Genomic DNA, 57,671 nt, shown 5'->3' with positions numbered 1-57,671 from the left:
TGTATTTAGCGGTACAGTTAATAAAAAAAATGTGTTAAGTACAAATAAGGGTTTATGGCAAATTCAAATCAATACTCAAGGTGAGTTTAATAAACAAAGTTATACTTTAACTAAACTAGCCCTTTTGACAGCTGTAAATCAATTCAACTCCATTTACAACGTTGCTGAAAAAGGTAAAATGACTGGTGTTATTGGTCTAAGCTATTTAGGTCAAGATCCTGAACATATCACTCAAGTGCTGAATAATATTTTAACCGTTTATCATGAACAAAATATTGAGAGAAAGTCATTAGAAACAAAACAGACTTTAGCTTTCCTTGAAAAACAGTTACCAGACCTTAGAAAACAGTTAGAAGATTCTGAGATCAAATTTAACCAGTTCCGTGAAAAATATAAAACGGTCGATGTTAATGCTGAATCTGAATTATTACTTAAACAAAATATTGATTTAGAAAAGCTTAAAATTGAGTTACAACAGAAACAAGCTGAGCTTTCTGCTAAATATACCAATGATCATCCATTAATCTTACAAATTGATGCACAAATTACAGAGATTAATAAAAAGATTGCTGATCTTAATAATCGTTTAACTCAACTTCCTGAGACCCAACGTTTATATTTACAACTATATCGTGATGTAAAGGTCAATACTGAGCTATATACATCATTACTCAACTCATACCAGCAACTCAAAATCGCTAATGCGGGTGAGATTGGTAATGTTCGCATTATTGATACTGCTGTAGAACCTGTTAAACCTATTAAACCTAAAAAATTGATTGTCCTAATACTTTCTATTTTTGTTGGTGGTTTTATCGGTGTATTAATTGCATTATTACGCAAAATGATGCGTAGCGGAGTTAATGATTCAGCTCAAATTGAAAATGAATTAGATCTGCCAGTTTATGCGACTGTACCTCGTTCTCCTATTCAAGAGACTCGTATGAGTATTTTGAAAAAGAAAAAGAGTATTCCTATTTTAGCAGTTAAAAGTAGTGATGATATTGCGATTGAAAGTTTACGTAGCATTCGTACTGCCATTCACTTCGCTTTAACCTCAGCAAAAAATAATATTATTATGATTGCTGGCCCGTCTCCAGAAGTCGGTAAATCATTTATTTCAACTAACTTAGCGACTATTTTCGCACAAGGGAATAAACGCGTATTACTGATTGATGCAGATATGCGCCGTGGTTATATGCATAAATATTTCGATGTTGATGTGAAACCTGGTCTTTCTGAATTATTAAGTGGCCAAGCTGACTTGACACAAGTTTTACATAAAACGCAAGTTGCGAATCTCGACGTGATTACCCGTGGTAAGAGTCCAACTAACCCTTCAGAAATGTTAAGCTCTACACATTTCAAAGCCTTACTAGAGAAGTTCCAGACTCAATATGACCATATCATTATTGATACTCCTCCAGTGCTTGCGGTAACTGATGGTATTATTATTTCTCAGTACACTGGTGTGAACTTAATTGTTGCTCGTTATGCTAAGTCACATATGAAAGAGCTTGAATTAACCGTTAACCGTTTTGAACAAGCTGGTGTTAAAGTGAATGGCTTTATCCTTAACGATATTCAACGCTCTAGTGGCGGTGGTTATGGCTATAACTACGCTTATGCTTATAAAGCACAAAAAGAAGATTAATTAAGAGTTTTTTAAAAAAAGCCGGATCAAATGATCTGGCTTTTTTATTTGATTTTTAAGTTTCACCAAATTAAAACTAACTAAAATATATAAAAAAACCACTCGTTTTTTTTGTTAAACATTCTATGCTTAAGTCGAAGCATGCTAAGATCGAAGCAGCCTTTTAGACTCAAATGATTATTTTTGGAACCTTTTATGAGTAAAGCCTTACCCATTGCTGTCGCTGTAGTTTTAGGCGGTGCTGCACTTGTACCTGTATATTATGCAACTCAACATCCGACCACAGAAGTCGGACGTAAAGCAGACAAAAATGCTTCTCCAATTCAAAAAATCAGTTATGTTCTTGGTTATGAAGTTGCGCAACAAACTCCTCCAGAATTGGACACTAAGGCCTTTGTTCAAGGGATCCATGATGCTCGTGGCAAGCAACCAAGTGCTTATACTCAAGAAGATTTAAAAGCAGCTGTTGCAGCTTATGAAAAAGAGTTACAACAAAAAATGCAGCATCAAGATAAACCAGAGCACGAGGGTACAGCCTCTGAATCTGCAGACGCACAGTTCCTTGCAGAAAACAAAACTAAAGCTGGAGTAAAAACTACAGCATCAGGCTTGCAATATATCATTACGAAAGAAGGTACTGGTAAACAGCCAACAGCTCAGTCAGTTGTTAAAGTACATTATGAAGGTCGTTTAATTAACGGTCAGGTTTTTGATAGTTCTTATAAGCGTGGTCAGCCAGTTGAGTTCCCTCTTAATCAGGTCATTCCAGGTTGGACTGAAGGTCTTCAACTCATGAAAGAAGGCGGAAAAGCGACTTTCTTTATCCCATCAAACCTTGCATACGGTCCACAAGAACTTCCAGGGATCCCAGCAAACAGTACACTGATTTTTGATGTTGAACTCATTTCAGTGAAATAATAACAATCCAGGAGAGTCGTTATACTCTCCTGTTTTTTTTGGAAAATGGCATGAAAAAAATCAGTTTGGTTATTGCTGCATCAACAATGAGTTTATCGGTTATTGCTGCGACACCTGTAACAAATAAAAGTCCAGCAAAAGATCAGTTTAGTTATAGTTATGGCTATTTAATGGGTCGTAATAATACTGATGCATTAACAGATTTAAATCTTGATATCTTTTATCAAGGTCTTCAAGAAGGTGCACAGAAAAAAACTGCACGCCTGACAGACGAAGAAATGGCTAAAGCAATTAATGAGTATAAGAAAACTTTAGAAGCTAAACAGCTCGTTGAGTTTCAAAAACTAGGGCAACAAAATGCTCAGGCTGGCGCTGCTTTTCTCGCTGAAAATGCGAAAAAATCTGGTGTGATTACAACTAAATCGGGTTTGCAATATCAGGTATTAAAAGAAGGTTCTGGTAAAACACCTAAAGCTACTTCTCGCGTAAAAGTCAACTATGAAGGTCGTTTACTTGACGGGACTGTTTTTGATAGCTCAATTGCACGCAATCATCCTGTAGATTTTCAATTAAATCAGGTTATTGCCGGCTGGACGGAAGGCTTACAAACAATGAAAGAAGGTGGTAAAACTCGTTTCTTCATTCCAGCTAAACTTGCTTATGGTGAAGTAGGTGCTGGTGATAGTATCGGTCCAAATAGTACGTTAATTTTTGATATTGAATTGCTACAAGTTTTGCCAAAGTAATCCTCTAAAATATAAAAAAAGCGATCTAAATTGATCGCTTTTTATTTTAGTGTTTTAAATCTCTTGGTCTAAAGCCACTAATCAATAAGCCAATTAAGTAAGCGATTACGCCTACTACACATAGACCTGCGACCTCAGCAATGCGGATCCATTGAGAAAGCTCGCCGTTATACCAATTTAACCCAAACCAAAGCGCTGCGATCATGGCAAGGTTTGCCAATCCATATTGAACAATCAGTTTTTTCCAATGTGAGCCGAATCGAAAAATATTACGCTTATGTAGATAGAAGTAGAGCAAACCAGCATTTACCAAAGCTGAACCAGAAGATGCCAACGCAAGCGCCATATGTTCAGCCTGCCAATGGGTGAGTTTAAAGAATCCAATAAATACAACGTTTAAAATAGCATTTGCGGCAACAGACATTAAACCCACACGAACTGGTGTTTTAGTATCTTGCTGAGCATAGAAACCCGGTGCAAATACCTTAATTAACATAAAGGAAATTACACCAGCACTCATACATTGCAATGCAAGTGCAGTCATTTGAGTGTCATGTAGGTCAAACTCACCACGTTGGAATAGAGCCTGAATAATCGGTGTAGAAAGCATAAATAAGGCAATACTTGCTGGTAATCCCACCAATACAATAACTTTTGCTGCCCAGTCGATCATACCGCGGAACTTTTCTTGATCTTGCTCAGCATGGCGTGCTGAAAGCGAAGGTAAAATCACTGTACCAATCGCAACACCAATTAAACCTAAAGGTAGTTCTGTCATACGCTCAGCACTATAGAGCCAAGATACCGAACCATCTTGCATGAAAGATGCCCAAATTGTATTTAACAACAGGTTAATCTGAGTTACAGATACGCCAAATAATGCAGGAAGCATTAATTTTAAAATACGTTCTACACCCTCGTGTTTAAAATCAACTTTAGGCGGAATTAGGAGGTTTTTACGCCATAACTCAGGAATTTGTACAGCTAACTGTAAAATACCCGCTGCTACAACTGACCATCCTAATGCTTTAATTGGCTCAGCCATATATGGCGTAAGCCACCATGCGCCAGCAATCATTGCTACATTGAGCAATACAGGTGAAAAAGCTGGGGAAGCAAAAGAACCATAACTGTTTAAGATACTGCTAGCAAAAGCAGTCAATGACATAAACATTAAATATGGAATAGTCAGACGGAACATACTGACCGCTAAATCGAACTTTTCAGGGTCATTATGGAAGCCCGGCGCATACATATAGATGATCGCCGGAGCTAACACCATAGCCACAAAAGTGAGTAAGGTCATGACCGTGAGTAAGCAACCAAATACCCGACTAATCAGGATTTGAACTTCAGCATGTACTCGGCCTGTTTTATATTCGGTTAGTACCGGAATAAAAGCCTGAGAAAAAGCTCCTTCGGCAAACAATCGTCGAAAGAAATTGGGAATACGAAAAGCCACAACGAAGGTATCGAAATCTTTACCCGCACCAAACACGTTGAGCAATACGACATCTCGTACCAACCCCAACACACGTGACAACATCGTCATCGCACTGACAATAAAAGTCGATCGCCATAATGCCATCGTACTCACCTACAGCTATATATTCGAAAGTCGCTATTGTAATGAAACTAGAAAATCTTTTCGTTGTGAAATGATGAATGAACTCAAGTTTTTTTCTGTGTTAACAGTTGTCTAAAATGCTGCCATTTAAAATAAGGACCCGGATCGGTTTTTCGGCCCGGTGCAATGTCTGAATGCCCTGCAATGTGATTCTTAATTTCAGGGTAAGCTTGGCGAATAGCCCTAACCACATCTGTTAGTACGTCGTACTGTATTTCTTCAAAAGGTAAATCATCACTTCCTTCAAGCTCAATACCAATTGAATAATCATTGCATTCAACTTTGGCTAAATAGCTCGAACGCCCTGCGTGCCATGCACGATCATTAAAATTAACAAACTGTAGGACCTCACCTGTTCGTAAAATTAACAGGTGCGTAGAGACCTGCATCCCTTCAATAGTCTGAAAATAGGGATGTACAGACCAATCTAACTTATTTTGGAAAAACTGCTCAATATAGCCTCCCCCAAATTGAGAAGGTGGCAAGCTAATATTATGAACCACAATCATTTGAATTTCGGTACCAGCCGGACGCTGGTTAAAATTTGGAGAAGGAACTTGTCTCGCCCCTTTTAAATGCCCATCTATAACTTCATACGGTGTGATTTGCTTCATTGAGATGCCAATAAATTGCTTGCCAATTGTTTTAGTTTAAAACAGTTATATGCTTTTCAGAGTAGCCAGTACGATTGTTTATCGCGATTAAGCGAATAAAACAGCTTATTTTTAAAGTCGACGGTGCTAATATATCGCAAGTTTTAGGGTCATCGACAAAATGGAAACCGTATGAGCATACCTCAGTCTTTGCTTGAACAGTCAATTCAAATCAATATTCAACAAGCATTACAAGAAGATATTGGGGACGGCGACATTACCGCTATGCTCACACCTGAAGATGAGCAGGCCACTGCAACCATTATTAGCCGTGAAGATATGGTTTTAGCTGGACAGCCATGGGTTAATGCACTCATCTCAGCTTATGACAACACTGTACAGGTGACTTGGTTAAAACAAGAAGGTGACCATGTTGCTGCAAATGAAGCCTTTTTAAAGATTGCTGGTTCTGCACGTAGCTTACTAACTGTAGAGCGCCCTGCTCTAAACTTTATTCAAACATTATCGGCTGTGGCTACAAAAACTGCTGAATATGTTCAACATCTTGAAGGTTTAAATACAAAACTTCTCGATACACGTAAAACTTTACCGGGCCTACGTATTGCACAAAAATACGCAGTAACCGTCGGCGGCGGACAAAATCACCGCCTCGGTTTATTTGATGCATTCTTAATTAAAGAAAACCATATTATGGCAGCAGGCGGTATTGCCCAAGCGATTGCAAAAGCACACCAAATTGCGCCTGGCAAACCTGTTGAAGTCGAAGTTGAAACTTGGGATGAGCTAAACCAAGCGCTTGAAGCAGGTGCAGACATTGTCATGCTCGACAACTTTAGCCAACAACAAATGATTGATGCCGTAAAACATGTGGCTGGACGTTGTAAACTCGAAGCTTCGGGCAATATCACTATTGAAAACTTACGCGAAGTAGCGACGACTGGTGTCGACTATATTTCTATGGGCGTATTGACTAAAGACGTCAAAGCCGTTGATTTATCAATGCGTTTTAATGCTTAAATAAAATCAGCATCATTATTGGTATTTTTTTGCGACTTGGTCATGTCTGCTGCTTGTGTTTTTTGCCATGCTGACTGAGTCGCTTGTGCCCCACTATCCCGTGGGTCGGCAGCCATTAAAACAAAAGTAACTACTGCTAATAATACAATAAAACCTTGTAGCATAAATTTTCCCCATCACTTTAAAAAAATTAGGGTTTCAAGGTAAAAGATAAATATGACCAGGCTTAGGAGATTCTGTTACAAAAGGTAAACCTTTATTTTTATTATTCATCTAAATAATAAGATATTACTCCCCTTCATTTATATTTCCCAACATTAGATTGTGCGAGATGTCATCTACAACCTGCCCAAAATCTATGAATATATTGTTTTTGCAATAAATCAGATATATGCAGGAAGAGAACAAGTTTTGTAGATGACAAATGCATTTGGTTACTTTGGGCGAAACCAAAGTAACGAATTAGCTACTTCCACTGGATGAATAAATGATAAGACTCCGTCGTGCTAGCTAATTTAAAATATGATTAACTTAAGACTTCATCTTAATCATTCATCCATTAGAGCAACTTAAGACTCTAAATAACCCATATATGGATCAGAAATTGAATCTTCTTGAGTTTCTATACGTCCTGCAAAACGGCGACTAAACGTTGCATCATCAGCTAATGTCACCGTAAAGTCATACCAACCACCAAATTCAGACATATCCCAAACCAATTCTTTTTCAGAACTATTGGTTTCTATAGTCCATGTTTTATTTGGTAGATAAGCATTTGCTTTGACTGTGAGCTTGATTGACTTATTACCATCATGACGCACTTTTAAATACAAATTCGCATCACACTCTTCCACACATACTCTAATTTCCGGTAATGCTTGAGTTTGGTTAACTTGGCTCAAATTACCTTTAAACGCACGGTGGAAACCATTTGGTCCGAGTACCCATAAATCGTACTGTCCATTTGTAGTATTCCACACATCATCAAGCTGTTTACCCGCTTCAACCATATAACGGCGTGGAATTGACGTTAGGTCCAATCGGTTATACACATGGAAAACGGCTGCCTGTTTACCCGTATTAGAGAACATCAATTTAACTGTTTTTTGAGTGCCATCAACTTTGGCACTGGTGTGCAAAATATATGGCAAAGCACGTGATGGTCGAATCCCCATTTCCTGCTGCGGAAATTGCTGCTGGCTCGGAACAGGAACTTGGGGCAATAAAGCTTGAGCAACACGAATCGCATCGGCTTCGGCTTTGGTTTTCTTCCCATCTAGTTCAGCAACAGGCAAAAGATTCGGTGTTTTAAAATTAAAAGCCGTTGTTAAATCACCACATACAGCACGGCGGTATGGGCTAATATTCGGCTCTTGCACACTAAAACGTTTTTCCAAGAACTGTAAAATAGAAGTATGGTCAAAGACTTGAGAATTTACCCACCCTCCACGGCTCCACGGCGAAATCACATACATGGGAACGCGTACACCCGGACCATACACTCGCCCATCTGGCTTAGGTTGAGATTTCGAAGTCGCTACTGCTGGATGGTTAAAGTACTCATAAGACACTTGTTGGTCCGTTAAAGTGGTTTTTCCATATACAACACCGTTTATATCTTTAGAAGGTGCACTTGGTGAAGGAACATGGTCAAAGAAACCGTCATTTTCATCGAAGTTCACCAATAAAACGGTTTGACTCCACAACTCAGCATTTTCAGTTAACGCATTTAATACTTCCTGAATATACCAAGCGCCTTGCACAGGACTAGATGGCCCTGGATGTTCACTGTAAGTTGCAGGAGCAACTAACCAACTCACTTGCGGTAATTTACCTTGCGCAATATCAGCTTTAAAAGTTCCTAGAAAACCACCGTCCGGCATGGTATTGGCAATACCTTTATAAAGTGGTTGAGTAGCATCGATTTTTTCATCATATGCTGGACAAGTGAGGGTATCGTTACTGACTGGCTGACCAGATTGCTCATTTGCACGGCGATACTGTTTGAAACCAGCTAAAGGGTTGTCGGTAAAGTTATCTGGCATATTTTGATAAACTTTCCATGTCACGCCAGCTTGCTGTAAACGCTCAGGATAAGTCGTCCATTCATAACCTTCTGTTGATGGGCCAATGCCATCAAATTCGTTGACCACACTCGCAACACCTGCCCCTGTAGGTCCATTAGTTCCCGTCCAGATAAATTTACGGTTCGGGTTGGTTCCCGCATGCATAGAGCAATGGTAGGCATCACAAATGGTAAAAGCGTTGGCTAAAGCAAACTGATATTCAACTTCTTGCTTTTTATAGTAGCCCATTGACTGCGGTTTTTTATATGCCACCCAATCACTCATACGCCCATTATCCCAAGCAGCTTGGCCATCTGACCATGAGTGAGGTGTACCTGAAACACGCTGAGCATTTCCTAAACGGCTGTCGAGATGGTAAGGCAGTACTTTATTTTTCTTAGCATCGTATTGTTCCCATACCTTGCGGCTTTCTGTCATAGGAATGGTAAAACGGTCACCAAAACCACGTACACCTTTTAATGTTCCGAAATAATTATCGAAAGAACGGTTTTCCTGAGTCAAAATCACGATGTGTTTAACATCTTGAATAGTTCCACTTTCAACTTTGGCGTCAATAGCCAGCGCTTTTTGAATACTTAGCGGAAAACTTGCCAGAGCGGCTGTCCCAAACATAGTTTTTGTAGAATTTAAAAGAAATTCGCGACGATTCATTTTTTCATCCTTAATTTTTATTATGGTGCACAGTGCATTTTGCAATTGCTGATTGGTGGTGTTGGCGATGAATTATCTGAGTTGTTGTCATCGTTACAAGCACTGAGCATAAGCGCTAAAGATGTAATTAATAAAAGTGAAAATTTTCGCATTGATTTTTTCCAAACGGTTTAAATGCGAACTACTAATAAAGTGAAAAGGTGACAGACAAGTGATGTTTTTATGTCGATTTGATGAAGGCATAAAAAAACGCATCCGAAGATGCGTTTTTTAGATAACTTGAAATTACCAGCCTAAAGCTTCTTGTTGCTTTTTAATCAGCTCGGCAATTCCTTTTTCAGCCATTTCTAACATGGCATTGCTTTGAGCACGGGTAAAAGGTTTGTCTTCCGCTGTACCTTGAATTTCAATAAACTCGCCAGCTTGTGTCATTACTACGTTTAAGTCAGTTTGACAGTTCGAGTCTTCTTCATAGCAAAGATCAAGCAATACTTCGTCTTGATACATGCCTACAGAAATTGCAGCAACTAAGCCTTTAAGTGGATCTTGCTTAATTTTTTTCTGTGCAAGTAAAACATTCATCGCATCAACCAATGCTACAGCAGCACCAGTGATTGAAGCAGTACGTGTACCGCCATCTGCCTGAATGACATCACAGTCGATGGTAATGGTATTTTCACCCAGCTTTTTCAAATCAACCATCGCACGTAAACTACGACCAATCAGGCGTTGGATCTCTTGAGTACGACCAGTTTGTTTACCACGAGCAGCCTCACGGTCACAACGTGAGTGTGTTGAACGCGGTAACATGCCATATTCTGCTGTTACCCAGCCTTGACCTTGGCCTTTTAAAAAGCGTGGCACTGAGTTATCAATGCTTGCAGTACAAAGGACTTTGGTGTGACCAAATTCGACCAGCACAGAACCTTCAGCATAACGGGTGTAGTTTCGTGTAATTTTCACTTCACGTAATTGGTCTAATGCACGTTGGTCAATACGCATAATCCTTCCTAAATTCTCTTAAATACAAACTTGGGCATAGTATAGCAAAGGATTTTGACAGGTTGAGTTTATTCCCTACTTTCAAATGTAAGTCTGCACTTTTCATGACTTAAAAATAAAAATAGCCCCTTTTTAGGAGCTATTTACTGGTCTATCGATTAGGCAAATTTGAATTTTGCTTTTAATTTTTCTAATGTCTGCATCACTTTTGCAGTTGTGTGGTTTGGTAATGAGCATTTTGCTAAACGCACCCATACACTCCAGAACTGACGCATGAAATTAGCTTCGTTGTAGTTAATGCCGTATTCTGCACAGAGTGCCTTAATTTTCGGTGCTACTTCTTTATAGCGGTTAGCAGGCATATCTGGAAATAGATGGTGTTCAATTTGATGGCTTAAGTTGCCACTCATAAAATGAAGCCATTCTGTACCACTAAAATTACTTGAACCACGAATCTGACGTAAATACCACTCTGCCTTGGTTTCAGTGTCGGTATTATCCGGCTCAAACGTTTCTGCGTCTTCAGTAAAATGACCATTAAAAATTACAGCTGATGACCATAAGTTACGAATAATATTGGCAACTACATTTCCCGCAAAAACTGGTAAAAACATAGGGCCAGAAATCACAGGGAAAAATACATAATCTTTTAAAACTTGGCGTGTGGCTTTTTTACGGACTTTAGCAGAATCTTTCCACACCTGTTTCCAGCTCTTGGTTTTATAAACTAATGCATCTTCAAGATGTAAGTTTTGTACACCTACATACCATTCAAAGAAAAACATTAACTGTAGACCGAGTGGAATATTAAACAGGTGACGAGGTTCCCACTTCTGTTGATCACTTACTCGCAAAATACCATAACCGACATCGTGGTCTTTACCGACAATATTGGTGTAGGTGTGGTGTACATAGTTGTGTGTTTCACGCCAGTCATCACCAGAGGCAATGGTATCCCAATCATAGGTATTACCATTCAGACTTGGTTCATTTAACCAGTCAAACTGTCCGTGCATAACGTTATGACCAAGCTCCATGTTTTCTACAATTTTAGAAATACCCAGTAAACCTGTGCCCAATAACCAGACAGGAGGAATCCAGCCACCAAACATCAACATGCCACGTGATGCGATTTCGGTATAGCGAACAAAGTTACGGACTTTGTAGATATATTTTGCATCTTGCTCACCAAGACTTTTCATAACATCTTGTCGAATCTGTTCAACACGGCGGCCAAATTCTTCAGTTTGTTCCGGTGTTAAATGAGCAGATTTAGAAACAGTAGAAAATTCTAATGCCATATTCATAGGGTTAATCCTCTTTAATTCTTTTTATAGATCAATCGTGACTGGGCTTAATGCCTGGCTCACACATAGTTTAATTGGACGATTCGGTTGGTCTTCAATTTCACCTGTTAACAGGTTTTGAGTGACTCCGCTCACTTTGGTACAACTGCATTTATTGCAAACACCCATACGGCAGCCATGTTGCGGACGTAGTCCCGCCTGCTCTGCACTGCTCAGTAAATTTGTTTCAGCTAAAAATTCGTGTTGAGCACGGCGGAAAATAACAGGCTGTGCTGCATGTGTACCAGTCACTTGAAGTGGTTGGAAATATTCTTGGTGAAGCTGAGACTGGGCTCCTTTTTGCACATAAATTTCATTCGCCTGCTGCATCATGCCGTGGTGCCCACATATATAGGTCGCAGTCTGCGCAAAATCTGGAACAAGCTTTTGTAGTAGGCTTTCAGTTAAATGCTGCTTTTGCTCGGTAGTATTAAAAAAATGATACTGAAGCTGTGGGTACTGCTCTGCCAAAGCTTTTAATGCAGCATGAAAAATTTCCGCACGATTAAAATAAATGACATGAATTTGTTCAAGCTGCTGTTTTAAAGCTTGCTGCAAGAGTGAATAAATTGCAGTAATACCACTTCCTGATGCAATTAAAATTGCAGGCTGCTGACCTTCATGCAAAGTAAAATCACCTTGTGGCTGTGAAATCTCAACACACTCACCCACATGTAACAGTTGAGCTGCACGAGACACCAAGCCTTGTACTTTAATACCTAAAGTGATTTCACCTTGAGTGGTTACTTCAATAATCGAATAGCTACGTTGTTGATAAACGCCATCGATAAGCAACGTCAATAGAATACTTTGTCCCGCACAAACCTGATCGAAATTAAAATTACGATTTGGTTTAAGTCTAATGAGCACCATATCGGTATGAAGCGGCTGAACAGCGGTAACTTCTGCAAGTACCCTTTTCCAAGCCCAAGTCGCGTTAATTTTCTGCAAAACAAAATCAACGAAATCTTCTCGAACCCAATGTGGTTGATAGTTAAGTGTTGCGTTCATACGTTCCTCTTTTGTTTCTGGCTATTTATTTGAGTGAACACATGTTCGTATAGTGAACATATGTACACTATATTTATAAGTGTTCACTCAGTCAACACTTGTTCACTATTTTTTTTATGAAAGTTTGCTCTTTTTTGTTAGACTTTGGCTCACGGTTTAAATAGGTTTTTTTAATGTCGATACGAGATGAACGAAAACAGCAAAGTCGTCAGGCACTTCTCGATGCAGCCTTGCATCTAAGCACGTCTGGGCGTTCGTTCAGTAGTATTAGTTTGCGTGAAGTTGCACGTGAAGTAGGTTTAGTGCCAACTGCGTTCTATCGTCATTTTCAAGACATGGATGAACTTGGGAAAGAATTGGTTGACCAAGTTGCCCTACATTTAAAAAGCGTTTTACATCAACTTGGACAAAGTTATTTACAACATAAATCTGCTAAAACCCAAACCAGTATTGAATTATTTGTACAAGCAGTGAACCATAGTCCAAAGCAATGGCAATTTATGATTGCTGAACGTTGGGGAGGTTCCGAAACCGTTCGTGCAGCCATTGCTAGAGAAATTGAATTTTTGATTGAAGATCTAACAACAGATCTGACTAAACTCGAAAATTTTAAACATATTCAAAACCCTCAAGACTTAAATGTCTTATCTACCATTTTGACCAATATGTCATTTACATGGGCAATGACGTGGCTCAACCTCGCCAAACAATATCAAGGTGAGCAGCTCAAACAGCAACAAACTGCGTTTATTGAAAATGCGTCTACACAAGTTCGCTTACTGTTTAGAGGCATTGCCAACTGGGAACGGTAAAACAGGCAAATGACAAAAAACAGGTTATGTGTTAATACGTAAAGAGTGAAAGAAAAAGGCGAAAATTTCGAGAAAAGTCTTTTTCTTTTTACAGGAAGTAAACTATTCGTTAGGCCAAACTGGTGTGGGAATACCTATGAATCTTGATCGTCATACACAATTTTTGATGCGCAAAGAAAAAATTCTAAGCGTTGCAGAAAAATTGTTACTAGAAAACAATCAGGAAATTACTCTAGATGAATTAGTGGCCGAGCTAGATATCGCAAAAGGTACGCTTTATAAACACTTTAGAAGTAAAAATGAACTTCTGCTTGAACTCATTATTCAAAATGAAAAACAAATTTTAGAAATTTCTCAAAAATATAATACTGATTTCAAAGAGTATGCTCCGCGTTACATGCTCCATCATTTGCTCACACCGGGAAAAACGATTTTATTGCATCAGCTTGAAGAAAATCTGACGATGACAGAGTCTAAGTTGAAGCACCTTTTTGAAGAGCTTTATGAAATTCGCCAGCAACGCATTTTAGCAATTAAAGATATTACAGAAAGTTATTTAAAATCATTAAATTATGACATGTCGATTCGTGACTATTTATCTTATATCTGGTCACTAACTTACGGCGCATCACTACTTTTAAATTCGACTTATTATCAGCGTTCGATTGGTTCTCGCCAAAAATTGATTAATTTATATATTAACCAAGCCTTATCACTACCCACCCAAACCACCAATTTTGATGCGTTAAATTTTCAGATTGAAGACGAGAACTCTCAAAATTAATTGAATGATTTCGTGATTATGAAATAAATTTTATAAAAAAGGGCTTCTGATGAAGCCCTTTTACTAACGCACTCAAAATTATTTTGCTTTACGTTCTTTCTCAATTAAGTAATTAAGTACTTGAGTAACTTTACCATCTTCACCCTGTACAACATACTTACCATTTACCACTACAGCAGGAACGCCTGTTAATTGGTACTGTTGAGCAAGTTTATTTGACTCGGCAACTTTTGCAGTTACTGCAAATGAGTTGTAAGTGCTATTAAATTTTTGTTCAGGCACACCGTAACGAGTAAAGAATTTAGCCGCAGAAGCCTGGTCAAAAATCTGCTGACCATTCACCTGAATTGCATGGAATAATGGTAAATGCGTGCGCTTACGTACGCCTAATGCCTCAGATGTATAGTAAGTACGTGCCCCTTGTTCCCATACTTTGTTCATAGCAGCTGGCGTACGTACGAAACGTACATCGCTCGGAATCTGTTTTAACCACTCTTGCATATGCGGTTCAAGTTTAAAACAGTGCGGACAACCATACCAAAAGAACTCACGAACTTCGATTTTCCCCGGTACTTCCACTTTGCCTGGATTGGCAATTACGGTGTAGTCTTTACCAGCAACGAAATCTGCTGCCATTGCACTACCCGATATGGCCATAATTGCTGCACTCAAACCACCCAAAACCAATTTTTTCATTGTTACAGCTTTTCCTCTAAGTTGTTATGCATTAGCTTATGCCCTAAATATAAAACAAATATGCTAAATTCGTTTTGCTTCTGTGAAGTTTTTTATTGGGTTTATCGCTTTTTTCCCAATAATCGCTACACTAACAGCGAACTACATCAAAAAGATAACCCAAGTTTAGAGGTAGCACCATGTCGCAATTGAATGTTGATTTACAAGAAATCGCAAAATTTGAAGCTCTTGCTGCCAAATGGTGGGATCAACATTCTGAATTTCGCCCACTCCATCAAATTAACCCATTACGTTTAAATTGGATTGATGAACGTGCCGGTGGTCTTGCTGGTAAAAAGGTGCTTGATGTTGGCTGTGGTGGCGGTATTTTAGCTGAAAGCATGGCGCGCCGCGGTGCAGACGTACTCGGCATCGATATGGGAGAAGCGCCTTTAGCAGTAGGTCGTTTACATGCTCAACAAGAAAATGTTCAAAATATTGAATATCGCCAAATTCCAGTTGAAGAGTTGGCTCAAGAACAAGCAGGTCAATATGATGTGGTCACTTGCATGGAAATGATGGAACACGTTCCAGACCCTGCATCTATTGTTAAAGCATGTCAGGCTTTGGTTAAGCCAGATGGCCATGTGTTCTTCTCGACCATTAACCGTAACCCAAAATCATATTTATTTGCCATTATTGGTGCTGAATACGTGTTGCGTATGCTTCCAAAAGGTACGCATGATTATCACAAGTTTATTCGCCCGTCAGAAATGGCACATGACATTCGTAATGCAGGTTTAACTTTAAAAGAAATGACAGGTTTGCACTACAACCCAATTACGAAGCGTTATTGGTTAGCACCAAATGTTGATGTTAACTATATGGTTCATACCGTAAAGACAGGTGCATGATGAAAGCTGTTTTATTTGATTTAGACGGCACTCTCATCGATACCGCTGCCGACTTTATTCGTATTATTCAACAAATGTGCCGTGATGCAAGACGTCCTGTTGTAGAAGCAGACCTTATTCGCACTCAGGTGTCTGAAGGTGCACGCGCCATGGTCAAATTGGTCTATCCAGAGCTGGATGTAACCAATCCAATCTTCTTGGCACATCGACAAAATTTTTTAGATATGTATGGCAATAATATTGTCGTCGATACAGATCTATTTGAAGGGATGTATCCGCTTTTAGCAGAGTTGGAAGCCCAGCAAATACCGTGGGGTATTGTCACCAATAAACCACGTGGTTTAAGTGAATCTCTTCTAGAAAAGCTAAACCTGACTGAACGCTGTGCAGTTTTAGTGTGTCCGGAAGATGTTTCTAAAACTAAACCAGACCCAGAACCGATGTATTTGGCTGCAAAGCAGTTAAATATTCCAGCAGATGAAATTATTTATGTGGGCGATCACCCACGTGATATTGATGCTGGTCGCAATGCCAATATGTATACCATCTTGGCAGCATACGGCTATTTACCTATCGAACATCGCGATGATTTAGCCGCGTGGCAAGCCGATTCGATTGTAAATACGGTGACAGAATTACACGAGATGTTACGTCAAAAGCTTCCTGCTCTACAGGAAAATCAGCGTATGATAAGTTAACACAAGAGTTTTACAGGCTTTTTTAACGGTTATTTATATCAGTATAAAAAGAAGGAGGTTTACCAATGAAATATTCAGAATATCAACCTCGTCCAGATCTACTCAAAGATCGAATTATTTTAATCACCGGTGCAGGTGATGGAATCGGGCGAGCTGCGGCCCTCAGTTATGCTTTACACGGTGCAACTGTGGTTTTGCATGGTAGAACCTTAAATAAACTTGAAGTAATTTATGATGAAATTGAAGGTTTAGGCGCCCCTCAACCTGCAATTTTACCGCTCCAGCTTTCGAGTGCTTCTGATCGTGATTATGACTTTTTAGTCAATACGTTAGAAAAGCAATTTGGACGTCTAGATGGTATTTTGCATAATGCCGGTATTTTAGGTGATCGAGTAGAACTCGCTCATTACCCAGCAGAAGTGTGGGATGATGTGATGGCAGTCAATTTACGTGCACCTTTTGCGCTTACTCAAGCCTTACTCCCACTTTTACAAAAATCAGATAACGCTTCTGTTGTGTTTACCAGCTCTGGCGTAGGTCGCGAAGCACGTGCACTTTGGGGTGCTTATTCAGTATCTAAAGTCGCGATTGAAGCTGTGAGCAAGATTTTTGCAGCTGAGCATACTTATCCAAATATTCGCTTTAACTGCATTAACCCAGGTGCAACACGTACTGCAATGCGTGCTAAAGCTTATCCTGAAGAAGATCCAAAAACATTACCAACACCAGAGTCAATCATGCCAGCTTATCTCTATTTAATGGGTGAAGATAGCCTGACGCTCAATGGTCAAAGTATTGATGCACAGGACTAAATAACTATAGATGAAAAGCTAAAATAAATTACGGCCGATCATCACATCTGGCTTGGCTATACCTGAAAAGATATATACAAGCCTTTTTTATTATTGATAAAACACTGGATTTATCCGTAATTTTAATTGAAGCATTAAATGATCTTCACAGTTTCTCTGCATTTTGCGCGTACAGTATTCAACATGAGAGACATCAGATGTAAACGAGGATGCATCATGAAAAAGTTGTTCACCATCTTAGCCCTTAGCATAACTGTACTGACCACCAGTATGGCAAGCTTTGCTGATCCTCCATTTGACCGAGGACATGGCCAGAAAGGACCTAAAGGTGGGCCTCGTGGTGAATGGAATGATCGTGGGCATAAACATGACCGTGACGATCATGAAGATCGTTTTCGCGATGAGCGTCGTATGCGCGAAGAACGCGGTTTTGAGCGTCTAAAACAACATCGCTGGCAGCCAGGCTATGTTATGCCACAGCATTATCGCGGTAATGGCTATAAGGTCGACTATAGAGACAATAACTTACCTAAACCAGACCGTAATCAACAATGGTACAAAATCAATAATGACTATATTTTAGTCGACACAGATTCTAATAGCATTGTTAGCATTCGTGGTTTATAAAACTGATAGCTCCTCACTCATCAGTTAGTAAAAAAGGATAAAGCCCATTGGTTTTATCCTTTTTTTATTTTTATATCAATAAGATATTAAAAATTTATATATTCTAAATTTCTTCTTATTTCCTAGATATTTTTCACATTTATTGTTCTTAGTCTTCACGATTTATCTGTAATTCTTCACTAATCTTCAATTATCGAAATTTAATTTATCATTCGAGGTTCATTATGAAAAAACTAACAACAGCAATTGTTCTTTCAATGAGTGGTTTAATCGCATCAACAGCGATGGCTGCACCAAATGATCATGACCATCATGATAACTACCGAAACCATGACGTCAGACCAGTCAAAGTAATTCATAAAGATGATCGTGCCAATATCTGGCGAGAAGGCCAAGTCGTACCACATGAATATCAGCACCCACGTTATGTCATCGACTATCGTACGCATGATAAATTGACTAAGCCTGGACGTTTTCAAAAATGGTATAAAGTGAACGGTAACTACGTACTCGTAAATGAGCAAAGTCATAAAATTATCAAAGTGATTCGTTAATTTAATAACCCAACAAACACCCAAATGTAATTTGGGTGTTTTTCTATCTAATACATGCGACTTTAAGCTTTTTTGTTTAGAATCATCTTTATATCTTTTTGCTGTTGATTCGAGATCGGTATGCCAACTAAGTCTTTAGAGAAATCACATAATAACACCCAACATTATGTACATTGGTTCCGACATTCAGCACCTTATATTAATGCCCATCGCGATAAAACTTTTGTTTTAATGTTCGGCGGTGAAGCAGTCCGCGATCCTAATTTTGAACACATTATCCATGATATTGCTTTATTGCATTCACTTGGTATTCGCTTAATTTTAGTCCACGGCGCACGTCCACAAATTAATCAAAACCTTAAAGATAAAGGTATCGAAACACCTTTTTATGACAATAGCCGTATTACCACACGTGAATCATTAAGCTGTGTCATGAGTGCTGTCGGTTCTATTCGTTTAGAAATCGAAGCATTGTTATCTATGGGCTTAGCTAACTCTCCAATGTACGGTGCTCGCATAGACGTCGTATCAGGGAACTTCGTAACAGCTAAACCTTATGGTATTCGTGATGGTATGGATTTTCAGCTTACAGGAGAGGTTCGTTCCATAGACACCGACGCGATTGAACGCCATCTTGATAACGATAATATTGTTTTACTTGGTCCAACTGGCTATTCAACCACAGGTGAAGTATTTAATTTAAGAGCTGAAGAAGTTGCAACGAAAACTGCAACCTATTTAAAAGCAGATAAATTAATATTTTTAGGTGAGCAACAAGGTTTGCTCAATGAAGAAGGACAATTATTGCGTGAATTAAGTCCGCATCAACTTGACTACTATATTCAGCAATACCAAACCACCAGTCCAACTCTAACTCTACATTTAGAAGAAGCAAAAAAAGCTTCTCTGTCAGGTGTACATCGTGTTCATTTAATTTCATATGCCTATGATGGCGCACTTATTGAAGAACTGTTCACACGTGATGGTGTAGGTACTATGATTACCGATGCACATTATGAAGAAGTTCGTATGGCGCATATTCAAGATGTTGGCGGCTTAATGAACTTATTACGCCCGTTAGAAGAAGAAGGTATTTTGGTTTATCGTTCACGTGAACGTTTAGAGCAAGAAATTAGCCAGTTTGCGGTTATTGAACGAGACGGTATGATTTTGGCCTGTGCTGCTCTTTATCCAATTCCGACGGAGTTTAACGAAACTCGTTCAGCAGAAATTGCTTGTGTAGCAGTACACCCAAGTTATCGTAAATCGAACCGTGGCAGCCAAATTTTGCAATTCCTTGAAGAAAAGGCCAAACAACAAGGCATTCGTCAATTATTTGTTTTAACAACCCGAACTGCACACTGGTTTTTAGAACATGGTTTCCACCAAGTCACCGTTGATGAGTTACCAAATGCCCGTCAGGCACTTTATAACTATCAAAGAAATTCTTTAGTCTTTAAAAAACTGCTTCCTTAGTCTTTGCATTTTTTAAGATATTCTTATTTCAGATAAGCTTAGTCCAAAAAGTACAACCATAAATACGATTAATGTATGGTTGTACTTTTTTTAAATCTTTAAATTTTCTTCATTTCATATTTTTCATTTTATTTACAAAGCCTTAAACACCATTTTCTAAATATTATTCTGTTTAATAAATCTTTTTTTTTCATAAGTTTATCGCCGAAAGTTTTTAGTTTTTTTTTGCATAAATAAAGACCGAATACTTATTTTTTATGGAATAAAAATCCCTTTAGGGTATCTGCTCATCCAATTATTTTTCTTTTTCTCTTTCGGGGAGCACAAAACCACATGGCACTTTTTAATTCCACTTCATGGGCAAAATATTCAGTCATTGCTGCCAGCCTTGCGGGAGTGATGATGCTAGGTGGTTGTGCCAAAAAAGAGGAACACACCACCACAACTCTAAATATTGGATACCAGAAATATGGCATCCTTCCTATTTTAAAAGCACGTGGTGACTTGGAAAAAGCACTAAAAGACCAAGGTGTACAAGTGAAATGGGTTGAGTTTCCTGCGGGACCTCAATTACTTGAAGGTCTAAATGTCGGAAGCGTTTCATTAGGTGAAGCAGGCGAAGCACCTCCTATTTTTGCTCAAGCGGCCAATCCAAATTTAGTCTATGTTGCAAACCAACCGGCTGCACCAAAAGCAGAAGCATTATTGGTACAAAAGGACTCTCCTGTTCACTCTATTCAGGATCTAAAAGGCAAACGTGTCGCACTGAATAAAGGTTCGAATGTTCACTACCTTTTATTAAAAGTCTTAGAAGCAAATCACTTGAGCTTAAGTGATATACAACCTGTTTATTTACCACCATCAGATGCGCGTGCAGCCTTTGAAAAAGGAGCTGTCGACGCATGGGTGATTTGGGATCCGTTCTTTGCAGCAGCTGAACATCAAATTCAAGCTCGTGTTTTAGCGACTGGTGAAAATTTGGTGAGCAATCATCAGTTCTACTTGGCTGATCGTAAATTTGCAGAAAGTAATCCGAAAGTACTCAACACTGTTGTGCAAACGTTAAATCAGACAACTGAATGGGTCAGCACACACCAAGATGAGGCTGCCAAATTACTCGAAAAACCTACGGCACTTGAGTTTGATGTACTCAAAACGTCCATTTCGCGAATGGGTTTTGGAGTTCAGCCAATATCTGACAAGGTCGCCCAAGAACAACAATATGTAGCTGATGCCTTCTACGCGCAAAAGCTCATTCCCAACAAGCTCACCATACAAGAAGCCATTTTAAAACTGAAATAAACCTAGCTTTGGCACAGCTTAAATAACGATATAAATGCTGTGCCTTGCCTTAAGGGAACAAGGGTATCAATATGCAAGATCAGTCATTATTTAAGAAGAGTCAGTGGACTCGTTTAGTTAAGCGCTTTAGCGCGCTCGCTGTATTTGGTTTAACAATCGCAGCGCCTGCTTGGGCAATTGACCCAACTGTAAAAGAACTGCGTATCGGTTTCCAAAAAAGCTCGATTAACTTCGCGATTGCCAAGCAACAAAAACTATTTGAACAAGAATTTCCGAATGCCAAAATCACTTGGAATGAATTTCCCGCTGGCCCTCAAATTTTAGAAGCTTTGGCTGTTGGCTCACTCGATGTTGGCGTTACTGGAGACACGCCACCAGTCTATGCTCAAGCCGCTAGCAAGCCTTTATATTATATTGCTTATGAAGCAGCTAAACCTTTAGCGTCGGCAATTTTAGTTCCAAAAAACTCACAGCTTACTCAACTTAAAGACCTGAAAGGCAAACGTATTGCGCTACAAAAAGGTTCTAGCTCACATTACCTACTTGTACAGGCTGTGCGGAAAGCGGGCTTAAAATGGAGCGACATTACGCCAATTTGGCTCACACCTGCCGATGCTCGCGCTGCATTCCAAAAAGGTGCCGTTGATGCATGGGCAATTTGGGATCCTTACTACGCTTCAGCACAATTAGAAGACCAAGCTCGTGTTCTTGCATCTGGTAAAGGTCTAAGCCCGAACTATACCTTTTATTTAGCCGCTCCAAATTTTGTTAAGCAATATCCAAAAGCTGTTCCTGAACTCATCAAACAAATCAATCAAGCCGACAAATGGGTTCAAAGCCATCAAGCAGAAACAGCAAGTGCGATTGGCCAAAGTACAGGCTTAAAACCTGCAACTAGTGATTTATTCATTAAACGTCGTCCACGTCCATCAGCAGCAGCTCCTCTTAACAGCAAAGTTATTGCTGAACAACAGCAGCTTGCAGACATCTTTACTCAACAAGGCATCATTCCAAAACCAATCAGCATTAAACAAGCTGTTTGGGGTGCCAAGTAATTTCAATAGACATATAGGTAATGCACATGAAAATTTTCTGGTTTATTCCTACCCACGGTGATAGTCGCTATTTAGGTACAAGTAAAGGCGCTCGTCAGGTTGACCATGCCTATATGAAGCAAATTGCTGTGGCAGTAGATAATTTAGGTTATGAAGGTGTACTTATTCCAACGGGCCGTTCATGTGAAGACCCATGGATTACGGCGGCAAGCCTAATCGATGCAACTCAGCACCTTAAGTTTTTAGTTGCGTTACGTCCGGGTGTAACAACACCAGCTTTAGCTGCGCGTATGGCTGCAACTTTTGACCGTCTGTCCAATGGCCGTGTATTACTCAACTTGGTAACAGGTGGCGATGAAGCTGAACTACGCGGTGACGGTTTATATGAAGATCACTCAACGCGTTATCAAACTGCCAATGAATACGTAAAAATCTGGCGCGAAATTTTGACGCGTTCACATACAGGTGAAGCTTTTACATTCCACGGCGAACGCTTACAAGTCGATGATGCAAAACTACTTTATCCACCTGTTCAAAAACCTTACCCACCTCTTTGGTTTGGCGGTTCCTCAGATGTCGCGGTCGACCTTGCGGCTGAGCAAGTGGACACTTACCTCACTTGGGGAGAACCGCCAGCGGCCGTGAAAGAAAAGATCGAACATGTTCGTGCAAAAGCGGAGGCTAAAGGCCGTAAATTAACTTATGGCATTCGCTTACATGTCATTGTTCGTGAAACCAACGAACAAGCATGGGCAGCTGCTAACGAACTTATTCAGTATCTAGACGATGCAACTATTGCTGCAGCACAGAAAAAATTTGCACAAATGGACTCTGTAGGCCAACAACGTATGGCCGCGTTACATGGCGGTAATCGAGACAAACTTGAAGTATCTCCAAATCTTTGGGCAGGTATCGGTCTAGTCCGCGGTGGTGCAGGTACAGCACTTGTCGGCGATCCAGCAACCGTTGCTGCACGTATTCAAGAATATGCAGATTTAGGTATCGATACCTTTATTTTCTCAGGCTATCCACACCTTGAAGAGTCAATCCGTTTTGCAGAGTTAGTATTCCCATTATTACCAATCGAGACCCGAGCTAAACTTGCTCAGCCAAATTTAACCGGTCCATTCGGTGAAATCATTGCCAACAACTATGTTCCAGACGAGAAGAAACAAAATAGTTCCGTCAAGGAGCCTGCATGAGCAAAGATATAAATATTGTTTCACGTGGAACGAAACAAGTCGGGCAGCGTCTGCTGCCTTGGATTTTCCCGATTGTTCTATTGGTTGTTTGGCAAATCGCATCGAGTTCAGGCCTTTTAGAAAATCGTATTCTGCCGGCTCCTACGGCTGTCGTTTCTGCTTTTTGGCATCTACTCATTAGCGGCGAGCTTTGGCAGCACGTTAAAGTCAGTGCAGGACGAGCCTTACTCGGACTATTTATTGGTGGTGGTTTAGGTTTGCTATTGGGTCTGCTCAATGGGTCTTCGCGTTTCGCCTCTACCCTGCTCGATACAACCTTGCAAATGATTCGTAACATCCCAGCATTAGCACTTATTCCACTGGTTATCTTGTGGTTCGGTATTGATGAAACAGCCAAATTATTTTTGGTGGCGGTCGGAGTCTTCTTCCCTATTTATATCAACACCTATCACGGTATTCGTTCAGTCGATCCCCAATTGATTGAGATGGGTAAAAGCTATGGCCTTTCCCGTTGGCAGCTTTACAAAGAAATTATTCTACCGGGTGCGATGCCTTCTATTTTAGTCGGTTTACGTTTTGCATTAGGTTTGGTTTGGGTGTTGCTCATTGTAGCTGAGACTATTTCAGCACAAGCAGGTATCGGTTACATGACCATGAATGCACGAGAGTTTTTGCAAACAGATGTGGTTCTGGTCGGTATTCTTCTTTATGCCCTATTAGGCAAATTAGCCGATGTTCTAGCGCAACTTTTGGAACGTTATTTACTACGCTGGCATGCCGGTTATCAAAAATAAAGGAGCTTAAAATATGACAAATCTGAATTTAAATATTAATCAGAATGACGTAGAGCTCATTCCAGAAAACCATCCAGAGTCACAAGAACCTGTGGTAGGCGCAGAGATTCTGATTGAACAGCTTTATAAGTTTTATGGTGAAGTTAAAGTTCTTGAAGATCTTAACCTTCATATTCAACCGGGTGAATTTTTAGCTATTGTTGGTCGTAGTGGCTGCGGTAAAAGTACTTTATTGCGTTTAATTGCCCAACTTGAAAAAGCCAGTTTTGGAGAAATCAAATTTAAATCTGCCCGACATTTGCGTGAAGGTATTACTAACGATGACATACGGGTTATGTTTCAAGACCCCCGCCTACTTCCTTGGAGAAATATTCTTCAGAACGTTCAACTTGGGCTACCAAAATCGCAACATGCTTTGGCAGAAGAATTATTAGAGAAAGTAGGTTTAAAAGAAAAAGCGGGACAATGGCCTTCACAGCTCTCAGGTGGCCAACGTCAACGTACTGCCCTAGCCCGTGCGTTATCTCATACTCCCCGTATTTTATTATTAGATGAACCTTTGGGTGCATTAGACGCGTTAACTCGTCTTGAGATGCAAAGCTTGATTGAGCGCTTGTGGAAAGAGCAAGGTTTTACTGCCATTTTAGTCACACACGATGTAAGTGAAGCAGTGCAACTGGCTGACCGTATTATATTGTTAGATAAGGGTCAGATTGCTCAAAGTTTTCAAGTTAATTTGCCGCGTCCACGGAAAAAGAGCATCACTTTTGCCCAGCTTGAACAACAAGTACTCGACGCAGTCTTAGCAACTTAAGGTTGAGATGAGTAATGAGAACCATTTCAATAACAAAATGCCCAATTAACGAGCAATAAAACTGATGATTTATTGCTCTTTTTTAGGGCGAATATAAAAAAATATTTTTAAGAATAACAATAAACTAGTGAATCTCTCTATTTTTTGCACAATAGTATATCTATTGCTCAAATAACTATCCGTTTTTTCACTAAAAAAGTGAGACACCTGTGCACAAATCAAACGATTTACCTTACAATGGGAGCACTATCTTTTTAATTTATGCAGCAAATGGAACAAAAGAAGAGTACTCAAAAGCGCAATCAGCTTCTTGCTGCCGCCCTTGATGTGTTTTCACTATATGGGTTCAGTGGTGCAAGTCTGGATGAAATTGCCCAACTCGCTGACATGCATAAGTCGAATATTTTCTATTACTATGAAAATAAAGAGTCTTTATATGTGGAAGTGCTGACCACAGTTTTACAAAAATGGCTTGCTCCCTTACAAACTTTAGAAGCTGAGTTAGAACCAGCCGAAGCTTTGTCTCACTACTTAATACAAAAAATCGAACTTTCTCGTAGCCAACCAAAGGCTTCGCGATTATTTGCTTTGGAAATTATCCAAGGGGCACCACACATTTTGCCTATACTGAAAGGGCCTTTGAAAAAGCTATTTAAGCGTAAAGCTAAGGTTATTCAGACATGGCAAGAAGAAGGAAAAATTTCTCCAGATATCGACCCTGAGCTGTTAATACTTAATATTTGGGGGCTTACGCAAAACTATGCTGATTTTGCCACTCAAATGGAAATGGTAACCGGGAAAACACTGCGTAACCGCAGTATGTTCCAGCGCTCGATTGAGCATACAGTACATATGATGCTCTACGGCGTATTACCTCGCTAAAATAAAAAAGATCGGCAAATTTGCCGATCTTTTTTTTAGAAATGATTTTGATAAAGAGTCAAGAGCTTTTGCGCACCCAATAATAAATTTTCTTCCCAATCTAAATGAGCGGTATCGTCTGCGCCATCAGTAATATACTTGACTGAAATTAGGCGTACACCTAGCTTATGGCAAACTTTGGCTAAGGCATACCCTTCCATATCCACCACATCACAAGCGACTTTCGGCTGACCCGTTTCAAATGAGTCCCCTGTCCCGCAAATGCCTTTTGGTAAATCAGCAAAATGTGGTTGAAGATGAATTGCAGCGGGCAAGTGATCATCTAACGGCGTTACACCTACTTCAAACCCTAATGGTGAAACATCCATATCACGTTGTACAAAGGTTTTTACTTCAACTAAATCATGTCGATTAAAAGACGAACTTCCAGCTGTACCTAAGTTAATTAGAGTTTTACAGCCTGTTTTTTGAATAACTTCAAATGCTTTAAAAGCAGCGTTGATTTTACCTATACCACTGTAATGGACTTCAATACCTGCTTGCTCAAATAAACCTTTAGATTCATTAGGAAGTGCCATAATTAAAGCGATATCTTTGTTCATTCAAAAAGGCTCAATTCAAGATTAATAAATTAGAAAATAAGTATAAATCAGGTGCAAAAGCTTTTTGCACGTTTTTACCACTACTGCATTTTTTGTTGTAAAGCTACCAAACATGGAGAAAAGAACAGCTTGCCACTATATGCGCCAGCTAGGGTTTTCTTCATTACTACGCTCCACATTACAAGTAATAAAATACTGAATGCCACAGCAACGTATTGTAGAAATATAACTTCAATCTGATGACTTAGATTAAATAAAGCCAAAATAAACACACCAAATGGGAAAGTTAAACCCCACCAACCCAAGTTAAACGGAATACCTGTTTTTGCATGACGAAGTGTTGTTAAAATCGCAAGACCTAGCCACCATAACCCGAACCCTAAAAGTACCAGACTACCCACAACGCCTAATGCTTGAAATACATGGGCAAACTCAGAAAAGTCAACATTTACCAATACTCTTTTTGCCTGTTCACCTAGCAACAATAGACCTAAAGCACCTGTGCCAATTGGGCCTAAAGATAACCAGCTAGAAATTGCGACTTCTTTTTCTGGTAACTGATGCAAAGCCATACGCAACATTAAAATCGTTAAAATGGCAAATGCAGGTAATACAGAAATTCCCCAGAGTACATATCCCGCTAACAATAAATGAAAGCTGTGAAAATCTGCTGGTAAATGTGCAACCAACATGCCCGCAGAGCTTGCAGCGACTTCACAAGCAACCACAGGTAACAACCAAATTGCAGTCATGGTATGTAGCTTATGATTCTGACGGCTAAACATGCAAAATGGTACGATCCACGCAATTGCTAACGCTAAAAAGACATCGATGTACCATAAAGCTTGGGCAATATGGATTGCTACTTCACCATAAAGCCCGATTCCGAAGCTTAAAAAGCCATTTAGTATGGTTGCAAGTCCCATCGGTATAGCGCCTAAAAACAAGCTCATATTTGGATGATTAAATATTTGCTTCGCTTCATGTGGGAATAGTAACCACCGCAATAAATAGAGAACTGAAAAAACACTAAATAGAACAATATTAAATTGCCATAACAGTGTCGCCAGCATAAATAAAAATGATTTGGCAAATGGTAGCTGAATTAAAATCATACTCACCACACCAGTACCCATAGTTGCTGTAAACCAATTTGGGGTAAAATGCCGTATAACATCTTTACTTTGATTTAATTGGTAAAAGGGTCTTTTCATCTTAATTCTCTAATCAAAGAGTGGATGAAACTATAGTAGGATAAATTAATAATAAGAAAAATTGATTTATCTTTATTTAATTCATCAATTTTTTAGATATAACAGATATTCATATTGAAAAATACCTGAGTAAAAACACAACAACAAGACGAATCTGTGAGATTATGGCAATATATAGCCCTTGCAAAAATAGCCATATTTTAAGTTCATGAAACTGCTACGTCTTAATGCGTTATCGCCCAATTTCCAGTTGCCGCAAACAGCGGTAACTATTGGTAATTTTGATGGTGTCCATTTAGGTCACCAAGCGATGATTGCTCAACTGAAAAAAATTGCTGCAGCACAAGGCTTAAAAACATTGGTCATGATTTTTGAGCCCCAACCGCTTGAGTTCTTTAAAGGCTACGATGCCCCGCCTCGTATTAATTCCTTACGGGAAAAAGTTGAATATCTAGCAGAACTTGGGGTGGATTACATTGCGGTTGCCAAGTTTGACCAGCATTTCCGTAGCATGAGTGCTTCTGAGTTTGCAGATTTATTAAAAGATAAATTAAATGCTCAAGCTTTGGTTTTAGGAGATGACTTTCATTTCGGCAAAGACCGTCAAGGTAACAGCGAATTTTTAAAGAATTACGGATTTCAAGTCACAAATTTACATACGATTGAACTCGAAGGTGAACGCGTCAGTTCAACTCGTATTCGCCAAGTGCTTCAAGTGGGTAATCTCGCTTTAGCAGCTAAATTATTAGGCCGTCCGTACAGTATTACTGGACGAGTTCAATATGGCGACCAAATTGGACGAACTTTAGATTTTCCAACGATTAATGTTCGTCTAAACCGCCATAAGCCTTGTTTAAATGGTATTTATGGCGTTGAAGTCATTTGCGAGACAACTTCGCTAACTCAAAAAGTGCTTCAGGATAATCCTGAAAAACCGGGAATTGCCGGATATCATGAAAACAGCCTTTATGGTGCAGGTCATGTCGGTACTCGCCCAGCCATCCAGCAAGAGCATCCAGAGTGGAGATTAGAAGTACATTTCCCTGATGTTTCTGCTAATCTGTATGGCTTATTTATGCGGGTGACTTTTCTTCACTATCTTCATGGTGAATTGAACTACCCTTCGCTTGAGGCACTTAAGGCAGGAATTGATAATGACGTGCAGCAATTACGACAATATCGTAACGACACGACACAATTTCCTTTTTAATTCGAATTTTGATTGTAAAACATGTCGGCTCCCAAGCTGATTAAACTGGAAGACAACTTGCATGAGCGATAAGCAAACTACTGAAAATGCAGTGGACTACAAAGCCACGCTAAACCTGCCGGATACTCAATTTGCAATGAAAGCAAATTTGGCAGTACGTGAAGTGAAATGGTTAGAAGAGTGGTATACCGACAACATTTATCAGCAGATTCGTGCATCGCGTATTGGCAAGAAAAAATATATTTTGCATGATGGCCCTCCATATGCGAACGGTACAATTCACTTGGGTCATGCGGTTAACAAAGTACTCAAAGACGTCATCGTAAAAAGCCGTACTTTGGCAGGTTTCGATGCGCCATATGTTCCGGGTTGGGACTGTCATGGCTTGCCAATCGAACTAAAAGTTGAAGAAAAAGTAGGTAAAGTAGGCGAAAAAGTTGACGCAGCGACTTTCCGTAAACTCTGCCGTGAATATGCGCTAAAACAAATTGATTTACAGCGTGCTGACTTTAAACGTCTTGGTGTTTTAGGTGATTGGGATAATCCTTACCTCACCATGAACTACAAACAAGAAGCCGATATCGTTCGTGCTTTAGGTTTAATCCAAAAAAATGGTCATATCCAGCCGGGCTTAAAGCCAGTGAACTGGTGTATGGACTGTGGCTCAGCACTTGCAGAAGCTGAAGTTGAATACGAAGATAAAAAGTCTGACGCAATTGACGTTGGTTTTGGCGTTGTAGATTTAAAAGACTTAAGCACTCGTGTAAATGTAGATGTTCAAGATCCAACTGATATCGTGATCTGGACCACTACACCTTGGACATTACCTGCGAACCAAGCAGTTGCATTGCATGCCGAAATTGAATATCAATTGGTACAAGTGATTACTGAACGTGGTAAGCAAAACTTTATTCTTGCTAAAGACCTAGTTGCTTCTGCAATTGAGCGTTACAAGCTTGAAAACCCAGTTGTTTTAGCTGACTTCACTGGTTCAGCTCTTGAAAACCTTACTTTACAACACCCTTTACTTACCGATCGCCAAGTTCCGGTTATTTTGGGTGAACACGTTATCGCAACAAGCGGTACAGGTGCTGTACACACTGCGCCTGGCCACGGTGCAGATGACTATAAAGTAGGTCTTCAATACAACCTTAAAGTTGAAAACCCAGTGGGTGGTAACGGAGTTTACTTACCAACTGCACCAATCTTTGCTGGTGAGCACATCTATAAAGCCAATCCAAAGATTATTGAAGCTTTAGGTGCTGTAGGACGCTTGTGGGCTCATCAACCGATTAAACACAGCTATCCACATTGCTGGCGCCATAAAACTCCTATTATTTTCCGTGCTACACCACAATGGTTTATCAGCATGGATCAAAAAGGTTTACGTGACGGTGCGCTTAACGCGATTGAAAACGATATCGAGTTTGTACCGAACTGGGGTAAAAACCGTATTGAATCAATGATCGAAGGCCGTCCGGACTGGTGTATCTCACGTCAACGTACTTGGGGTGTGCCAATTCCTTTCTTCGTTCATAAAGATACGAATGAATTGCACCCTCGTACGCCTGAACTCATTGAAGAAGTTGCAAAACTTATCGAACAAGAAGGTATCGATGCATGGTTTAACCGTGATGCAAAAGACTTCATTGGTGAAGATGCTGAACAGTACAATGCTGTTCGTGATACGCTTGATGTATGGTTTGACTCTGGAACAACACATTACGCTGTACTTGAGCAACGTGAAGAATTAGAAAGCCCTGCTGACTTATATTTAGAAGGTTCAGACCAACACCGTGGCTGGTTCCAATCTTCTTTATTAACCTCTATGGCAATTCACAACCGTGCGCCATATAAAGCCTTGTTAACTCACGGTTTTACAGTGGATGAAAATGGCCGTAAATTGTCGAAATCTTTAGGCAACTATATTCCGCTTGAAGAAATCATCAAACAACTGGGTGCCGATGGCTTACGTTTATATGTAGCATCTAGCGACTATCGCTATGAAATTGCAGCATCAAAAGAAATCTTTAGCCGTGTAAGTGATAGCTACCGTCGTATTCGTAATACGCTCCGCTTCTTGCTTGCAAACTTAAATGGTTTCAAACCAAGTACAGATGCTCTGGCAGTAGATGATCTTATTGCTCTTGATCAATACATCTTACAACGTGCGAATGAAGTACAACAAACTATTATCGCGGCCTATGAAGAAATGAACTTCCATGTCGTGTGTAGCGCATTAACAAGCTTCTGTATTAATGACTTAGGTGGCTTCTACCTAGATATCATCAAAGACCGTCAATACACCACTAAGGCTGACTCACAAGCACGTCGTTCTGCACAAACAGCGCTTTACCATATCGTACAAGCATTTGTGCGCTGGATGAGCCCAATCTTAAGCTTCACTGCTCAAGAAGCTTGGCCACTTATTCCAGAACAAACTGAAAAATATGTATTTACAGCTGAATGGTATGACCTACCTGTTTCATCAAAAGCAAACTTACTTTCTGAAGCAGATTGGCAAACATTGATTAGCGTAAAATCTGCAGTAAATAAACAGATTGAAGCAGCTCGTAACGCTAAACTTGTCGGTAGTAATCTTTCAGCCAAAGTTGAACTTTGGGCAAATGAATCATTACAAACAGTTTTAAACCAACTGGCTGATGAACTCCGTTTTGTTCTTATTACTTCGCAAGTAGTAGTACATCCATTTGCTGAACAAGGTGAAGCAACTGAAATGGAAGGCTTACGTGTACAAGTATCTGCAGCTGAAGGTGAAAAATGTGCACGTTGCTGGCATGTCCTTCCTGATGTGAATACACACGCCGATCATCCTGGTTTATGTGGTCGTTGTATTGTGAACGTCACTGGTCGTGGCGAAGTGAGAAAATATGCCTAATTCACAAGCTAAAAAAGGCTTATTCCAGTTTTATCCGCACAACCTCATTTGGCTTGGACTTTCTGTCCTTGCCATTGTGTTGGATCAATGGACAAAATGGATTGCAAGTACACATCTGAACTACGCAGATCCTGTACCTGTACTTCCATTTTTAAACTGGACACTATTACATAACTATGGTGCAGCTTTTAGCTTTTTATCTGATGCTGGAGGATGGCAACGCTATTTCTTCACATCTTTGGCAGGCTTAGTTTCAATACTTTTTGTATTTTGGTTGCTACGTATGCCTAAAAAAATGGTGGTGCTACCTGTAGCTATCGCTTTAATTTTAGGTGGAGCATTAGGTAATCTAATTGACCGTATTACTTTAGGGTATGTGGTCGATTTCATTCATGTTTATTACCAAAATCATCACTTTCCAGCTTTTAATATAGCGGACAGTGCCATTACTCTAGGTACCATTTTGCTACTCATTGATACATTCTTCCTTGAGAAGCAAAGACCTAAAAATTCGGATGCATAATATGACCGAAATTATTCAACCTAATGAAGAAATTCGTATTACTGACGGTTCTAAAGTTGACCTACACTTTTCTGTTGCTATCGAAAATGGTGTAGAAATTGACAATACACGTAGCCGTGAAGAGCCTGTTAGCTTGACTATTGGCGACGGTAACTTATTACCAGGCTTTGAGAAAGCCCTTCTTGGCTTACGCGCAGGTGATCGACGTACTGTACATCTTCCACCAGAAGATGCTTTTGGTCCTTGGAATCCGGAAAATATACAAACTTTTGATACGGTTAAATTCGAACAACGGCCTATTCCTGGTCACATGATCGAGTTTGAAGATAAAGCAAAAGCAACTTTATTTGGTGTTGTGAAGTCAGTGAATGATGATATTACTGAAATCGATTTCAACCACCCTTTAGCCGGCAAAAATATTACTTTTGAAGTAGAGATATTCAAAGTAACTCCAGCTGGCCAGCAAGGCATTAAGATCATGTAAAAAAAGCCCTCGATTGAGGGCTTTTTTATTATTTAATCTTTATACATGACATAATAATCCTTACAAATTCTATATTCTCACGTCCTATGTAATGAATTAAGTTATAAAGATAAAAATCCTTAGGAAAAATATATGCTGGTCTATATTGTCGTGGGAAGTGTTCGTGAAGGACGTACAGCAATTAAAATTGCCAATTGGGTAGAATCAACAATTCCAACATTGGGTCTAAAAGATTTCCAAACCGAAGTAGTCGATTTAAAAGAGTGGAATTTACCGTTATTTTCAGGCTCACACCCACCTGCAACAGGTATTTATGATCAACCAAAACAACAAGAATGGGCAGATAAAATTGCCAAAGCTGATGCATTTATCTTTATTAGCCCCGAATACAATCATGGTTACAGCCCAGCTTTAAAAAATGCACTGGACTATGTTGGTAAAGAATGGAGTGGTAAACCAGCCGCATTTATTGGCTATGGCTCCACAAATGGCTCTCGCTCTATTAGCCAAATACGCCAAGTCACCTCAAGTTTAAGTATTGTTGACCCAAATGCTGTAATAGAAATACGAGATATCTTTAAACGCAATAAAGATGAAAAGTTTGAAGCCAATGAATTTGAAGTAAAAGCGCTTCAATTAATTGTTGAAAAGCTGCAAAAATATCATTTGTCTTAAATTGAACAAAAAGCCTCTTTTCCCAATAAAAGGGGCTTTTTAATTTTATAAACTTTTTAAATAATTCACTACGTCTGTATTCCCAGCCATTTCTGCTAGCTGTAGTGCTGTGTATTCGCTTTTATAAGCAACATGTGCCCCTTTTTCAACCAAGAGCTTCACTATCTCTAAATGGTCATTTTCAGCAGCTGCTTGTAAAGCACTATAACCTTCCTCATCAGTCTGATTAGGGTCTTCTCCATCTATTAATAATTGTTTTACTTGATCCACATCTCCTAAAGATGCCCAATAGATCAACCCTGGAAGAGAAAGTTCTTCATTATTTTCAGGTAATTGAGAGAAAGAATTAAATTTCACGAGATCACGCCCAAATAAAAAGCTTCTTCATTATATCCCTGAAGCTCGGCAACCGTGCAAATCTGATTTTTAGTTATGTGTTTTCACTTTATAGCGCGCAATAAAAAACACCCCCACTCTTTAGAATGGGGGTGTTTGGAATAATGAGCTGGCGATGACTTACTCTCACATGGGTAACCCCACACTACCATCAGCGCTAAGAGGTTTCACTTCTGAGTTCGGGAAGGGATCAGGTGGTTCACTCTTGCTATGGTCGCCAGCACAACTGTTTATGGATACTTGCTTTGGTCTTATTGACTGCCGAAGCGTTTTCCAAATCTTTACAGATTGGGCTGATTGAATCTGGCTGTGTTCATTTTATCTAGTGGAATAACTAAATCAAGTTGCTTTGTAGATTTATGAATCGATTGATGCTTTATATACAACTGCTTGGGTGTTGTATAGTCAAGCCTCACGAGCAATTAGTATTGGTCAGCTTCACATATCACTATGCTTCCACATCCAACCTATCAACGTCCTAGTCTCGAACGGCTCTTTAGAGGAATAAATTCCTAGGGAAATCTTATCTTGAGGTAGGCTTCCCGCTTAGATGCTTTCAGCGGTTATCCCTTCCGAACATAGCTACCCGGCGATGCGACTGGCGTCACAACCGGTACACCAGAGGTTCGTCCACTCTGGTCCTCTCGTACTAGGAGCAGATCCTCTCAAATTTCCAGCGCCCACGGTAGATAGGGACCGAACTGTCTCACGACGTTCTAAACCCAGCTCGCGTACCTCTTTAAATGGCGAACAGCCATACCCTTGGGACCTGCTTCAGCCCCAGGATGAGATGAGCCGACATCGAGGTGCCAAACACCGCCGTCGATATGAACTCTTGGGCGGTATCAGCCTGTTATCCCCAGAGTACCTTTTATCCGTTGAGCGATGGCCCTTCCATACAGAACCACCGGATCACTAAGACCTACTTTCGTACCTGCTCGACTTGTGGGTCTCGCAGTTAAGCGCGCTTTTGCCTTTATACTCTACGCGTGATTTCCGACCACGCTGAGCGCACCTTCGTACTCCTCCGTTACTCTTTAGGAGGAGACCGCCCCAGTCAAACTACCCACCAGACACGGTCCTCGTCCCGGATAACGGGACAGAGTTAGAACCTCAACATTACCAGGGTGGTATTTCAAGGACGGCTCCATTGGAACTAGCGTTCCAACTTCAAAGCCTCCCACCTATCCTACACAAGTAAGGTCAAAGTTCAGTGTCAAGCTGCAGTAAAGGTTCACGGGGTCTTTCCGTCTAGCCGCGGGTACACTGCATCTTCACAGCGATTTCGATTTCACTGAGCCTCTGCTGGAGACAGCGCCGCCATCATTATGCCATTCGTGCAGGTCGGAACTTACCCGACAAGGAATTTCGCTACCTTAGGACCGTTATAGTTACGGCCGCCGTTTACTGGGGCTTCGATCAAGAGCTTCGCTTACGCTAACCCCATCAATTAACCTTCCAGCACCGGGCAGGCATCACACCCTATACGTCCACTTTCGTGTTTGCAGAGTGCTATGTTTTTAATAAACAGTTGCAGCGGCCTGGTTTCTGCGGCTGTCATCAGCTCAGGAAGCAAGTTCCATCACCAACAACAGCGTACCTTCTCCCGAAGTTACGGTACCATTTTGCCTAGTTCCTTCAGCAGAGTTCTCTCAAGCGCCTTGGTCTACTCGACCTGACCACCTGTGTCGGTTTCGGGTACGATTCCTGTGTAACTGAAGCTTAGAGACTTTTCCTGGAAGCATGGTATCAGCCACTTCGCTGTACAAGTACAGCTTGCTATCGGATCTCAGTATAGAGTACCCCGGATTTGCCTAAGATACATACCTACATCCTTCCACCTGGACAACCAACGCCAGGCTGACTTAACCTTCTCCGTCCTCTCATCGCATTACACAGAAGTATTGGAATATTAACCAATTTCCCATCGACTACGCCTTTCGGCCTCGCCTTAGGGGTCGACTCACCCAGCCCCGATTAACGTTGGACTGGAACCCTTGGTCTTTCGGCGAACGGGTTTTTCACCCGTTTTGTCGTTACTCACGTCAGCATTCGCACTTCTGATACCTCCAGCATACTTCTCAATACACCTTCATCGGCTTACAGAACGCTCCCCTACCACTTGACTAATGTCAAATCCGCAGCTTCGGCACATAGTTTTAGCCCCGTTACATCTTCCGCGCAGGCCGACTCGACTAGTGAGCTATTACGCTTTCTTTAAAGGGTGGCTGCTTCTAAGCCAACCTCCTAGCTGTCTATGCCTTCCCACATCGTTTCCCACTTAACTATGATTTTGGGGCCTTAGCTGGCGGTCTGGATTGTTTTCCTCTTGACTACGGACGTTAGCACCCGCAGTCTGTCTCCCGGATAGTACTCATAGGTATTCGGAGTTTGCATCGGTTTGGTAAGTCGGGATGACCCCCTAGCCGAAACAGTGCTCTACCCCCTATGGTATTCGTCCGAGGCGCTACCTAAATAGCTTTCGGGGAGAACCAGCTATCACCAGGCTTGATTAGCCTTTCACCCCTATCCACAAGTCATCCCCTGGCTTTTCAACGACAGTGGGTTCGGTCCTCCAGTTAGTGTTACCCAACCTTCAACCTGCTCATGGATAGATCGCCTGGTTTCGGGTCTATACCCAGCAACTAAACGCCCTATTAAGACTCGATTTCTCTACGGCTCCCCTATACGGTTAACCTCGCTACTGAATATAAGTCGCTGACCCATTATACAAAAGGTACGCAGTCACACCACGAAGGTGCTCCCACTGCTTGTATGCATGCGGTTTCAGGATCTATTTCACTCCCCTCACAGGGGTTCTTTTCGCCTTTCCCTCACGGTACTGGTTCACTATCGGTCAGTCAGGAGTATTTAGCCTTGGAGGATGGTCCCCCCATATTCAGACAAGGTTTCACGTGCCTCGCCCTACTCGTCATCATTATGTGTGCCCTTTCGTGTACGGGAATATCACCCTCTACGTTCGCACTTCCCAGAGCGTTCCACTAAAACACACATAACTTAATGGGCTGATCCCCGTTCGCTCGCCGCTACTGAGGGAATCTCAATTGATTTCTTTTCCTAAGGGTACTGAGATGTTTCACTTCCCCTCGTTCGCCTTGCAACACTATGTATTCATGTTGCAATACCTACCTTAAAGTAGGTGGGTTCCCCCATTCAGACATCTCCGGATCAAAGGATATTTGCCGCCTCCCCGGAGCTTTTCGCAGGCTATCACGTCTTTCATCGCCTCTGACTGCCAAGGCATCCACCACATGCACTTAATTACTTGACTATACAACCCCAAACAGTCGACGTTACCTACAAGTTAGTAACTTCAACATTTCAGTTTAGAGCACTGTGTATTTAAACACTGTACAGCTTCAATCTAAATTCATATACCAAAACGCTTGATTCAGTTAATTTGCTAGTTCTCAATTCATTCAGATTAATTACTTAATCTAAACTCTTGAGTGAACAATTTATTTCAGACTCAATTTTGCCAATCTGTTAATGAATAAACACGCCTTCGTCAGGTCATGCTTAATACCGTGATACTTAAATCACAGAAGTTAATAAACCAAGACCGAAATCTCTATTTACTAATTTCTGTAATCCGAACTTATCTTAAGTTCTGGTGGAGACTAGGAGAGTCGAACTCCTGACCTCCTGCGTGCAAAGCAGGCGCTCTACCAACTAAGCTAAGTCCCCAGCTTACATCATCAGTCATGTATCTTTTATCTATAACTTTAACCAGTCAAAGTCATGGTGGGTCTGACAAGACTTGAACTTGTGACCCCACGCTTATCAAGCGTGTGCTCTAACCAACTGAGCTACAGACCCTCAGATACATCTATGAAGAACAACTTGTTGTGGATTCTTACCAATCGTCAATCTTTCGTTAAGGAGGTGATCCAGCCGCAGGTTCCCCTACGGCTACCTTGTTACGACTTCACCCCAGTCATCGGCCACACCGTGGTAACCGCCCTCTTTGCAGTTAGGCTAGCTACTTCTGGTGCAACAAACTCCCATGGTGTGACGGGCGGTGTGTACAAGGCCCGGGAACGTATTCACCGCGGCATTCTGATCCGCGATTACTAGCGATTCCGACTTCATGGAGTCGAGTTGCAGACTCCAATCCGGACTACGATCGGCTTTTTGAGATTAGCATCACATCGCTGTGTAGCAACCCTTTGTACCGACCATTGTAGCACGTGTGTAGCCCTGGCCGTAAGGGCCATGATGACTTGACGTCGTCCCCGCCTTCCTCCAGTTTGTCACTGGCAGTATCCTTAAAGTTCCCGACATTACTCGCTGGCAAATAAGGAAAAGGGTTGCGCTCGTTGCGGGACTTAACCCAACATCTCACGACACGAGCTGACGACAGCCATGCAGCACCTGTATGTAAGTTCCCGAAGGCACCAATCCATCTCTGGAAAGTTCTTACTATGTCAAGGCCAGGTAAGGTTCTTCGCGTTGCATCGAATTAAACCACATGCTCCACCGCTTGTGCGGGCCCCCGTCAATTCATTTGAGTTTTAGTCTTGCGACCGTACTCCCCAGGCGGTCTACTTATCGCGTTAGCTGCGCCACTAAAGCCTCAAAGGCCCCAACGGCTAGTAGACATCGTTTACGGCATGGACTACCAGGGTATCTAATCCTGTTTGCTCCCCATGCTTTCGCACCTCAGCGTCAGTGTTAGGCCAGATGGCTGCCTTCGCCATCGGTATTCCTCCAGATCTCTACGCATTTCACCGCTACACCTGGAATTCTACCATCCTCTCCCACACTCTAGCTAACCAGTATCGAATGCAATTCCCAAGTTAAGCTCGGGGATTTCACATTTGACTTAATTAGCCGCCTACGCGCGCTTTACGCCCAGTAAATCCGATTAACGCTTGCACCCTCTGTATTACCGCGGCTGCTGGCACAGAGTTAGCCGGTGCTTATTCTGCGAGTAACGTCCACTATCTCTAGGTATTATCTAAAGTAGCCTCCTCCTCGCTTAAAGTGCTTTACAACCATAAGGCCTTCTTCACACACGCGGCATGGCTGGATCAGGCTTGCGCCCATTGTCCAATATTCCCCACTGCTGCCTCCCGTAGGAGTCTGGGCCGTGTCTCAGTCCCAGTGTGGCGGATCATCCTCTCAGACCCGCTACAGATCGTCGCCTTGGTAGGCCTTTACCCCACCAACTAGCTAATCCGACTTAGGCTCATCTATTAGCGCAAGGTCCGAAGATCCCCTGCTTTCTCCCGTAGGACGTATGCGGTATTAGCATCCCTTTCGAGATGTTGTCCCCCACTAATAGGCAGATTCCTAAGCATTACTCACCCGTCCGCCGCTAGGTCCAGTAGCAAGCTACCTTCCCCCGCTCGACTTGCATGTGTTAAGCCTGCCGCCAGCGTTCAATCTGAGCCATGATCAAACTCTTCAGTTAAAATCATTTTGCACCTTATTATAGACAAGGTGCCAATTCTGGCTCATCAATTACTGACTTAAATTTCGCTCAAATAAACTTCGAGTAATTTAAACCAATCAATCAATGAAAATTATTTCGATTAATCAATCAGTAAAAATCCACACAAGTTGTTCTTCAATTCTCTTAATGATCTTCTTCCTGGTTCGTCACCAGCAAGCTAGGTCGGCTATATTACTCTTAATCTCTTAAAAGTCAACAGGTAATTTCGATATTTTTAAAACTTGTCTTTTAAACCAACTTAACATCAAATTCATCACTTAAAGCAATCAACTTAATCTCAAGTAACTGTTTTTCAACAAGTTTCTATCTGCATCACCGCCGATGGATGTGCATTATAGACCATTAACTTACCTTTGCAAGGGGTATTTCAGCCTTTTTCTATTGAGTGCCGTTTTTTTCTACTATTTTTCGAAAAAAGTGATATATATGGCTTTTTTTTAGGCATTTTCACCACTTTTATTCATTTTATTTTAGGAAAATACAGTTCACATTAGATTTTTGATGTCTTCTTATAGAAGTTATAGGCATATATAGCATTTTCTATTCCAAAGATTCCAAAGATTCCAAAGATTCCAAAGATTCCAAAGATTCCAAAGATTCCAAAGATTCCAAAGATTCCAAAGATAAACTAGAGTAAATACTCTATTTATTGATTCATACTTTCTATTTTTTTCTTATTCTATTTTTCTACCTATTAAGTTAATTACAAATTGTTCCACGTGGAACCCTTAATTGATTTTGAGATCCAGAAATAAAAAAAGCAGGATTACTCCTGCTTTTTCACTATATAACTTTCTTAGTCAGTGAAAGTTACACGTGCAATTGCTTTCTTACCTGACTGAATAATGAAAGTGCCATTTTCTTTTACAGAGAAACCTGCATCTACTACATTCCAATCAACTTTTACTGCACCACGTGCTACAGCATCTTTTGCAGCTGCTGCATTTGGATTTAGGCCTGCTACACGTAAAATCGTAGCAATAAAGATTTCGCCTCCAAACTCACCACGTGAAATAGTCACTTCAGGTGTATCTTCTGGCACCTCACCTTCTGTAATACGGTTACCTGCACTCTTATGAGCATTGGCAGCTGCTTCAGCATCATAGAAGCGTTCAACCAACTCGAGTGCAAGAATACGTTTTACTTCTTGTGGATTACGACCAGCCGCGATTTCATCTAATAAAGCTTTGATCTCATCTAGAGATTTAAAACTTAATAAATCGAAATAACGTTCGATTAAAGAGTCAGGCATTGATAATACTTTTTGGTACATTGCACCTGGCGCATCAAAAACACCAATATAGTTACCTAAAGATTTAGACATTTTATTTACGCCATCTAAACCTTCTAGAATCGGCACAGTGATACACACTTGTGATTCTTGACCATAACGGCTTTGTAAAGTACGACCCATGAGTAAGTTAAAGGTTTGGTCTGTACCACCTAACTCAACGTCAGCTTCAAGCGCAATTGAGTCATAGCCTTGAACTAAAGGATATAAGAACTCATGAATCGCAATTGGCTGATGGTTGCTATAACGCTTAGTAAAGTCATCACGCTCTAACATACGCGATACGGTTTGTTGACTGGCTAACTGAATAAGGTCAGCAGCAGACTTTTGGTTAAACCACTCTGAGTTAAAACGTACTTTTGTTTTATTCGGGTCTAAGATTTTAAAAACTTGTTCTTGATAAGTTTTAGCATTGGCTTCAACTTGTTCACGTGACAACGGCGGACGAGTTGCACTTTTACCAGTTGGGTCACCAATCATTGCTGTATAGTCACCAATCAAGAAGGTAACTTCATGGCCCAAGTCTTGGAACGTTTTTAGTTTGTTAATAAGAACCGTATGTCCTAAATGTAAATCTGGTGCTGTAGGGTCAAAACCAGCTTTAATTTTAAGAGGACGATTCTCTTTAAGCTTTTTCAGTAAATCTTCTTCTGAAATAATTTCGTGCGTGCCTCGTTGGATGAGGGCAAGCTGTTCTTCGGCGGGCAAGAAATTTGACATCACAAAACCTAAACACATCAGTTATTCAATTTGTGCGATATACTAACATTTTTTCAGCGTCTTGCAGGGGAAGTTGCATATGAGCGCAATCTATATCGGCGTAATGACTGGCACTAGTATGGATGGTGTAGATATTGTTGCGGCTTCATTTGAGCCACTACAGCTTCATGCCACTCTTACAGTTCCTTTCGAACCCGAGTTACGTGATGAGCTTATGGCATTAACTTTACCCGATGACAATGAAATTGACCGTATGGGTAAAGCTGATGTTGCTCTAGCCAAAATGATTGGTCATGGGATTAATAGCTTAATTGAAAAGCATCAATTAGACCGTAGCCAAATTAAAGCGATCGGTTCGCATGGGCAAACTATTCGTCATCGTCCAGAGCATGGCTTTACGTTACAAATTGGCGATCCAAACATTATTACTGAAATCACTCAAATCCCAGTTGTTTCAGATTTCCGTCGTAGAGATATGGCTGCAGGCGGACAAGGTGCTCCATTAGTTCCAGCTTTTCATCAAGCATTATTTCAACATCCAAGCATTCATCGTGTGATTTTGAATTTAGGCGGCATTGCCAATGTAAGTATGTTACCTGCCAATAATCCTGACGGCGTATTTGGTTTTGATACGGGGCCTGCGAATATTTTGATGGATGCATGGTGTCATCGCCATACGGGTCATCCATATGATGAAAATGGTGATTGGGCTGCTTATGGGCATCCTATTCGTTCGTTACTCGACCGCCTTCATGCGCATGAATATTTTTCTAAAGAGCCACCTAAAAGTACGGGACGTGAAGATTTCAATATTGACTGGCTAGATGATCAGTTAATCGATTGGCGTAATGATTTAACTTACGATGAGTTAGAAGATACACCAGAAAATATTCAAGCAACCTTATTAAAACTTACTGTGCGTGCTATTCAAAAAGCGATTTATCGTTCTGATATGGAAACAGGCGAAGTATATGTATGCGGTGGTGGGGCTTATAACTCTTATTTGTTAGAACAATTACGCTGGCGTTTACGTAAGCACAATTGGTCAGTTCAAACCACAGATGTTTTAGGACTCTCCCCTACCTGGGTCGAGGCTACAGCATTTGCATGGTTAGCAATGCGTTTTGTGAATAGTTTAAGTGGTAATTTACCAGCAGTAACTGGTGCGTCTGATTTTAGAATTTTAGGAACAATCACGGCGGTATAAGACTTTTTATAAGTTCTTTTACCTAGATTCGACCTTATAGCACATTTACTGACCCGAAATGCTGTTATTTAAATGTGCATAAAAACTCATGATAAATGCCAACAAAAATAAGTAAGGCATGTTGTTATGGATTTGACCAACCGTATTCATCAATATACTCGTGGGGCTTGGACATTCGATGTGATTGATTCAGGCCCTATAGATGGCCCTCTCGTGGTTTTATTGCATGGCTTTCCAGAAACTGCACATAGTTGGGTGCAAACTTCTGGACTATTGCATCAGCATGGATTTAGAACACTTGCGATTCATCAACGTGGTTATAGTCTAAACGCTAGACCACAAAGCCGCTTTCATTACGCTTTAAGTGAACTAACTGAAGATGTCGCAGTTTTTATTAAGGGGCTTGGTCAACCAGTTTATTTAATTGGGCACGATTGGGGTTCTGTAATTGCGTCTAGTGTAGCTATGAAGTACCCGCAGTATATTCAACATCTCACTTTAGTTTCTGTGCCGCATCAAGCCGCATTTTTAAAAGCTTGTTTAAGCAGTAGACAACTTTTTAAATCTTATTATTTTGCAATTTTTCAGCTACCGATTGTGCCCGAACTTTTATTTAAAAAGATACCGAAATTAGGCCGTAAGTTTCTAAAGTCATCAGGCATGACCGAACAGCAAATTGAAATATTCGAGAATGAGTTTATAAAAGAAAATAGGCTAACTACGGCGTTAAATTGGTACCGTGGATTTTTCTGGGATAAACCTCAGAATCCTTTTAAATTAATAGATGTGCCGACTCTATTTATTTGGGGTAGAGATGATATTGCCGTAACAGAAAAAAGTGCCAAGTTAAATTCAGGTTATTTTAAAAATAGTTATAAAGCCATTTTCATGAACGCTTCTCATTGGATTCCTTATCAGAATGCACCTGAACTGGTTCAATACTTTTTAGAATCTATCAGTAAAAAATAATGATTTGACTAATAAAAAAACCTCTCAAAATAGAGAGGCTTTTTTATTTAAAATTCTTTTTAAATCGAGAACGAAGAACCACAACCACAAGTTGTTGTCGCATTTGGGTTCTGCACAATAAAGCGTGAACCTTCAAGGCCTTCAACGTAATCAACCACTGAGCCAACTAAATATTGATAGCTGAGTGAGTCAACAAGCATCTTTACATCGCCATTTACAAATTCAGCATCATCTTCATTTACGCTTTCAGCGAAATTGAAGCCGTATGAAAACCCTGAACACCCGCCTCCGGTTACATATACACGTAACATGAGATCGTCATTCCCTTCACTATCACGGAGTTGGCGTACCTTATTGGCAGCATTATCTGTCAAAACTAGAGCTTGGGCATTCATGATGATTGTTCCTCGGATTTTGCTGTGCCTTTCAAAATAAAAAAGACCCTATATTGAGTATAGCATAATCAATATAGGGTCTGTCTTCGAAGTTTAAAGCGAATCTTGAGTATTTTTATCAAGATTATTTGTAATTCTCATCTTGTAAGCCACATTCGAAGTTTTTCGCATCTTGTTTACAACGGAATTGCCATAATAGTTTCATCATCCGTTTATCATAAACGCCGCGCTTTGTAAGGTTAATTCGTGATTCACGCATAAGCTTTTGATAGCCCGGTTTATCGGCAGCAGGTACATCCATCCAGTATTTTTGCGGAATATCAGCTTTCATTTTTCCTAAGATAGTAAAGGCACGTGGTAACTGGCCTGCCACCCATTCTCTAGATTTCTGACCAAATCCAGCTGGGAATTTATCTGGACGAATAATAATATTTCCAGTCACCTGTAAGATTGGATAGTTAACGATTGCTCCTTTCGTGCCTAAGCCTTTTTGTAGTTCTAAAGGTTTAAACGCCGCTGCTGGCGCACCAATAATATCAACCTGATGATTATTAAATTTAGCTCCAAAGTTAGTCACATCAGCACTCACAGCCTGTGCCCCTACCTGCTGAACCATAATTTTTTGCGCTTCATCGTAATCTAGTACAGCAATTTTTTTACCCGCAGCTTTCGCCACTGTATTAATACTACGGTCCTTTACTAAAAGGTAAGCGTCCCCTACCGGAATAACACCAACGACTTCATAGCGCCCATTCACCATATATTTACTAAAGGTTGGACTCGCCAAACCTTGCATGACTTTAACAGCAAGTTTGAGATCGGGAATCGCACCAATAGCATCTAATGAACCTGTAAATGAGTTGAATTGACGCCCACGCATACCCGATACGCTAATGCCATCACATTTACCAGCTTTAAAATCTTCAGCAATCACTGCTTCGTTTTGATTTACTTTGAGTTCGATATCAGCTCCCCAGTTTTTCGCTGCAAGCTGATAATCTTTCATGAGTGCATAGACGTCACCATTTTTACCAACGAAGTCAAAAACACAAATAGTTTGTTTGGCTTCGGCTGCAAATGAAATTGTTGTGAGTCCCATCGCAAGTAAAAGCGTTTTGGAAAATCGCATATTCTTTTCCTTTCCTTGTAGATTTTTTGTTTTTAGCATCAAGAAATTTCACGCTGGTCGGCATGATTCTCATGAGATATGCTTCATCTAAAATTTGCGATTAAGATATTTTTACGAGCAATTCTGTTTATATGAGCTCAATTAAAGAAAAATAGATATTTAAATATCGATAGTACTTCTTTGATCACTCACATCCTTGTTCAGTTTTTATACCTTCATATATCCAGATGAAGTTTTATCTTCAAATTAGATTAGCGACTTTTCAATTCACCACAATGGCTGAATTGACAGCCTATATAAAGCAAAAAAGCCTAGAACTAAGTCTAGGCTTTTAAGATCAATATGAATTATTCACCAGGCATTGAACATTCAAAGTTAGCTTTGTCTACAGAACAACGTGCTTTTTTCAATACAGACATCATACCAGCATCGTAAATACCACGTTTAGTTAAGTCCATACGGCCATCACGTAACATTTTTTGATACTTAAGTTTGTCTTCAGCACTTAGGTTCATTTTATATTTACCTGGAATTTGCGCTTCTAAACGGTTAATCATTGCAAAGTTTTTAGGTAATTGTTTCACGAACCAGTCACGAGACTTTTGGCCAAAGCCAGCAGGGAATTTATCAGCACGTAATACTAGGTCAGCAGTTACATGCAATACTGGGAAGTTCCACATTACACCATTTGCACCCAAACCTTTGTTTAATTCTAATGGTTTGTATGCATAAGCAGGCGCACCTACCATATCTACCTGACCATTGTTAAATTTAGCAGCAAAGTTTGAAATATCAGAAAGAACCGCCTGAGCACCTACACGCTGCACCATAATTTTTTGTGCATCGTCATAGCCTAACACGGCGAATTTTTTACCCGCAGCTTTTTCAACAGAGTTGATGTTTTTGTCACGTACGAAAATGAATGCTGAACCTAGCGGAGAGATACCAGCAACTTCGTATTTTTTACCACCAAGGTTAGTTGTCATTTTGGCAGCATTACGTGCATCTAATACATAAGTAATAGCACGTTGCGCGATTTGGTTATTAGGAACACCACCAAGCGAGTCGATTGATCCTGCGAATTTGTTATATTGGCGTGCGCGCATAGCAGTCATTGCTACCGCATCACATTTACCAGCTTTGAAATCATTATCTGCAACAGCCTCGTCCTGACGAGGAACCAAGTTAATTTCAGTACCCCAGCCTTTTGCAGCTAGAGCCCATTCTTCCATCATTTTATATGAGTCGCCTGCTTTTCCTAAGAGGTCGAATACACACACGGTACTCGCTGCTTGCGCTGAAGCAGAAAAACCAACAACAGAAGCGGCAGCCATAGCAAGTACGATTTTTTTCATTTTCTTCATCCTTCCACGGAACAGATTTTTTGTTTGAAGTTTCCTTTCAAACACAGATATTAATCATGTTTTTTAGAAAAAAATAGAGCTTTTACTCAAATATTTTTATCTCATTGGATCATTGTTTGTGCTATTTAAATTATTTATCAAAATTAAAAACTACTAATTTTCCGTAAGTTACTTTTTATATTCACAATTTTCATACCCATATTCAGCTTTGAAATATGTGTAGCGATTTTGTGATTTAAAAACAAACTACTCACCATTGAGCGTACATTCAAAATTTGTTCGTTCAATGGTACATCGTGCACGTTTTAGTACACTCATCATGGTTGCGTCATATACTCCTTGCTTTGTAAGGCCAAGGCGACCTTCTCGTAATATTTTTTGATATTTCAGTTTATCTTCAACTGAAAAATTGATTTTAATTTTAGAGGGTACTCCAGCTTCCAACCGTTTCACCATCGTAAAATTTTGCGGTAATTGCTTAATGAACCAGTCACGAGACTTCATTCCAAAATTGGCTGGAAACCTATCACTTCTTGCAATTAAGTCCCCTGTAACGTTGACTACGGGAAAAGTAAACATTGCCCCATTTGTTCCAATACCTTTGCCTATTTCTAATGGTTTATAAGCATAAGCAGGAGCGGCAATGGTATCGACTTGGCCATTATTAAATTTTTTCACAAAATCTGTAATTTCTGATGGGATAGGATGCGCACCTACACTTTCCACCATAATTTTTTGGGCTGCGTCATATTGTAAAATAGCAAATTTAGTACCGCGTACTTTTTCAATTGAGTTGAGGCTTTTATCTCTTACAAACAAGTAAGCCAAACCAATCTGGACAATCCCCACCACCTCGTAGTTTGTTCCATTTTGTGCAGTTACCATACGATGTTTATTACGTTGGTCTAAAACGTAACTAATTGCCTTTTGAGCAATTGCATTACTTGTCACCCCACCAATAGCATCAATCGAACCTGCAAATTTATTGTAATTTCGCGCTCGCATTGAGGTCATATAAGCTGCGTCACATTTGCCCTCACGCAGTCTACGATCTACCAAAGCTTCGTCTTGAAATGGAATTAAAGTAATGTCGGCCTGCCAACTTTTCGCTGCCAGTGCCCACTCTTCCATCATTTTGTAGGATTCACCTGATTTTCCCAATAAATCGAATACACATACATTTTGCCCAGCATGTGCTGTTCCCATAGCACAGCAAAATACTGCACCAATTATCCCCAATCCTTTTTTCATTTGACTTTCCTTAGTCTAGTTTTATTAGGAGTTCATTTATCAACCAAGTTTTAAATTGTTTTTATTTTAGCCATATTTTTTAGAATGTGGTCTATCTCGTTAAAAATTTAGATATTTTCAGACGAATAGCTTTAATAAAGATAGGTTAAGCCATGCAATCTCAACATTTAGAAACTAAAACTCTGAAAGTTTTGTTTTCAGGTTCAGTTCTCTTTAAAATACAGCATCCCTAACTCACCTCGATAAGACAAGATGATTCAATTTGACCAAGTTTCTTTACGCCGCGGTGGACGTGTTCTCTTTCAAAAAGCGTCTATGCAATTACACCCAGGTTGGAAGATTGGTCTGACTGGGGTCAATGGTGCAGGTAAATCAACATTATTTGCAGCATTACTAGGCAGTTTAGGCGCAGATGAAGGTACTCTTACTCGCCCTTCGGTCTGGACAGTGGCGCATATGGCACAAGAAGTTAAAGCTCTAGACATGCCTGCCATCGATTTTGTTCTTTCTGGTGATGAAGAATATTGGGATATTCAAAATAAGCTTGCTCATCCAGATCAACTCACAGATTCAGACTTGGCTAAACTACATGGCCGCTTTGATGAAATTCACGGTTATTCAGCACCATCTAAAGCTGCCCAGCTTATGGCTGGCTTAGGTTTTTTAGAACATCAATTACGTTTAAATGTTGCTAGCTTTTCTGGTGGATGGCGTATGCGCTTAAACTTAGCGCGTACATTAATGAGTCGTTCTGATCTACTTTTACTAGATGAACCAACAAACCACTTAGATTTAGACGCAATTTTGTGGTTAGAAGACTGGCTTAAAGCCTATGAAGGTACCCTCATCCTCATTTCGCATGACCGCGACTTTTTAGATGCAATTACAGACCATATTCTCCATATTGAGAATCAGGAACTCACGCTTTACACCGGTAATTACTCCACATTTGAAACAACTCGAAGTGAACGTTTAGCACAACAACAACAAGCTTTTGAAAAGCAACAAGAAACACGTGCTCACCTACAAAAATTTATTGACCGTTTCAAAGCAAAAGCAACTAAAGCTCGTCAGGCACAAAGTCGTATAAAACAACTTGAGCGTATGCAGCAACTCGCACCTGCTCATGTAGATACACCGTTTACTTTTAGTTTTCGTGAACCGACCAAAATGAGTTCACCGTTGCTGACGTTAGACAATGCCAGCATAGGTTATGGCGAAAAGCTAATTGCTGAAAAAATCAGATTACAAATTACACCAAATTCGCGTATTGGTTTACTTGGTATGAACGGCGCAGGTAAATCAACTTTGATTAAGAGCTTGGTCGGTGATTTACCACTTCTAGCAGGTGAACGTAAAGCTTCAGAGTTACTTAATATTGGTTACTTTGCACAGCACCAAATGGATGCTTTAGACGGCCATGCCAGCCCGATGCTTCAACTTGCCCGTTTGGCAGATAAACAAATTAGTGAAGCCACTTTACGTTCATTTCTGGGGAGTTTCGGGTTTAGTGGTGAACGCATGGATACACCATGTGAAAGCTTTTCTGGCGGTGAGCGCGCTCGTTTGGCCCTAGCACTGATTGTATGGCAGCGTCCAAATGTTTTAATTCTCGATGAGCCAACAAACCATTTAGATCTTGATATGCGTCATGCACTGAGCATGGCTTTACAAGATTTTGAAGGTGCTGTTGTTCTGGTTTCCCACGAACGTCAACTTATTGCCAGTGTGTGTGATGAGCTTCTTTTAGTACACGGCGGCAAATGTACCGAATTTGAAGGTGATTTGCAGGATTATGCTAAATGGCTACGTGAAGCGCGTCAGCAGCAGATCAATGCTCAGACTGCTATAGCAGCAAATAACTCATCTGCTGCTGCCCCTGCTCCAACTAAAGTTGATAAAGAAGCACAGCGTAAGGAAGCCGCACGCCGTCGCGAACAGACTCGTCCTATTCGTAAAAATATTGAAAAAGTTGAGTCACAAATTGAAAAACTTCAACCGCGACTTGCTGAAATTGAAGAAGCTTTAGCAGATAGCTCATTATATGAAGCGAATCGTAAAGATGATTTGCTTAAGCTGATGAATGAACAGACTGAGTTGAAGGCGAAGCTTGAACAACATGAAGAGCAACTTTTAGAACTCATGATGGAACTTGAGGAAATGGAAGCTTCTTTCGAAAACTAAGTTCTTACCAGTACTGGTATTTTTAAGTACCAGTACTGGCTTTTAGTTCAAATTAGAGCTTTATTTGCACTACTATATAAAAATTTGAATGACTTCTAATAATATTTCATTCAGCTGTTAAATTTTTGAGATAGATTCAAATTTGATAACATATAAAACTTAAGCTACATCTTAAGGGTTGCCATATACAGATAATTTAACTAAATTCTGTAACTTCGTTTTTACCCTTCTTGAGTAGGTATTTAATTCGGGATCAGACAAACTGAATGAATTTTATTGATTTTATTACTAATTTTGAACATTTTTTACCTATTTTAATTCAGGAGTATGGCGCATGGGTCTATGCCATACTCTTTTTGATCATTTTTTCTGAGACAGCTTTTGTTTTTATGTTCTTTTTACCAGGAGATAGTTTACTTCTAACTGTAGGGGCACTTTGCTCAGTAATTGAAATGATGCATCTGGGTTATATGATTACTTTGCTTACCATAGCTGCCACCCTAGGCTATATTGTGAACTACTCTATTGGACGTCATTTTGGTAACCGTATTTTTGAAGCAAAATCACGTTTTATTAAGAAAGAGTATTTAAATAAAACCAACCGTTATTTCTTACAACACGGTGGCAAAACCATTCTTCTGGCACGCTTTATTCCTTTTGCACGCTCTTTTGCACCATTAGCTGCTGGCTCTAGCAATATGAGTTATGGAAAGTTTTTAATCTATAATGTCGCTGGAGCTATTTTGTGGATCTGCCTTTTGTTAACTGCTGGATATTTGTTTGGCCACGCACTCATTCAAGTTACAGACTTAGTAGAAAATTAATCTTTTTCAAGTTAATCCACTCAAATAAACCAAAAAAATAAAGGGAATGAATCAATTATTCCCTTTATTTTATTTAGATCAAAATGAATCTATCTAAATTTTTTATGGTTTTCATTACGAATATTAACCAGATTTATTGCTTCAGTTTTGGCTTGGTCTAATTGACCTTTATCAACCAATACAGTAACGCGATCAATTTCAGCAACCAACTGATCTAAACCCGCTTGATATTGCTTTACCTGTACATTTTCCGGCGGTAAACCTTCTAACTTATGAGGTAAAGATTTTTTTGAAGATAATGCAGTCTGACGCATAATCACAAGCTGCTGTTTTGCGTTATTGAGATCTTTCGCTTCAGCAAAGGCTTTTGTGCTCTTTGCTAAAGTTTTCATGTCAGCTTCCAAGTCAGCTGCAAATGCAGAATGACTCACTAAAGCTGCACATGAAATCAGCATACTTGCTATAAACTTTTGACTCATCATCTTCTCTCCTTAGACTGATTTAGAATCTAGCTATCAATTAAGCATCAATATCTGCATTTAATGCATTTTCTTCAATGAAGGCACGACGTGGTTCAACGTCATCACCCATTAAGCATGAGAACATACGATCGGCTTCGATTGCATCATCAATAGTCACCTGTAACATATTACGGTTTTCAGGGTCCATTGTGGTTTCCCAAAGCTGTTCAGCATTCATCTCACCCAGACCTTTATAGCGCTGGATCATCATTCCACGGCGCGAATCTTGCAGAATGTGCTGCCATACCTGATGGAAGTTAGCCACTTGAATACGACGATCACCCTTCTGTAAATATGCACCATCTTCAATTAAATTGAACCAACTCTTAGAGTTCTTCAATAAACGTGCATATTCTGCTGAGTTTAATAAACCAGCATCAAGCAAGTAAGCATGTGGCAAGTTATGGACATATACCGTCACACGTGGCCAATAATGCGCTGTTTTCTCGCCTTGAGCATTTTCACGTTCAAAGGTTTCAAGCGTAATTTCAGGACGCAAACTTGGCTGTAGTCTTTGTACAGCTTCGCGTACTTGATCTGCCCATTGCTGTACATAAGCCTGGTCATGGTTCTGATCAGCTTTAAAGGCATCTACTTCAAGTAATGCATCAAGTAAGCTTGCTGGATAACGCAACGTTAAACGTTGTAAACTCTTTTGTGAAACTTGATAGTCTTGGATCACTTTTGCTAATGCTTCGCCTGTAATTGCAGGTGCTTCTGCACTAATATGCAAAGCAAGCTCATCAATTGCATTTGAAATTAAATAAGTTTCCAAGGCATCATTATCTTTAATATATTGCTCTTGCTTACCCTTTTTGAGCTTATACAAAGGTGGCTGTGCAATATAGATATGACCACGTTCAACCAGCTCCGGCATTTGACGGAAGAAGAACGTTAATAACAATGTACGGATGTGCGAACCATCGACGTCGGCATCGGTCATAATAATAATTTTATGGTAACGAAGCTTGTCAGGGTTATATTCTTCACGGCCAATACCACAGCCAAGTGCTGTAATTAATGTACCGACTTCCTGACTCGAAATCATTTTGTCAAAGCGGGCACGTTCAACGTTCAAGATTTTACCTTTCAAAGGTAAAATAGCTTGCATTTTACGGTTACGACCTTGCTTGGCACTACCACCCGCAGAATCACCCTCGACAAGATATAATTCAGAAAGTGCCGGATCTTTTTCCTGACAGTCAGCCAATTTACCTGGCAAGCCTGCAATATCTAATGCACTCTTACGACGTGTCATTTCACGCGCTTTACGCGCAGCATCACGTGCACGAGCAGCGTCAATAATCTTACCAGCAATTGATTTTGCAGCTTGCGGGTTTTCTAGTAAGTAAGCAGAGAACTCTTTGTTCATTGCTTGCTCTACTGCTGGTTTTACCTCACTAGACACCAATTTTTCTTTCGTTTGAGAAGAGAATTTTGGATCAGGAACTTTAACCGAAATAATAGCAGTTAAACCTTCACGCGCATCATCACCAGTCACATTCACTTTTTCTTTCTTGAGAATGTTTTCATTTTCAAGATATTGGTTTAAGCCACGCGTTAATGCCGCACGGAAACCTGCTAAGTGTGTACCACCATCTTTTTGTGGAATGTTGTTTGTAAAACAACGAACATTTTCTTGATAACTATCATTCCACTGCAATGCAACTTCTACAGCAATGCCGTTATCTGCATCAGCCGTGAAATGGAAAATTTCGTTCAGATGATTTTTACCTTCGTTAATGTATTTAACAAACTCAGATAAACCACCTTCATAGTCATAAACATGTTCAAGATTAATACGCTCATCACGTAAAACGATACGTACACCAGCATTTAAGAAAGAAAGTTCACGTAAGCGGCGCGCTAAAATTTCAACGTTAAAAATGGTTTGACTAAAAGTTTCTGCACTTGGCCAGAAGCGTACAATCGTACCTGTGTTATCCGTTTCACCAATCACACGTAATGGATATTGCGGATCACCATGATGGTATTCTTGTTCATGAATTTGGCCAGCACGATTAATAATTAAATGTAATTTACTAGACAGTGCGTTTACGACTGATACACCTACACCGTGCAAACCACCTGAAACTTTATAGCTGTTATCATCAAACTTACCGCCTGCATGCAGAATGGTAAGAATAACTTCTGCTGCAGATACACCTTCTTCAGGGTGAATATCAGTTGGAATACCACGGCCATTATCTGAAACACTCACCGATTCATCTTCGTGAATCGTGACAATAATTTCGTCACAGTGACCCGCTAAGGCTTCATCGATTGCGTTATCGACAACCTCGAATACCATATGGTGTAAACCGGTACCGTCGTCTGTATCCCCAATATACATGCCCGGACGTTTACGAACTGCATCTAATCCACGTAATACTTTAATACTAGAGGAATCATAAGCCTTTTCATTGGTTTGTTCTGTTTGAGAGGCTGATTGAGACTCTGAACTCATGGTTTCTCCCTAGCAAATATAGGTTTATTCAAAGATGGTTAACATCAAAAAATTATGGTGAAGCAAGACTAACTTGACCGGATTCAACACTGAATAATTGATATGAAATAGACAGATCATGTAAATGTTTTTTTACCGATGCATGATCTAAAGTTGTCATAAAAACCTGGCTACCAAGTTGGCTTAATCGTTCAATTAAACGTTGTTGTGCGGTTAAGTCTAATTCTGCTGTCAGATCATCTAATAATACCACAGTTTCCTTATTACTCGCATGCAACATTGCAATTTGTGACAGTTTTAAGGCAATAATCAGGAGTTTTTTCTGACCTCTTGATAAAACATCATCGGCGTGTCCAAAAGGTGTTTTTAAGCGCAAATCTGCCCGATGTGGACCATACTCTGTATAACGTCTTTCAATGTCTTTTTGATGCTGATTCAGCAAGTCTTGCATGAGCCCCTGCTCTGTATGAAAACCGGGGCTATATTCCAGCTCAATCTCTAAATCAGGTAGTAACTGTCTTAAATCATTTTGGAAATATACGTTCCATTGTTCTACGATACTTAAACGCTGTGAGTGTAAAATTTCACCATAATTACTCAACATTTTGTTCCACGGCTCTAAGTCAGCCAAAGAAAGATTGCGTCTTGTTTTGAGTAAAGTATTTCGCTGTTTTAAAGCTCGAGAGTAATACTGCCAAGCAAAATAAAACTCAGGTTCCACGTGGAACATTAGCCAATCTAAAAGCTGACGTCTTGGCTTAGCACCATGGTCAATAATATCTGTACTTTGTGGATCAATATGTTGTAAAGGGAGTAATTTGGCGAGTTGACCTTGGGTTGCAACTGTATCTCCATTCACTTTCATCAACTGCTCGCCAGAAGCGAGTTTCTGCATACCAATTTTTTCAGTTGCTGACTGAGCAAACACAATCGCGTCGTCAGCCTCATATTGAATATAGTTTTTTGGGATATGTGTACGGAATGAGCGACCTGTTGCAAGTAAATGGATCGCTTCCAAAATTGATGTTTTACCCGAACCGTTAGCGCCATAAAAAACATTAAACGGTTGCAAACCATGGAGTGCAACCGTTTTTAAATTACGCACGCGTTCTATGTTTAAGCGCGTAAGATGCATAGAATTAAACCAGTTTAGACACGCATCGGCATAACAACATAAGTCTGGTCAGGATGAGCAGGATCTTGTACTAATACTGACTGGTTCGCTTCAGTCATGCTCATATTTACATCATCGCCATCTAATACACCCAACACATCAAGTAAATATTGAGCATTAAATGACATTTCTAATGGCGTATTTTGATATTGGATTGCTAAATCCTCAATCGCTTCATCTTGTTCAGGGTTATTTGCACGAAGCTGTAAAGAATCCTGATTAAAGTTTAAGAACACACCACGTAATTTCTCATTACTTAAAATTGCGACACGTTGTAATGATTGTTTAAATACGTCATGACCAATCAAAACATGTTTATCGCCACCACGTGGAATCACACGGCGGTAGTCTGGGAATTTCCCATCAATCAATTTTGTCGTAAAACGAACTGTAATATCACCTTGTTCTTTATCACGGCTTGGCGTATTAATCGTTACATTTAATAATTCACGACCAATAAGCAAAGTGAGTTGCTCATCTTCAATACTAAGTAAGCGTTGTAGTTCACCAACAGCTTTACGAGGCACAATTGCTTGTACTAATTGAGACGAACTAGAAGAGGCCAAAATTTCACAAAGGGCAAGACGGTGGCCATCAGTTGTGACTGCACGCAATTGATTTTCATCAATTTCTAACAAAGTACCAGTTAAATAAAAACGTACATCTTGTACAGCCATTGCAAAAGCAGTTTTTTCAAATAAACGCTTTAGTTCACGTTGAGTCACCTGTACTTGCGTACCTTGGCTATTCTCAGTATTTAACAACGGGTAATCTTCTGCTGGTAAAGTACCTAATACAAAACGGCTATTACCAGACTTTAAAATACATCTTTGATCTTCAGTAATTTGTAAATCAATCAATGCAGCGGTAGGCAAAGATTTACAAATGTCCATTAACTTACGAGCAGGAACAGTCGTTTCACCTGCTTCAAGACACGCCCCTTCTGATAAAGCAGTGCTCGCCACCAGTTCAACTTCTAAATCCGAACCAGTAATGGTGAGTGCTTGACCATTAGTCTGAATTTTGACGTTTGAAAGAATATTCAAGGTATGACGACGTTCTACCGCACCGACAACATGCGATAAAACATTGAGTAAACTTTCTTTAGCGATTTTCAAACGCACGATTCATTCCTCTAGCAACTTGGAGCAAACATTTCATTTTTTAGCTGTGTACTATGCTGCACTTATGGAGACTTTGCAACAACGTCTTATGATTTCATTAACTCTGAAGAAGACGTAGTAAATTCTTATAATCTTCGTCAAAGATAGGATCTTCTTCCCGCAAACTGACCACTTTTTCACAAGCATGCATCACGGTACTATGGTCTCGCCCACCAAAAGCCATTCCAATTTCCGGAAAACTATCACCAGTCAACTCACGGGCAAGCCCCATTGCCAATTGGCGTGGTCGAGCATAAATTCGTGTCCGTTTTGGACCTACCAGTTCTTTTAGAGGAATACGGAAATATTCACTCACTACACGCTGGATATTTTCCACACTGATTGTACGAGCACGGATTGCCAATACATCTTTTAAAGACTCTCGCACAACATCAAGGTCGATTGGAGCACCTTTAAAACGTGAAATTGCGACAACTTTATTAAGAGCACCTTCAAGTTCACGTACGTTTGCTACCACTTGTTGTGCAATAAATAATGCGCAGTTTCTAGGCAAATCAACGCCACTATTCTCAGCTTTTTTAAGTAGAATTTCGATTCGTGTTTCAATATCTGGTGGTTCAACACCTACTGACAGTCCCCAAGAAAAACGAGAAACCAATCGTGGATCAAGTTCTGTTAATTCTTTAGGATATCGATCAGACGTTAAAATAATTTGTTTAGATTCATCAAGTAAGGCGTTAAATGTATAAAAGAATTCAACAAGACTAGCTTCTTTACCAGCCAAAAGGTGAATATCATCCACTAATAACAAATCTAAAGAACGACAATTTTTCTTAAACTCTTCAACCTTTCCTTTTTGTAATGAACTCACAAAATCTTGTACAAAACTTTCCGAAGTCATATACATGACTCTCGCATTCGGCTTAGCTTGCAGTAAAGCATTACCAACCGCTTGCATTAAGTGAGTTTTACCAAGACCCGTTGGACCATATAAAAACAAAGGGTTATGTTGAGAAGCACCTAATTGTGTTAATACTTTTCTACAAGTTTCCGCTGCCATTTGGTTAGAACGGCCTTCAACAAATAGCGAAAAAGTAAATTGTGGGTTTAATAGTTTCTTTTTTGAAGTTTTCGAACTAACTGCAGGGTTAGCAACAGGTTCTGGTTCTCTTTTAACCTTAGTAGGTTGTGAAACTGGTGCACTTTGTAAAGCAGCTGTAGTTGTTGCTGGTTGTTCATTAGAAGACAAAATACTACCAGGACGCGAATCGACCAAGATTTCAACCTGACGTACACGTCCCTCAGACAATTGTTCCGCCAATATAGATATTAACTCTAAATGATTCTCTTGAATATAACGTGTCCAATAAGGATTAGGGGCATATAGACGTAGGATACCCTCTACTTCTTCAGCTACTAAAGGGCGAATCCACATCGCAAAGACGTTATCAGAGAGCTCTTGTCGCAAGCGAGTTAAGCAGTCTGTCCAAAGCAT

General features: G+C 40.1%; 49 protein-coding genes, 2 tRNA genes and 3 rRNA genes (1 of these 54 running past the window's edge). 27 read left to right on the top strand and 27 right to left on the bottom strand.

Annotated features, from left to right (window positions below; genetic code table 11):
* The 3 genes from ABLC00_RS00270 to ABLC00_RS00260 form a co-directional block, all read left to right on the top strand.
* Positions 1-1,654, top strand: the 3' portion of a protein-coding gene (locus ABLC00_RS00270; RefSeq protein WP_044423357.1) for a polysaccharide biosynthesis tyrosine autokinase. Its footprint begins 542 nt before the window's first position; the window shows 1,654 of its 2,196 coding nt (coding positions 543-2,196); its start codon lies off the left edge, out of view; it ends in the stop codon at positions 1,652-1,654.
* A gap of 195 nt (positions 1,655-1,849) precedes the next feature.
* Positions 1,850-2,572 (top strand): FKBP-type peptidyl-prolyl cis-trans isomerase, encoded by a 723-nt coding sequence (locus tag ABLC00_RS00265; RefSeq protein WP_032011748.1) that lies wholly within the window; start codon positions 1,850-1,852, stop codon positions 2,570-2,572.
* Positions 2,573-2,622: 50 nt separating this feature from the next.
* A complete protein-coding gene (locus ABLC00_RS00260) occupies positions 2,623-3,318 on the top strand; it encodes an FKBP-type peptidyl-prolyl cis-trans isomerase (protein WP_022574317.1) in 696 nt (231 codons plus the stop codon).
* 46 nt (positions 3,319-3,364) lie between these two features.
* Here the strand turns inward: ABLC00_RS00260 and murJ are convergent, their stop codons facing one another.
* Both murJ and ampD read right to left on the bottom strand, forming a co-directional pair.
* Positions 3,365-4,915 carry a murein biosynthesis integral membrane protein MurJ gene (gene murJ, locus ABLC00_RS00255; RefSeq protein WP_170318168.1) on the bottom strand — a complete coding sequence of 517 codons (1,551 nt, stop codon included), beginning with the start codon at positions 4,913-4,915 and terminating at the stop codon, positions 3,365-3,367.
* A gap of 74 nt (positions 4,916-4,989) precedes the next feature.
* On the bottom strand, positions 4,990-5,559 hold the full coding sequence (ampD, locus tag ABLC00_RS00250; protein ID WP_044423343.1) for a 1,6-anhydro-N-acetylmuramyl-L-alanine amidase AmpD: 570 nt from the start codon (positions 5,557-5,559) through the stop codon (positions 4,990-4,992).
* A gap of 171 nt (positions 5,560-5,730) precedes the next feature.
* On the opposite strand from ampD, the gene nadC reads away from it, so the two are divergent.
* A complete protein-coding gene (nadC, locus tag ABLC00_RS00245) occupies positions 5,731-6,576 on the top strand; it encodes a carboxylating nicotinate-nucleotide diphosphorylase (protein WP_044423342.1) in 846 nt (281 codons plus the stop codon).
* Here nadC and ABLC00_RS00240 read toward each other — a convergent pair.
* The 6 genes from ABLC00_RS00240 to ABLC00_RS00215 all read right to left on the bottom strand — a co-directional run bounded on the left by ABLC00_RS00240 (position 6,573) and on the right by ABLC00_RS00215 (position 12,673).
* The gene (locus tag ABLC00_RS00240; RefSeq protein ID WP_000938939.1) at positions 6,573-6,740 is read right to left on the bottom strand and encodes a hypothetical protein; all 168 of its coding nucleotides are present in this window, start codon (positions 6,738-6,740) and stop codon (positions 6,573-6,575) included. The genes nadC and ABLC00_RS00240 overlap by 4 nt on opposite strands.
* Positions 6,741-7,145: 405 nt before the next feature.
* Positions 7,146-9,314: a phosphocholine-specific phospholipase C gene (locus ABLC00_RS00235; RefSeq protein ID WP_044423341.1), complete on the bottom strand. Its 2,169-nt coding sequence runs from the start codon at positions 9,312-9,314 to the stop codon at positions 7,146-7,148.
* A 20-nt stretch (positions 9,315-9,334) separates the two neighbouring features.
* Positions 9,335-9,466: a hypothetical protein gene (locus ABLC00_RS00230; RefSeq protein ID WP_260625487.1), complete on the bottom strand. Its 132-nt coding sequence runs from the start codon at positions 9,464-9,466 to the stop codon at positions 9,335-9,337.
* A 133-nt stretch (positions 9,467-9,599) separates the two neighbouring features.
* A complete protein-coding gene (gene rph / locus ABLC00_RS00225; RefSeq protein WP_001217232.1) occupies positions 9,600-10,316 on the bottom strand; it encodes a ribonuclease PH in 717 nt (238 codons plus the stop codon).
* Positions 10,317-10,474: 158 nt separating this feature from the next.
* Positions 10,475-11,617 carry an acyl-CoA desaturase gene (locus ABLC00_RS00220; protein ID WP_080754091.1) on the bottom strand — a complete coding sequence of 381 codons (1,143 nt, stop codon included), beginning with the start codon at positions 11,615-11,617 and terminating at the stop codon, positions 10,475-10,477.
* A gap of 30 nt (positions 11,618-11,647) precedes the next feature.
* Entirely contained in the window at positions 11,648-12,673 is a 1,026-nt protein-coding gene (locus ABLC00_RS00215; RefSeq protein WP_032048300.1) for a ferredoxin reductase, read from the bottom strand.
* A gap of 173 nt (positions 12,674-12,846) precedes the next feature.
* Here ABLC00_RS00215 and ABLC00_RS00210 point away from each other — a divergent pair, with 173 nt between their 5' ends.
* Both ABLC00_RS00210 and ABLC00_RS00205 read left to right on the top strand, forming a co-directional pair.
* The gene (locus ABLC00_RS00210; protein ID WP_000027529.1) at positions 12,847-13,485 is read left to right on the top strand and encodes a TetR family transcriptional regulator; all 639 of its coding nucleotides are present in this window, start codon (positions 12,847-12,849) and stop codon (positions 13,483-13,485) included.
* A 136-nt stretch (positions 13,486-13,621) separates the two neighbouring features.
* Positions 13,622-14,269, top strand: a complete 648-nt coding sequence (locus ABLC00_RS00205; protein ID WP_002050537.1) for a TetR/AcrR family transcriptional regulator — start codon at positions 13,622-13,624, stop codon at positions 14,267-14,269.
* A 78-nt stretch (positions 14,270-14,347) separates the two neighbouring features.
* Here the strand turns inward: ABLC00_RS00205 and ABLC00_RS00200 are convergent, their stop codons facing one another.
* A complete protein-coding gene (locus ABLC00_RS00200) occupies positions 14,348-14,965 on the bottom strand; it encodes a thiol:disulfide interchange protein DsbA/DsbL (protein ID WP_002050528.1) in 618 nt (205 codons plus the stop codon).
* Between the two features lie 179 nt (positions 14,966-15,144).
* Between ABLC00_RS00200 and ubiG the strand changes: the two genes are divergently transcribed.
* The 12 genes from ubiG to ABLC00_RS00140 all read left to right on the top strand — a co-directional run bounded on the left by ubiG (position 15,145) and on the right by ABLC00_RS00140 (position 26,074).
* On the top strand, positions 15,145-15,858 hold the full coding sequence (gene ubiG / locus ABLC00_RS00195; protein WP_033854350.1) for a bifunctional 2-polyprenyl-6-hydroxyphenol methylase/3-demethylubiquinol 3-O-methyltransferase UbiG: 714 nt from the start codon (positions 15,145-15,147) through the stop codon (positions 15,856-15,858).
* Positions 15,855-16,556, top strand: coding sequence for an HAD family hydrolase (locus tag ABLC00_RS00190; protein WP_016803557.1), 702 nt, complete (start codon positions 15,855-15,857; stop codon positions 16,554-16,556). The genes ubiG and ABLC00_RS00190 overlap by 4 nt, the downstream gene beginning before the upstream one ends.
* Before the next feature lie 65 nt (positions 16,557-16,621).
* Positions 16,622-17,368, top strand: coding sequence for a YciK family oxidoreductase (locus ABLC00_RS00185; RefSeq protein ID WP_004706106.1), 747 nt, complete (start codon positions 16,622-16,624; stop codon positions 17,366-17,368).
* A 216-nt stretch (positions 17,369-17,584) separates the two neighbouring features.
* Positions 17,585-17,995: an RcnB family protein gene (locus tag ABLC00_RS00180; protein ID WP_004884020.1), complete on the top strand. Its 411-nt coding sequence runs from the start codon at positions 17,585-17,587 to the stop codon at positions 17,993-17,995.
* Between the two features lie 224 nt (positions 17,996-18,219).
* Positions 18,220-18,549 carry an RcnB family protein gene (locus ABLC00_RS00175; RefSeq protein ID WP_002050532.1) on the top strand — a complete coding sequence of 110 codons (330 nt, stop codon included), beginning with the start codon at positions 18,220-18,222 and terminating at the stop codon, positions 18,547-18,549.
* 120 nt (positions 18,550-18,669) lie between these two features.
* Positions 18,670-20,025 carry an amino-acid N-acetyltransferase gene (argA, locus tag ABLC00_RS00170; RefSeq protein WP_002050496.1) on the top strand — a complete coding sequence of 452 codons (1,356 nt, stop codon included), beginning with the start codon at positions 18,670-18,672 and terminating at the stop codon, positions 20,023-20,025.
* 333 nt (positions 20,026-20,358) lie between these two features.
* The gene (locus ABLC00_RS00165; protein ID WP_017393473.1) at positions 20,359-21,327 is read left to right on the top strand and encodes a sulfonate ABC transporter substrate-binding protein; all 969 of its coding nucleotides are present in this window, start codon (positions 20,359-20,361) and stop codon (positions 21,325-21,327) included.
* Between the two features lie 71 nt (positions 21,328-21,398).
* Entirely contained in the window at positions 21,399-22,382 is a 984-nt protein-coding gene (locus ABLC00_RS00160; protein ID WP_033847005.1) for a sulfonate ABC transporter substrate-binding protein, read from the top strand.
* A gap of 26 nt (positions 22,383-22,408) precedes the next feature.
* Positions 22,409-23,584: an FMNH2-dependent alkanesulfonate monooxygenase gene (gene ssuD, locus ABLC00_RS00155; RefSeq protein ID WP_033847004.1), complete on the top strand. Its 1,176-nt coding sequence runs from the start codon at positions 22,409-22,411 to the stop codon at positions 23,582-23,584.
* Positions 23,581-24,378, top strand: a complete 798-nt coding sequence (gene ssuC, locus ABLC00_RS00150; RefSeq protein WP_000031022.1) for an aliphatic sulfonate ABC transporter permease SsuC — start codon at positions 23,581-23,583, stop codon at positions 24,376-24,378. The genes ssuD and ssuC overlap by 4 nt, the downstream gene beginning before the upstream one ends.
* A gap of 13 nt (positions 24,379-24,391) precedes the next feature.
* Complete coding sequence (locus ABLC00_RS00145; protein WP_000183286.1) at positions 24,392-25,192, top strand: ABC transporter ATP-binding protein; 801 nt, start codon at positions 24,392-24,394, stop codon at positions 25,190-25,192.
* 261 nt (positions 25,193-25,453) lie between these two features.
* Positions 25,454-26,074 carry a TetR/AcrR family transcriptional regulator gene (locus ABLC00_RS00140; RefSeq protein WP_002050490.1) on the top strand — a complete coding sequence of 207 codons (621 nt, stop codon included), beginning with the start codon at positions 25,454-25,456 and terminating at the stop codon, positions 26,072-26,074.
* A 35-nt stretch (positions 26,075-26,109) separates the two neighbouring features.
* Here the strand turns inward: ABLC00_RS00140 and ABLC00_RS00135 are convergent, their stop codons facing one another.
* Positions 26,110-26,676 (bottom strand): 5'-methylthioadenosine/S-adenosylhomocysteine nucleosidase, encoded by a 567-nt coding sequence (locus ABLC00_RS00135; protein WP_033847003.1) that lies wholly within the window; start codon positions 26,674-26,676, stop codon positions 26,110-26,112.
* Between the two features lie 80 nt (positions 26,677-26,756).
* On the bottom strand, positions 26,757-27,890 hold the full coding sequence (locus ABLC00_RS00130; protein WP_033847002.1) for a TDT family transporter: 1,134 nt from the start codon (positions 27,888-27,890) through the stop codon (positions 26,757-26,759).
* A 208-nt stretch (positions 27,891-28,098) separates the two neighbouring features.
* On the opposite strand from ABLC00_RS00130, the gene ribF reads away from it, so the two are divergent.
* The 5 genes from ribF to ABLC00_RS00105 all read left to right on the top strand — a co-directional run bounded on the left by ribF (position 28,099) and on the right by ABLC00_RS00105 (position 33,681).
* Positions 28,099-29,100 (top strand): bifunctional riboflavin kinase/FAD synthetase, encoded by a 1,002-nt coding sequence (ribF, locus tag ABLC00_RS00125; protein ID WP_000771825.1) that lies wholly within the window; start codon positions 28,099-28,101, stop codon positions 29,098-29,100.
* A gap of 61 nt (positions 29,101-29,161) precedes the next feature.
* Positions 29,162-31,999 carry an isoleucine--tRNA ligase gene (gene ileS, locus ABLC00_RS00120; protein ID WP_033847001.1) on the top strand — a complete coding sequence of 946 codons (2,838 nt, stop codon included), beginning with the start codon at positions 29,162-29,164 and terminating at the stop codon, positions 31,997-31,999.
* Positions 31,992-32,522, top strand: a complete 531-nt coding sequence (gene lspA / locus ABLC00_RS00115) for a signal peptidase II (RefSeq protein WP_001133879.1) — start codon at positions 31,992-31,994, stop codon at positions 32,520-32,522. The genes ileS and lspA overlap by 8 nt, the downstream gene beginning before the upstream one ends.
* A gap of 1 nt (position 32,523) precedes the next feature.
* Positions 32,524-33,006 carry a peptidylprolyl isomerase gene (locus ABLC00_RS00110; protein ID WP_000136002.1) on the top strand — a complete coding sequence of 161 codons (483 nt, stop codon included), beginning with the start codon at positions 32,524-32,526 and terminating at the stop codon, positions 33,004-33,006.
* A gap of 132 nt (positions 33,007-33,138) precedes the next feature.
* Entirely contained in the window at positions 33,139-33,681 is a 543-nt protein-coding gene (locus ABLC00_RS00105; RefSeq protein ID WP_033847000.1) for an NADPH-dependent FMN reductase, read from the top strand.
* A 45-nt stretch (positions 33,682-33,726) separates the two neighbouring features.
* On the opposite strand, the gene ABLC00_RS00100 is transcribed toward ABLC00_RS00105, so the two are convergent.
* The 7 genes from ABLC00_RS00100 to tyrS all read right to left on the bottom strand — a co-directional run bounded on the left by ABLC00_RS00100 (position 33,727) and on the right by tyrS (position 41,585).
* Positions 33,727-34,038, bottom strand: a complete 312-nt coding sequence (locus ABLC00_RS00100) for an ankyrin repeat domain-containing protein (protein WP_033846999.1) — start codon at positions 34,036-34,038, stop codon at positions 33,727-33,729.
* 146 nt (positions 34,039-34,184) lie between these two features.
* Positions 34,185-34,299 (bottom strand): 5S ribosomal RNA (gene rrf, locus ABLC00_RS00095).
* A gap of 179 nt (positions 34,300-34,478) precedes the next feature.
* Positions 34,479-37,369, bottom strand: a 23S ribosomal RNA gene (locus tag ABLC00_RS00090).
* Between the two features lie 340 nt (positions 37,370-37,709).
* Positions 37,710-37,785, bottom strand: a tRNA-Ala gene (locus ABLC00_RS00085).
* 55 nt (positions 37,786-37,840) lie between these two features.
* A tRNA-Ile gene (locus tag ABLC00_RS00080) sits at positions 37,841-37,917 on the bottom strand.
* Between the two features lie 59 nt (positions 37,918-37,976).
* A 16S ribosomal RNA gene (locus ABLC00_RS00075) occupies positions 37,977-39,514 on the bottom strand.
* The 16S, 23S and 5S rRNA genes sit together here with 2 tRNA genes alongside, the layout of an rRNA operon.
* Positions 39,515-40,352: 838 nt before the next feature.
* Complete coding sequence (gene tyrS, locus ABLC00_RS00070) at positions 40,353-41,585, bottom strand: tyrosine--tRNA ligase (protein WP_080775652.1); 1,233 nt, start codon at positions 41,583-41,585, stop codon at positions 40,353-40,355.
* A gap of 61 nt (positions 41,586-41,646) precedes the next feature.
* On the opposite strand from tyrS, the gene ABLC00_RS00065 reads away from it, so the two are divergent.
* Positions 41,647-42,774, top strand: coding sequence for an anhydro-N-acetylmuramic acid kinase (locus tag ABLC00_RS00065; RefSeq protein ID WP_004711281.1), 1,128 nt, complete (start codon positions 41,647-41,649; stop codon positions 42,772-42,774).
* 126 nt (positions 42,775-42,900) lie between these two features.
* On the top strand, positions 42,901-43,743 hold the full coding sequence (locus ABLC00_RS00060) for an alpha/beta fold hydrolase (protein WP_033847060.1): 843 nt from the start codon (positions 42,901-42,903) through the stop codon (positions 43,741-43,743).
* Between the two features lie 59 nt (positions 43,744-43,802).
* Here the strand turns inward: ABLC00_RS00060 and erpA are convergent, their stop codons facing one another.
* The 4 genes from erpA to ABLC00_RS00040 form a co-directional block, all read right to left on the bottom strand.
* Positions 43,803-44,138: an iron-sulfur cluster insertion protein ErpA gene (gene erpA, locus ABLC00_RS00055; protein WP_000993572.1), complete on the bottom strand. Its 336-nt coding sequence runs from the start codon at positions 44,136-44,138 to the stop codon at positions 43,803-43,805.
* Between the two features lie 124 nt (positions 44,139-44,262).
* Positions 44,263-45,267 carry a putative solute-binding protein gene (locus ABLC00_RS00050; RefSeq protein WP_348941235.1) on the bottom strand — a complete coding sequence of 335 codons (1,005 nt, stop codon included), beginning with the start codon at positions 45,265-45,267 and terminating at the stop codon, positions 44,263-44,265.
* A 347-nt stretch (positions 45,268-45,614) separates the two neighbouring features.
* Entirely contained in the window at positions 45,615-46,622 is a 1,008-nt protein-coding gene (locus ABLC00_RS00045) for a putative solute-binding protein (RefSeq protein WP_002051905.1), read from the bottom strand.
* A gap of 255 nt (positions 46,623-46,877) precedes the next feature.
* Positions 46,878-47,882: a putative solute-binding protein gene (locus ABLC00_RS00040; protein ID WP_033847059.1), complete on the bottom strand. Its 1,005-nt coding sequence runs from the start codon at positions 47,880-47,882 to the stop codon at positions 46,878-46,880.
* 252 nt (positions 47,883-48,134) lie between these two features.
* On the opposite strand from ABLC00_RS00040, the gene ABLC00_RS00035 reads away from it, so the two are divergent.
* Together ABLC00_RS00035 and ABLC00_RS00030 are read left to right on the top strand one after the other, a co-directional pair.
* On the top strand, positions 48,135-50,066 hold the full coding sequence (locus ABLC00_RS00035) for an ATP-binding cassette domain-containing protein (protein WP_004882605.1): 1,932 nt from the start codon (positions 48,135-48,137) through the stop codon (positions 50,064-50,066).
* 266 nt (positions 50,067-50,332) lie between these two features.
* The gene (locus tag ABLC00_RS00030; RefSeq protein WP_004711274.1) at positions 50,333-50,890 is read left to right on the top strand and encodes a VTT domain-containing protein; all 558 of its coding nucleotides are present in this window, start codon (positions 50,333-50,335) and stop codon (positions 50,888-50,890) included.
* Positions 50,891-50,979: 89 nt separating this feature from the next.
* Here ABLC00_RS00030 and cybC read toward each other — a convergent pair whose 3' ends face one another.
* The 5 genes from cybC to dnaA form a co-directional block, all read right to left on the bottom strand.
* Positions 50,980-51,372, bottom strand: coding sequence for a cytochrome b562 (cybC, locus tag ABLC00_RS00025; RefSeq protein WP_033847058.1), 393 nt, complete (start codon positions 51,370-51,372; stop codon positions 50,980-50,982).
* A 37-nt stretch (positions 51,373-51,409) separates the two neighbouring features.
* Positions 51,410-53,878, bottom strand: coding sequence for a DNA topoisomerase (ATP-hydrolyzing) subunit B (gene gyrB, locus ABLC00_RS00020; protein WP_002051923.1), 2,469 nt, complete (start codon positions 53,876-53,878; stop codon positions 51,410-51,412).
* A gap of 52 nt (positions 53,879-53,930) precedes the next feature.
* Entirely contained in the window at positions 53,931-55,013 is a 1,083-nt protein-coding gene (recF, locus tag ABLC00_RS00015) for a DNA replication/repair protein RecF (protein WP_006581468.1), read from the bottom strand.
* Between the two features lie 14 nt (positions 55,014-55,027).
* Positions 55,028-56,176, bottom strand: coding sequence for a DNA polymerase III subunit beta (dnaN, locus tag ABLC00_RS00010; RefSeq protein WP_002051938.1), 1,149 nt, complete (start codon positions 56,174-56,176; stop codon positions 55,028-55,030).
* A 97-nt stretch (positions 56,177-56,273) separates the two neighbouring features.
* Positions 56,274-57,671, bottom strand: coding sequence for a chromosomal replication initiator protein DnaA (dnaA, locus tag ABLC00_RS00005; RefSeq protein ID WP_002051932.1), 1,398 nt, complete (start codon positions 57,669-57,671; stop codon positions 56,274-56,276).

Origin of the sequence: Acinetobacter nosocomialis (assembly GCF_041021905.1) — a bacterium.
Lineage (GTDB): Bacteria > Pseudomonadota > Gammaproteobacteria > Pseudomonadales > Moraxellaceae > Acinetobacter > Acinetobacter nosocomialis.
The sequence above is the reverse complement of the archived record's forward strand: the minus strand, read 5'-3'. Positions and strand labels throughout refer to the sequence as shown.

Bases quoted from the DNA above. Each gene is read 5' to 3' on its own strand.
- dnaA (WP_002051932.1), bottom strand. From the start codon at position 57,671: ATGCTTTGGACAGACTGCTTAACTCGCTTGCGACAAGAGCTCTCTGAT.
- ABLC00_RS00190 (WP_016803557.1), top strand. From the start codon at position 15,855: ATGATGAAAGCTGTTTTATTTGATTTAGACGGCACTCTCATCGATACC.
- ABLC00_RS00185 (WP_004706106.1), top strand. From the start codon at position 16,622: ATGAAATATTCAGAATATCAACCTCGTCCAGATCTACTCAAAGATCGA.
- ABLC00_RS00040 (WP_033847059.1), bottom strand. From the start codon at position 47,882: ATGAAAAAAGGATTGGGGATAATTGGTGCAGTATTTTGCTGTGCTATG.
- ABLC00_RS00045 (WP_002051905.1), bottom strand. From the start codon at position 46,622: ATGAAAAAAATCGTACTTGCTATGGCTGCCGCTTCTGTTGTTGGTTTT.
- ABLC00_RS00240 (WP_000938939.1), bottom strand. From the start codon at position 6,740: ATGCTACAAGGTTTTATTGTATTATTAGCAGTAGTTACTTTTGTTTTA.
- ABLC00_RS00160 (WP_033847005.1), top strand. From the start codon at position 21,399: ATGCAAGATCAGTCATTATTTAAGAAGAGTCAGTGGACTCGTTTAGTT.
- ABLC00_RS00265 (WP_032011748.1), top strand. From the start codon at position 1,850: ATGAGTAAAGCCTTACCCATTGCTGTCGCTGTAGTTTTAGGCGGTGCT.
- ABLC00_RS00050 (WP_348941235.1), bottom strand. From the start codon at position 45,267: ATGCGATTTTCCAAAACGCTTTTACTTGCGATGGGACTCACAACAATT.
- ABLC00_RS00065 (WP_004711281.1), top strand. From the start codon at position 41,647: ATGAGCGCAATCTATATCGGCGTAATGACTGGCACTAGTATGGATGGT.
- erpA (WP_000993572.1), bottom strand. From the start codon at position 44,138: ATGAATGCCCAAGCTCTAGTTTTGACAGATAATGCTGCCAATAAGGTA.
- recF (WP_006581468.1), bottom strand. From the start codon at position 55,013: ATGCATCTTACGCGCTTAAACATAGAACGCGTGCGTAATTTAAAAACG.
- ABLC00_RS00030 (WP_004711274.1), top strand. From the start codon at position 50,333: ATGAATTTTATTGATTTTATTACTAATTTTGAACATTTTTTACCTATT.
- ABLC00_RS00130 (WP_033847002.1), bottom strand. From the start codon at position 27,890: ATGAAAAGACCCTTTTACCAATTAAATCAAAGTAAAGATGTTATACGG.
- ABLC00_RS00210 (WP_000027529.1), top strand. From the start codon at position 12,847: ATGTCGATACGAGATGAACGAAAACAGCAAAGTCGTCAGGCACTTCTC.
- ribF (WP_000771825.1), top strand. From the start codon at position 28,099: ATGAAACTGCTACGTCTTAATGCGTTATCGCCCAATTTCCAGTTGCCG.
- ubiG (WP_033854350.1), top strand. From the start codon at position 15,145: ATGTCGCAATTGAATGTTGATTTACAAGAAATCGCAAAATTTGAAGCT.
- ABLC00_RS00060 (WP_033847060.1), top strand. From the start codon at position 42,901: ATGGATTTGACCAACCGTATTCATCAATATACTCGTGGGGCTTGGACA.
- gyrB (WP_002051923.1), bottom strand. From the start codon at position 53,878: ATGAGTTCAGAGTCTCAATCAGCCTCTCAAACAGAACAAACCAATGAA.
- ABLC00_RS00105 (WP_033847000.1), top strand. From the start codon at position 33,139: ATGCTGGTCTATATTGTCGTGGGAAGTGTTCGTGAAGGACGTACAGCA.
- ssuD (WP_033847004.1), top strand. From the start codon at position 22,409: ATGAAAATTTTCTGGTTTATTCCTACCCACGGTGATAGTCGCTATTTA.
- ABLC00_RS00260 (WP_022574317.1), top strand. From the start codon at position 2,623: ATGAAAAAAATCAGTTTGGTTATTGCTGCATCAACAATGAGTTTATCG.
- rph (WP_001217232.1), bottom strand. From the start codon at position 10,316: ATGCGTATTGACCAACGTGCATTAGACCAATTACGTGAAGTGAAAATT.
- ABLC00_RS00165 (WP_017393473.1), top strand. From the start codon at position 20,359: ATGGCACTTTTTAATTCCACTTCATGGGCAAAATATTCAGTCATTGCT.
- argA (WP_002050496.1), top strand. From the start codon at position 18,670: ATGCCAACTAAGTCTTTAGAGAAATCACATAATAACACCCAACATTAT.
- ABLC00_RS00230 (WP_260625487.1), bottom strand. From the start codon at position 9,466: ATGCGAAAATTTTCACTTTTATTAATTACATCTTTAGCGCTTATGCTC.
- ABLC00_RS00175 (WP_002050532.1), top strand. From the start codon at position 18,220: ATGAAAAAACTAACAACAGCAATTGTTCTTTCAATGAGTGGTTTAATC.
- ABLC00_RS00140 (WP_002050490.1), top strand. From the start codon at position 25,454: ATGCAGCAAATGGAACAAAAGAAGAGTACTCAAAAGCGCAATCAGCTT.
- ABLC00_RS00215 (WP_032048300.1), bottom strand. From the start codon at position 12,673: ATGAACGCAACACTTAACTATCAACCACATTGGGTTCGAGAAGATTTC.
- ABLC00_RS00145 (WP_000183286.1), top strand. From the start codon at position 24,392: ATGACAAATCTGAATTTAAATATTAATCAGAATGACGTAGAGCTCATT.
- lspA (WP_001133879.1), top strand. From the start codon at position 31,992: ATGCCTAATTCACAAGCTAAAAAAGGCTTATTCCAGTTTTATCCGCAC.
- ABLC00_RS00135 (WP_033847003.1), bottom strand. From the start codon at position 26,676: ATGAACAAAGATATCGCTTTAATTATGGCACTTCCTAATGAATCTAAA.
- ABLC00_RS00110 (WP_000136002.1), top strand. From the start codon at position 32,524: ATGACCGAAATTATTCAACCTAATGAAGAAATTCGTATTACTGACGGT.
- ABLC00_RS00205 (WP_002050537.1), top strand. From the start codon at position 13,622: ATGAATCTTGATCGTCATACACAATTTTTGATGCGCAAAGAAAAAATT.
- ampD (WP_044423343.1), bottom strand. From the start codon at position 5,559: ATGAAGCAAATCACACCGTATGAAGTTATAGATGGGCATTTAAAAGGG.
- ABLC00_RS00180 (WP_004884020.1), top strand. From the start codon at position 17,585: ATGAAAAAGTTGTTCACCATCTTAGCCCTTAGCATAACTGTACTGACC.
- nadC (WP_044423342.1), top strand. From the start codon at position 5,731: ATGAGCATACCTCAGTCTTTGCTTGAACAGTCAATTCAAATCAATATT.
- ileS (WP_033847001.1), top strand. From the start codon at position 29,162: ATGAGCGATAAGCAAACTACTGAAAATGCAGTGGACTACAAAGCCACG.
- ABLC00_RS00235 (WP_044423341.1), bottom strand. From the start codon at position 9,314: ATGAATCGTCGCGAATTTCTTTTAAATTCTACAAAAACTATGTTTGGG.
- ABLC00_RS00035 (WP_004882605.1), top strand. From the start codon at position 48,135: ATGATTCAATTTGACCAAGTTTCTTTACGCCGCGGTGGACGTGTTCTC.
- ABLC00_RS00200 (WP_002050528.1), bottom strand. From the start codon at position 14,965: ATGAAAAAATTGGTTTTGGGTGGTTTGAGTGCAGCAATTATGGCCATA.
- ssuC (WP_000031022.1), top strand. From the start codon at position 23,581: ATGAGCAAAGATATAAATATTGTTTCACGTGGAACGAAACAAGTCGGG.
- ABLC00_RS00220 (WP_080754091.1), bottom strand. From the start codon at position 11,617: ATGGCATTAGAATTTTCTACTGTTTCTAAATCTGCTCATTTAACACCG.
- cybC (WP_033847058.1), bottom strand. From the start codon at position 51,372: ATGATGAGTCAAAAGTTTATAGCAAGTATGCTGATTTCATGTGCAGCT.
- tyrS (WP_080775652.1), bottom strand. From the start codon at position 41,585: ATGTGTTTAGGTTTTGTGATGTCAAATTTCTTGCCCGCCGAAGAACAG.